This window comes from Microcoleus sp. N3A4 (genome assembly GCF_036701805.1).
GTDB lineage: Bacteria > Cyanobacteriota > Cyanobacteriia > Cyanobacteriales > Microcoleaceae > Microcoleus.
In genome coordinates, this window is record NZ_JAUBRJ010000014.1 from 46146 (window position 1) to 103816 (window position 57671).

Annotated in this window: 40 protein-coding genes, 1 tRNA gene and 1 pseudogene (1 of these 42 only partly in view); 26 read left to right on the top strand and 16 right to left on the bottom strand. The window is 45.9% G+C overall.

Annotated elements, in window-relative coordinates; all coding sequences use genetic code 11:
- The first annotated feature begins 355 nt into the window (after positions 1-355).
- The 3 genes from QUA56_RS10720 (at position 356) to QUA56_RS10730 (ending at position 3163) form a co-directional block, all read left to right on the top strand.
- Complete coding sequence (locus QUA56_RS10720; protein WP_333356942.1) at positions 356-928, top strand: TerD family protein; 573 nt, start codon at positions 356-358, stop codon at positions 926-928.
- Positions 929-1027: 99 nt separating this feature from the next.
- The gene (locus tag QUA56_RS10725) at positions 1028-2482 is read left to right on the top strand and encodes a TerD family protein (RefSeq protein ID WP_333356945.1); all 1455 of its coding nucleotides are present in this window, start codon (positions 1028-1030) and stop codon (positions 2480-2482) included.
- An 81-nt stretch (positions 2483-2563) separates the two neighbouring features.
- A complete protein-coding gene (locus QUA56_RS10730) occupies positions 2564-3163 on the top strand; it encodes a TerD family protein (RefSeq protein ID WP_333356947.1) in 600 nt (199 codons plus the stop codon).
- A gap of 234 nt (positions 3164-3397) precedes the next feature.
- Here QUA56_RS10730 and lysS read toward each other — a convergent pair whose 3' ends face one another.
- Positions 3398-4951 (bottom strand): lysine--tRNA ligase, encoded by a 1554-nt coding sequence (gene lysS / locus QUA56_RS10735; RefSeq protein ID WP_333356950.1) that lies wholly within the window; start codon positions 4949-4951, stop codon positions 3398-3400.
- Positions 4952-5193: 242 nt separating this feature from the next.
- Between lysS and QUA56_RS10740 the strand changes: the two genes are divergently transcribed.
- Positions 5194-5589, top strand: a complete 396-nt coding sequence (locus QUA56_RS10740; RefSeq protein WP_333356953.1) for a hypothetical protein — start codon at positions 5194-5196, stop codon at positions 5587-5589.
- Here the strand turns inward: QUA56_RS10740 and QUA56_RS10745 are convergent.
- A complete protein-coding gene (locus QUA56_RS10745; RefSeq protein WP_332956299.1) occupies positions 5578-5715 on the bottom strand; it encodes a hypothetical protein in 138 nt (45 codons plus the stop codon). The genes QUA56_RS10740 and QUA56_RS10745 overlap by 12 nt on opposite strands.
- Positions 5716-5746: 31 nt before the next feature.
- Between QUA56_RS10745 and tkt the strand changes: the two genes are divergently transcribed.
- From tkt to QUA56_RS10775, 6 genes are all read left to right on the top strand, one after another.
- Positions 5747-7765 (top strand): transketolase, encoded by a 2019-nt coding sequence (gene tkt / locus QUA56_RS10750; protein ID WP_333356954.1) that lies wholly within the window; start codon positions 5747-5749, stop codon positions 7763-7765.
- Positions 7766-8206: 441 nt separating this feature from the next.
- Positions 8207-11002, top strand: coding sequence for a PAS domain S-box protein (locus QUA56_RS10755; RefSeq protein ID WP_333356957.1), 2796 nt, complete (start codon positions 8207-8209; stop codon positions 11000-11002).
- Positions 11003-11049: 47 nt separating this feature from the next.
- Positions 11050-11496, top strand: coding sequence for a response regulator (locus QUA56_RS10760; RefSeq protein WP_333356960.1), 447 nt, complete (start codon positions 11050-11052; stop codon positions 11494-11496).
- Between the two features lie 152 nt (positions 11497-11648).
- Positions 11649-11819, top strand: coding sequence for a hypothetical protein (locus tag QUA56_RS10765; RefSeq protein WP_333356963.1), 171 nt, complete (start codon positions 11649-11651; stop codon positions 11817-11819).
- A 231-nt stretch (positions 11820-12050) separates the two neighbouring features.
- Positions 12051-13553, top strand: coding sequence for an ATP-binding protein (locus QUA56_RS10770; RefSeq protein ID WP_333356966.1), 1503 nt, complete (start codon positions 12051-12053; stop codon positions 13551-13553).
- 125 nt (positions 13554-13678) lie between these two features.
- Positions 13679-14767, top strand: coding sequence for a response regulator (locus tag QUA56_RS10775; protein ID WP_333356969.1), 1089 nt, complete (start codon positions 13679-13681; stop codon positions 14765-14767).
- A gap of 239 nt (positions 14768-15006) precedes the next feature.
- On the opposite strand, the gene QUA56_RS10780 is transcribed toward QUA56_RS10775, so the two are convergent.
- The 4 genes from QUA56_RS10780 to QUA56_RS10795 form a co-directional block, all read right to left on the bottom strand.
- Entirely contained in the window at positions 15007-17613 is a 2607-nt protein-coding gene (locus QUA56_RS10780) for a PAS domain S-box protein (RefSeq protein WP_333356971.1), read from the bottom strand.
- On the bottom strand, positions 17610-18005 hold the full coding sequence (locus QUA56_RS10785) for a response regulator (RefSeq protein WP_333356974.1): 396 nt from the start codon (positions 18003-18005) through the stop codon (positions 17610-17612). Before QUA56_RS10785 ends, QUA56_RS10780 begins: the two co-directional genes overlap by 4 nt.
- 127 nt (positions 18006-18132) lie before the next feature.
- A complete protein-coding gene (locus QUA56_RS10790; protein WP_333356976.1) occupies positions 18133-19569 on the bottom strand; it encodes a response regulator in 1437 nt (478 codons plus the stop codon).
- Entirely contained in the window at positions 19562-22432 is a 2871-nt protein-coding gene (locus QUA56_RS10795) for an ATP-binding protein (RefSeq protein ID WP_333356979.1), read from the bottom strand. Before QUA56_RS10795 ends, QUA56_RS10790 begins: the two co-directional genes overlap by 8 nt.
- 366 nt (positions 22433-22798) lie before the next feature.
- On the opposite strand from QUA56_RS10795, the gene QUA56_RS10800 reads away from it, so the two are divergent.
- A tRNA-Arg gene (locus tag QUA56_RS10800) sits at positions 22799-22871 on the top strand.
- A 514-nt stretch (positions 22872-23385) separates the two neighbouring features.
- Complete coding sequence (locus tag QUA56_RS10805; protein WP_333356982.1) at positions 23386-23592, top strand: hypothetical protein; 207 nt, start codon at positions 23386-23388, stop codon at positions 23590-23592.
- Between the two features lie 130 nt (positions 23593-23722).
- On the opposite strand, the gene QUA56_RS10810 is transcribed toward QUA56_RS10805, so the two are convergent.
- Both QUA56_RS10810 and QUA56_RS10815 read right to left on the bottom strand, forming a co-directional pair.
- Positions 23723-24457: a prohibitin family protein gene (locus tag QUA56_RS10810; protein ID WP_445242895.1), complete on the bottom strand. Its 735-nt coding sequence runs from the start codon at positions 24455-24457 to the stop codon at positions 23723-23725.
- Between the two features lie 164 nt (positions 24458-24621).
- Positions 24622-25824, bottom strand: a complete 1203-nt coding sequence (locus tag QUA56_RS10815; protein WP_333356988.1) for an EAL domain-containing response regulator — start codon at positions 25822-25824, stop codon at positions 24622-24624.
- 420 nt (positions 25825-26244) lie between these two features.
- Here QUA56_RS10815 and QUA56_RS10820 point away from each other — a divergent pair, with 420 nt between their 5' ends.
- Entirely contained in the window at positions 26245-26760 is a 516-nt protein-coding gene (locus QUA56_RS10820; protein WP_333356991.1) for a heme-binding protein, read from the top strand.
- Here QUA56_RS10820 and QUA56_RS10825 read toward each other — a convergent pair.
- The 3 genes from QUA56_RS10825 to QUA56_RS10835 form a co-directional block, all read right to left on the bottom strand.
- Positions 26747-27163, bottom strand: coding sequence for a secondary thiamine-phosphate synthase enzyme YjbQ (locus QUA56_RS10825; RefSeq protein ID WP_333356995.1), 417 nt, complete (start codon positions 27161-27163; stop codon positions 26747-26749). The genes QUA56_RS10820 and QUA56_RS10825 overlap by 14 nt on opposite strands.
- Positions 27164-27525: 362 nt before the next feature.
- On the bottom strand, positions 27526-28626 hold the full coding sequence (locus tag QUA56_RS10830; RefSeq protein ID WP_333356998.1) for a glycosyl transferase: 1101 nt from the start codon (positions 28624-28626) through the stop codon (positions 27526-27528).
- A 178-nt stretch (positions 28627-28804) separates the two neighbouring features.
- Complete coding sequence (locus QUA56_RS10835; protein ID WP_333357001.1) at positions 28805-29818, bottom strand: hypothetical protein; 1014 nt, start codon at positions 29816-29818, stop codon at positions 28805-28807.
- Positions 29819-29940: 122 nt separating this feature from the next.
- On the opposite strand from QUA56_RS10835, the gene QUA56_RS10840 reads away from it, so the two are divergent.
- Positions 29941-30507 carry a hypothetical protein gene (locus tag QUA56_RS10840; protein ID WP_333357004.1) on the top strand — a complete coding sequence of 189 codons (567 nt, stop codon included), beginning with the start codon at positions 29941-29943 and terminating at the stop codon, positions 30505-30507.
- A gap of 246 nt (positions 30508-30753) precedes the next feature.
- On the opposite strand, the gene QUA56_RS10845 is transcribed toward QUA56_RS10840, so the two are convergent.
- Positions 30754-30936: a hypothetical protein gene (locus QUA56_RS10845; protein WP_333357007.1), complete on the bottom strand. Its 183-nt coding sequence runs from the start codon at positions 30934-30936 to the stop codon at positions 30754-30756.
- 465 nt (positions 30937-31401) lie between these two features.
- Here QUA56_RS10845 and QUA56_RS10850 point away from each other — a divergent pair, with 465 nt between their 5' ends.
- The 7 genes and pseudogenes from QUA56_RS10850 to QUA56_RS10880 all read left to right on the top strand — a co-directional run bounded on the left by QUA56_RS10850 (position 31402) and on the right by QUA56_RS10880 (position 43403).
- Positions 31402-33870: an ATP-dependent Clp protease ATP-binding subunit gene (locus tag QUA56_RS10850; RefSeq protein ID WP_333357010.1), complete on the top strand. Its 2469-nt coding sequence runs from the start codon at positions 31402-31404 to the stop codon at positions 33868-33870.
- Positions 33871-34612: 742 nt separating this feature from the next.
- Positions 34613-34993: a photosystem I reaction center subunit IV gene (locus QUA56_RS10855; protein ID WP_333357012.1), complete on the top strand. Its 381-nt coding sequence runs from the start codon at positions 34613-34615 to the stop codon at positions 34991-34993.
- Between the two features lie 2 nt (positions 34994-34995).
- Positions 34996-35958 (top strand): DNA-formamidopyrimidine glycosylase, encoded by a 963-nt coding sequence (locus tag QUA56_RS10860; RefSeq protein WP_333357015.1) that lies wholly within the window; start codon positions 34996-34998, stop codon positions 35956-35958.
- A 276-nt stretch (positions 35959-36234) separates the two neighbouring features.
- Positions 36235-36450: an NAD(P)H-quinone oxidoreductase subunit O gene (locus tag QUA56_RS10865; protein WP_006635201.1), complete on the top strand. Its 216-nt coding sequence runs from the start codon at positions 36235-36237 to the stop codon at positions 36448-36450.
- A gap of 372 nt (positions 36451-36822) precedes the next feature.
- Positions 36823-37305 (top strand): annotated as a pseudogene (locus QUA56_RS10870) (malate dehydrogenase); the annotation flags it as partial.
- 12 nt (positions 37306-37317) lie between these two features.
- Complete coding sequence (locus QUA56_RS10875; protein WP_333357018.1) at positions 37318-37476, top strand: hypothetical protein; 159 nt, start codon at positions 37318-37320, stop codon at positions 37474-37476.
- 1364 nt (positions 37477-38840) lie between these two features.
- Positions 38841-43403 carry a PAS domain S-box protein gene (locus tag QUA56_RS10880; RefSeq protein WP_333357021.1) on the top strand — a complete coding sequence of 1521 codons (4563 nt, stop codon included), beginning with the start codon at positions 38841-38843 and terminating at the stop codon, positions 43401-43403.
- Positions 43404-43488: 85 nt separating this feature from the next.
- Here the strand turns inward: QUA56_RS10880 and QUA56_RS10885 are convergent, their stop codons facing one another.
- Positions 43489-47418: an EAL domain-containing protein gene (locus tag QUA56_RS10885; protein ID WP_333357023.1), complete on the bottom strand. Its 3930-nt coding sequence runs from the start codon at positions 47416-47418 to the stop codon at positions 43489-43491.
- Between the two features lie 337 nt (positions 47419-47755).
- Between QUA56_RS10885 and acnB the strand changes: the two genes are divergently transcribed.
- From acnB to QUA56_RS10910, 5 genes are all read left to right on the top strand, one after another.
- Positions 47756-50371, top strand: a complete 2616-nt coding sequence (gene acnB, locus QUA56_RS10890) for a bifunctional aconitate hydratase 2/2-methylisocitrate dehydratase (RefSeq protein ID WP_333357026.1) — start codon at positions 47756-47758, stop codon at positions 50369-50371.
- Positions 50372-50727: 356 nt separating this feature from the next.
- Positions 50728-51711: an AbiTii domain-containing protein gene (locus tag QUA56_RS10895; protein WP_333357028.1), complete on the top strand. Its 984-nt coding sequence runs from the start codon at positions 50728-50730 to the stop codon at positions 51709-51711.
- Between the two features lie 392 nt (positions 51712-52103).
- On the top strand, positions 52104-52487 hold the full coding sequence (locus QUA56_RS10900) for a hypothetical protein (RefSeq protein WP_333357031.1): 384 nt from the start codon (positions 52104-52106) through the stop codon (positions 52485-52487).
- The gene (locus QUA56_RS10905) at positions 52484-52936 is read left to right on the top strand and encodes a nucleic acid-binding protein (protein WP_333357033.1); all 453 of its coding nucleotides are present in this window, start codon (positions 52484-52486) and stop codon (positions 52934-52936) included. Before QUA56_RS10900 ends, QUA56_RS10905 begins: the two co-directional genes overlap by 4 nt.
- Before the next feature lie 81 nt (positions 52937-53017).
- On the top strand, positions 53018-53398 hold the full coding sequence (locus QUA56_RS10910) for a cupin domain-containing protein (RefSeq protein WP_445242896.1): 381 nt from the start codon (positions 53018-53020) through the stop codon (positions 53396-53398).
- Between the two features lie 282 nt (positions 53399-53680).
- Here QUA56_RS10910 and QUA56_RS10915 read toward each other — a convergent pair whose 3' ends face one another.
- The 3 genes from QUA56_RS10915 to QUA56_RS10925 all read right to left on the bottom strand — a co-directional run.
- On the bottom strand, positions 53681-54337 hold the full coding sequence (locus QUA56_RS10915; protein ID WP_333357036.1) for a pentapeptide repeat-containing protein: 657 nt from the start codon (positions 54335-54337) through the stop codon (positions 53681-53683).
- 162 nt (positions 54338-54499) lie between these two features.
- A complete protein-coding gene (locus QUA56_RS10920; RefSeq protein WP_333357039.1) occupies positions 54500-56149 on the bottom strand; it encodes an ABC transporter substrate-binding protein in 1650 nt (549 codons plus the stop codon).
- Between the two features lie 165 nt (positions 56150-56314).
- Positions 56315-57671, bottom strand: the final stretch of a protein-coding gene (locus tag QUA56_RS10925) for a PAS domain S-box protein (RefSeq protein WP_333357041.1). Its footprint extends 3485 nt past the window's final position; 1357 of the gene's 4842 nt are visible here — the last part of the coding sequence; its start codon lies off the right edge, out of view; its stop codon occupies positions 56315-56317.

A 57671-nucleotide genomic window follows, 5' to 3' on the forward strand; every position in this document is an offset into this window, starting at 1 on the left:
TGAGTACCAGCAGCAATTTGTCAAGCTACTCTAACCAAAAGCATCCAGCGTACAAGCCCCCGGATTCATCCGCAGGGCCAATTCTTCAATTATCCAATCGAAAATCGAAAATCGAAAATCGAAAATCGATAGATGAGTACCAGCAGCAATTTGTCAAGCTACTCTAACCAAAAGCATCCAGCGTACAAGCCCCCGGATTCATCCGCAGGGTCAATTCTTCAATTCTACAATCGAAAATCCAAAATCGAAAATCGAAAATCGATAGATGAGTACCAGCAGCAATTTGTCAACCTCCTGTGACATTTGGTATAATTGCGATCGGTAACTAAGAGTGATGTTGTGAATAGGAGGACGAATGTCTATCAACTTGGAAAAAGGCGGGAGAATCAATCTATCTAAAGAAGCACCGGGGCTGAAAAGTGCCGGGATTGGTTTGGGATGGGATACCAATGCTACAGACACCGGCGGGGCGTTTGACTTAGATGCTTCCGTGTTTATGTTAGGTGCAAATGCAAAAATCCCCAGCGAAAAATACTTTGTTTTCTACAACAATAAAGAGTCGCCAGACACTTCTGTAATACATCTGGGAGATAGCAGAACCGGAGAAGGAGTTGGCGATGATGAAACCGTTACAGTTGATTTAACTAAGGTCGATTCGGCGGTTCAAGAAATTGTCTTTGTTGTGACAATCCACGAAGCAGAATCGAGAAGGCAAAACTTCGGTCAAGTGCGGAATGCTTTTATCAGGATTTACGACACTACTACCAACACAGAGGTAACTAAGTACGATTTGGACGAGGATTTTTCTAGGGAAACTGCGGTGGAGTTTGGCAGACTTTACAAGAAAGACGGCGAGTGGAGGTTCCAAGCTGTAGGAGAAGGCTACAATTCAGGCTTGCAAAGCTTTGTAGACAAGTATGCCGGATAAAAGGTCGATCGATCCCAGCTAAATAAATCGAGGGGAAATTCGGAAACAGGAATGTTTCCCTCGATTTTAAGCAATCAGACTCATGAGGTGACAAACCAGATGGGAATTCAATTAAAGAAGGGCGAAAGATTTAATCTTTCTAAAACATCTCCAAGTTTAACAAAAGTTGCGATCGCCCTGGGCTGGGAAATAGCAACTAAACTAAATTTATCCGACTCAAACCCGCAAATCTGCGATATCGATGCCTCGGTTTTTGCATTAGATTCGGACGGCAAAATCCCCGATGAAAGATACTTTGTATTTTACAATAACTCGCAGTCGCCGGACGGAGCGATCGCCCATTCGGGAGACAATCAAACTGGTCAAACTCAAGGAGATGACGAGACAATTTATGTAGACTTAGGAAAAGTAACGGCTGCGGTTGAGGAAATGGTTTTTGTGGTCACGATTCACGACGCACAAGCTAAACATCAAAATTTCAGCCAAATCAGAAATGCTTTTATCCGATTGTACGATCGCGAAACCGACAGCGAACTAGCGCGCTATGATTTAACAGAAGGTTTTTCTGAAGAAACAGCAGTCGAGTTTGGACGGTTGTATAAAAAAGATGCAGCTTGGAGGTTTCAGGCCGTAGGACAAGGATATAAAGCAGGGTTGCAGAGTTTTGTTGACAAGTATCATTCAGAGATTAAACAGGAAGAAAAGCCAGCAAAACGTACAGTAGAACTGCCTAAATTACCAGTTATTGAAGTTAGTTACAAAAGTCAGCAAGCTATAGCGTTAGACAAAAAGCTTGAGGAAAAAGCGCCGCACATTTTTAATCTTGCTAAGAAAGCAGATATCTCGCTCAAGAAAGCAAATCTCACAAATCACGATGCTCAAGTAGCGCTTTGCCTCGATATTTCTGGTTCCATGTCTTCCCTATACAGTTCAGGAAAAATTCAGCGTTTGGCAGAGAAGATTTTGGCTTTGGGATGTCGGTTTGATGACAACGCAGCGATCGACATATTTCTGTTTGGAGTCAACCCCCACAATCCCGGTGAAATGTCGATCGACAATTTCTCAAACTTCATCCACCATATACTCCAACAGTATCCTTTAGAAGGAGGTACTTACTACGGTAAAGTGATGAAGGAAATTAGAAAATTCTATTTTCCTGATGGTGGCGGTAGCAGGCGCTACGCAGCTATTAAAGCCGATCGACCTGTCTACGTGATGTTTGTAACTGATGGAGAAACTGCGGACGAATCGGCAAGCAAGCAGCAGCTACAATGGTCGTCCCACGAGCCGATCTTTTGGCAGTTTATGGCGATCGGCAAGTCGCAGAATGATGTCAAAAGTAAGGGAGTTCGCGGGTGGTTAGCAAGAGCCGTAGCGAGCGATTTTAGCTTTTTAGAGCAGCTTGACCAAATGGGCGATCGCTACCTAGACAACGCAGATTTCTTCAGTTTAGAAGACCCGGAACATATTGCCGATGAGGAATTATACGATTTGTTGACAGCAGAATATCCGCATTGGGTAAAATCAGCGCGTATCAAAAATCTATTACCCTAGAAACAGCTTTTCCAGGCAAACAAAATGCTAGCTTAGGGCAATCATTCAACTTCACAATAAACCTTACACAATCACAAAACTATGGCTATCAACTTGACAAAAGGACAATCGATCGTTCTCAGCAAAAGCGAATACGACTTATCCCGACTGACAATGGCTTTGGGCTGGGATGTAGCGAAAGCTAAAAAAAGTATTTTCGGCCGAAGCAGCGGTGCAAATTTTGACTTAGATTCCTACGCTATGCTGCTGGGGGAAAATGGCAAATTAAAAAATTACAAAGAGGATGTAATTTATTACTCTCATTTGGAATCCAAAGACAAAACAGTTGTTCACTCAGGCGACAATCTCACGGGGGCTGGAGATGGAGACGACGAACAGATATTGGTGAAACTGAGTTCTTTGCCAGCACAATATCACAAAATTATTTTGGGCGTGAATATTTACGGTGCAAAAGAGAGAAATCAGCATTTTGGCATGGTAGAAAATGCTTACGTGAGAGCGGTGGATGCGACTGGGAAAGAAATCGCTCGCTATCGTTTGTCAAATGACCCTTCTTATGAAGGAAAATTAAATATGTTGATGGGAGAAGTTTATCGAGAAGGCGGCGAGTGGAAGTTTAAGGCTTTGGGAAATCCTTTGGCTGAAGATATGAACGGTGTTGTCGGTTCATTTATGCGGTGATATAAAATTCTTGAAATTGATGCTTGTAGGGGCTGGTTCACCAACAATACCTGCCAATAATTCACGATTTAAATAAACCCGCCCCCCACTCTACCAGCAATCAAAATGCACATTGTCCGCATTACATAAACATCAAGGTTGATGTAGGTTATCTGTTGTGGGGGGCGGGTTTATTGAGGTTGTTTGTGGAAATTAAATGTTATTGGTGAACCCGCCCCTAAAAGATTTTACGAATCAATCTTTGACAGGTTTCATTGTCGGGAACATCACCGCATCGCGGATGCTTTGAGTATTAGTTAAAAGCATCACCAATCTGTCTACGCCGATACCCATTCCCGCACAATTAGGCATTCCCAAAGATAGCGCTTGAATAAAATCTTCATCCATTGGATGCGCTTCGTCATCGCCTGCATTTTTCTGTGCTAGCTGTTCCTCAAAACGCTTTCTTTGCTCTTTCGGATCGTTCAATTCTGAGAAGCCGTTCGAGTATTCTGTACCGTTGATAAATAGCTCGAAACGTTCTACAAATCCCGGCTTGCTGCGATGTCCTTTTGCTAAAGGACTGACTTCGACGGGATAGTCGATGATGAATGTAGGTTGAATTAGTTTGGGAACAACTAATTTGTCAAAAACCGCATACAGCACGTAGCCTAAACTTTGTTGTTCTAACTTAGACAGGTGCAATTCTAGTTTGGTTGCAGAGGCGATCGCACTTTCCAAGTCCAAACTGTCAAAATCCAGCCCAAACTCGTCTCTGACAGCTTCTACTATCGTTTTCACTTGCCAGTGTTTGCCGCTGAAACCGGGATACTTTTCGCTGTAGTCGAACTTGCGTTCTAAACTAATCGTTTCCCCCTGATTTTCTATTTCTTTGACATCCCCAAATACCGCCTCCGCCGCGAAACACATGACATCTTCGACAACTCCTAAAATGTCGAAAACATCAGCATAAGCTTGGTAAACTTCTAAAGAAGTAAACTCGGGATTGTGGGTGCTGTCAATGCCCTCATTTCTAAATGCTTTCCCTAGTTCAAATACTCGCTCGAAACCGCCGGAAATTGCTCTTTTCAAGAACAGTTCGGGAGCCACTCGCAAATACAAGTCCACCTCCAAAGCATTGTGGTGAGTGATGAATGGCTTAGCAGCAGCACCGCCGTAAATAGCTTGCAGTGTCGGCGTTTCTATTTCGTAAAAATCGGCTTGCCAGAGATAGGAACGGATGCTTTGAACGATGCGGCTGCGAAGCATAAAACGGTTGAGCGCATCTTGGTTGCTTGCCAAATCCATTTCGCGGTGGCGGCGGCAAACTTCGGGGTCGTTAATGCCGTAATAAGCATCGGGAAATTGCATGGTAGCTTTTGATAAAAGCTTTAATTCCCTCACTAAAATAGAAAGTTCTCCCCTGGGGGTGCGGCAGCCGATACCTTCGACGCCGACAAAATCGCCGACATCGAGCAATTTTTTAATTTGTTCAAAGCTCAAACCGACTTCGCCGGTGACGATTGCTTTCTCGATTTTGAGTTGAATTTTGTCTGTGGCGTCTTTTAAATCGATGAAACCAATTTTGCCGCTGTCCCGCTTGGAAGTGATGCGGCCGGCTAATCGCAGGGAAATTTCTTCGGGGTCGCTTTCTCCGTTTTGGAGTTCTTTTCCCGGCTGACTAAATATTTCGCGAACTTGCTTGGCTGTGTGCGATCGCGCGTAGGATTCACTGGGATACGGTTCTATGCCTTGCGATCGCAGTTCGTCTACTTTTTGACTGCGGACTTCGGCTTCACTGAGAGTCATTAGTTATTGCCTGATTGGAATTACAAATATCTTACATCTTGCACTATTCTCGCGATTGTGCGATCGGGCGTTGCTCAAAGCAGCGCCCCACAATAAAATTCACTCTTCGCTTCACAGGCATCTTGCCTGTTCGCGATCGAGCTGCAAGATGTCAGAAACACCAAACTATATCATAACAGGGTGGTTTTGAGAGCCAATTTGCCAAATAGACATCTCCTAAAAAGCAGGTTTTGGCAGGCAGGATGCCTAACCCCTACTCCCCACAAGAATTATGGAAGATGTCTAACAATCAAGATACACTCGCGATCGTCCAGCCTGCCTTGACTTTCAACTGTCAACTGTCAGGTGCGTCGCTCATCGATGGTCGATTTTTGTTTGGGATGGTTGGTAGCGACGCACCTTACAACTGTCAACTGTCAGGTGCGTCGCTCATCGATGGTCGATTTTTGTTTGGGATGGTTGGTAGCGACGCACCCTACAACTGTCAACTGTCAACTGTCAACTGTCAACTGTCAACTGCCAACTGCCAACTGTCAACTGCCAACTGTCAACTGTCAACTGTCAACTCCCCGCCAGAAATATCTCCGATCGCAAATTGTTATCGACTGCACAAAGCGGCCGAAACATTAAAAAATTAAGTTGTCTGTCGATCGCAACTGGTGAGATGATATGTAGTGCAGCCTCACGGCAGTTCCACAGAAACTGAACAGCAGAGACGCGAGCGATCGAACTCGGCTCATCGCACCTCTGTCAGAATCGACCACACACTCTCTCTTACATATAAAAACCAGAATTATGGCTGTTGCAACCCAATCACAGACTGAAGAACTCTGCATCAACTCTATCCGCTTTCTCGCCATCGATGCGGTAGAAAAAGCAAAATCAGGACACCCGGGACTGCCGATGGGCGCTGCCCCTATGGCCTTCGTGCTGTGGGATCGGTTCATGCGGTTCAATCCGAAAAACCCCAAGTGGTTTAATCGCGATCGCTTCGTCCTCTCCGCCGGCCACGGCTGTATGCTGCAGTACGCCCTCATGTACTTGACCGGCTACGATAGCGTCACCCTCGACGACATCAAACAATTTCGCCAGTGGGAATCCAAAACCCCCGGACACCCCGAAAACTTCGTCACCGAAGGCGTAGAAGTTACCACCGGCCCCCTCGGACAAGGAATTGCTAATGCCGTCGGTTTGGCAATGGCAGAAGCTCACCTCGCTGCTAGGTTTAACAAGCCCGACCACACCATTGTTGACCACCACACCTATGTCATCATGGGTGACGGCTGCCACATGGAAGGCGTTTCTGGCGAAGCTTGCTCTTTGGCCGGACACCTCGGACTCGGCAAATTAATTGCCCTGTACGATGACAATCACATTTCTATTGAAGGTGACACTAGCTTGGCCTTTACTGAAGATGTGGGCAAGCGTTTTGAAGCTTACAACTGGCACGTTATTACAGTAGACAATACCGCTCTAGACCACGATACTAACCTAGAAGCAGTTCACAAAGCTATTGAAGAAGCCAAAAAAGTCACGGACAAACCGTCCATGATTAAAGTCCGCACCATCATTGGTTACGGTTCTCCCAACAAACGCAATTCTTACAGCGCTCACGGTGCTGCTTTGGGTAGCGATGAAGTGAAAGCAACTCGCGATTTCTTGAAGTGGGAACACGCACCGTTTGAGATTCCTGATGATGCTTTGTCACACTTCCGCAAAGCAGTAGATAAAGGCGCTAAATCTGAGCAAGAATGGCAGGCAGCTTTTGATGCTTATAAAGCAGCATATCCTGCAGAAGCTGCCGAATACGAGCGCACGGTTGCAGGCAAACTTCCCGAAGGTTGGGATAAAGTTTTGCCGACATACAAGGCAGAAGATAAGGCAGATTCGACTCGGAATCATTCTGGAAAATGTTTGAATGCTTTGGCAGGTGTGTTACCTGAACTGATCGGCGGTTCCGCTGACTTGGCTTCTTCTAACATGACTTTGCTCAAGGGTGAAAAAGATTTCCAAAAAGGTCAATACGAAGGTCGTAACCTGCGGTTTGGCGTGCGGGAACACGGCATGGGCGCGATCGCCAACGGTATGCTTTTGCACGGCGGTTTAATTCCTTACTGCGCTACTTTCTTGGTATTTGCTGACTATATGCGGGGCGCAATTCGCCTCTCTGCACTCTCGGAAGCTGGAGTTATTTATGTAATGACTCACGACTCCGTAGCCTTGGGCGAAGATGGCCCGACTCACCAACCAGTTGAAACTTTAGCTTCTCTGCGCGCAATTCCCGATTTGTTGGTAATGCGCCCTGCGGATGGTAATGAAACATCCGGCGCTTACAAAGTGGCAGTTGAAAGCCGCACCCGCCCAACTTTAATGGCTTTGTCTCGTCAAAACCTGCCCAATTTGGCTGGAAGTTCGATCGAAGGAACTGCCAAAGGCGCTTACATTTTGTCCGACGACGGCGGCACTCCCGACATCATTTTAATCGGCACCGGCGGCGAAACATACCTCTGCGTTGATGCCGCTGAAAAATTGCGCGCCGCAGGCAATAAAGTGCGGGTTGTTTCGATGCCTTGCTGGGAATTGTTCGACTTACAAGATGCCGCTTACCGCGAATCTGTACTGCCAAAAGCTGTTACTAAGCGGTTGGCAATTGAAGCAGCCTCTAGCTTCGGCTGGGGACGTTATTTGGGTGCTGAAGGTGATAGCGTCAGTATCGACAGATTCGGCGCTTCTGCACCGGGCCCCGTTGCTTTAGAAAAGTTTGGCTACACCGTTGATAATGTGGTAGCTAAGGCTCAGGCGCTGTTGGGCTAATAGCAGCAGCATAATTTTTGGTGGGGCGGGCTTCTGGCTCGCCCCATTTTTTATATAAAAAGGAAGAAGGCTATAGCGGCGAAGCTGAGCGGGTAAAAAGAAGGAAGAAGGAAGAAGGAAGGAAAATCTCAAATCTCAAATCGGAATATTGGGTTTCACTTCGTTCTACCCAACCTAGAGATCGTTACAGCTCGCGAATCATTGATAATTGCTATATTAAGAATTAGGAAATAAAAACCAGTTTATAAGACAATATTCGGTTTGGTAACGAGGCATCTACCCAGAAACCGGGTTTTTAGTCCCCCGTGCGTCCAAGACTGTATGTTTCAAAGATTGGAGATAGCTTATAAGTCATTGGGTTAAATTACCAATTACCAATTCCAGCTTACCAATTACCAATTACCAATTCTCGATTACCCATTCCCCATTCCCATTCCATTTATGATTTGGAATTTTTTAAATCACCTGTTATTCACCGGAAATTATATTCCTCACGGCCACTGTTATCTTTGGCAGCGAGAGTTAGTCGCGCTCCACGTAGTGTCAGACTCTATAATTGCCCTGGCTTACTATTCAATACCGCTATCGCTAATTTATATTATCACTCAGGGACAAGACTTGCCCTTTCGCAAAATCTTTTGGCTGTTCGCAGCCTTTATTATCTCCTGTGGCACTACTCATATAATGGAAATTTGGACGCTTTGGCATCCTGTTTATTGGGTTTCTGGCTGTCTGAAAATTATTACCGCCGCGATTTCTGCTTACACAGCTTTTTCATTAATTCCTTTAGTTCCCCAAGCATTAACTCTCGTCACTCCAACTCAATTAGAGATGCTCGCTCGAATACTGCAAAAAGAAATCATTGAACGCCGAAAAACAGAAGCTCGCTATCAAACTTTAACTGAAGCTTCGCCGGTAGGAATATTTTATGCAGACGCTTTAGGAGACTGCTTGTATGTCAACGAGCGCTGGTCTCAAATTTCGGGAATAGCCTGCGATAAAGCTTTGGGCAAAGGGTGGTTGCAAGCCGTTCATCCAGAGGACCGCCAGCGGGTTTTTGCTGAATGGTATAGCGCCGCGCAGGAGAAATTGCCGTTTAAATGCGAGTACCGCTTTCAAGGCATTAATCACGCTAAAATCAGTTGGGTATTCGGTCAAGCTGTCGGTATAATCGGAGAAAATGGGGAGGTTAAAAGTTATGTTGGTACTATTACTGATATTACAGAACGCAAGCAGGTAGAAGAGGAAAATCGACTGCTGCATGAAACTCTGGAACATCGAGTTGCTGAGCGCATTGCTCAAATCGAAAGTTCTCAGCACTCATTGCCACAAGAAATAGCCTACCGACAAAGAATTGCGATAACTTTATTGGAATTGACGCAACTGCAAAATGCAATTCTTAACAGCGCTCACTACACAATTATTTCTACAGAACCCGACGGTACAATTAAAATATTTAATCGGGCAGCACAGCGACTTTTAGGCTATTCCTCCGAAGAAGTGGTGGGGAAAGTCACGCTAGCAATAATTCACGATCCTGTGGAGATCGGTAAAAGAGCTGAAATTCTTTCTCAAGAATTGGGAGTAAAAATAGAGCCGGGAATAGAAGTTTTTTTTGCTTTGCCGCGCCGGGGAATAGGTGAGGAAAATGAATGGACTTACATTCGCAAAGACGGTTCGCGGTTTGCGGTGCAATTGTCCGTGACTGTCTTATTCGATACTGAAGGAAATATCACTGGTTTTTTGGCTATCGGTCAGGATGTTAGCGATCGCAAACAAGCGGAAAAAGAGCTGCGCGACCTCACCGCAGCCATGCAAAATGCGATGGAAGGCATTTCGCGGCTAGATATTGAGGGACGCTACGTGAATGTTAACCGAGCTTACGCTCATAGATGCGGTTACGAACCAGAAGAAATGCTCGGCATGGAATGGCAGATCAGCGTACATCCGGGCGATGTTGAGATGACGATCTTAGCTTATCAGGAAATGCTAACTTCTGGCAAAGTAGAAGTTGAAACTAGAGGCGTGCGGAAAAATGGCTCGTTTTTTTACAAGCAAGTAACAATGGTAAAAGCTTGCGACGAACAAGGGATATTTAACGGTCACCACTGTTTTATGAAAGATATCACCGAGCGCAAACTAACGGAAAGAGCGTTGCAGGAAAGTGAATTCAAGTACAGACAAATAGTTGAATTAGCAGAAGAAGGTATTTGGGTAATTGACAGCAATTCCCTCACGACTTACGTGAACCACGCAATGGCGCGAATGCTCGGCTATAGTGAATTAGAAATGTTCGGGCGGTCGCTTTTTGATTTCATGGACGAACAGGAAAAAGAACAAGCTATTGATAATGTCGAGCGGCGCAAGCAAGGTATTAGTGAACAACACGAATTTAAATTCAAAAGCAAGGACGGCAAAGATATTTGGACTGATATGTCTACCAGTCCAGTCATGGACTCCCAGGGAAATCTGCTGTCTTGTTGCGCTTTGGTTTACAACATTACAGACCGCAAAGAAGCAGAGCAGCAAATGCTGCAACTTACAGAAGATTTGAAGCGTTCCAATGAGGAATTAGAACAATTTGCTTATGTGGCTTCCCACGATTTGCAAGAACCGCTCCGAGCCGTTACCAGTTACACTCAATTGCTGGCCCAGCGCTATCAAGGAAATTTGGACGATCGCGCAGATAAATATATTAATTATATTGTCGATGGCGCCACCAGAATGCAACAGTTAATTAACGATTTGTTGGCGTATTCGCGCTTGGGAACGAGGGGTCACGAGTTTGAGAAGGCGGACTGCAACGTTGCTGTGCAGCAAAGTTTGTGTAATTTGCAAATTGCGATCGCCGAAAGAAAAGCTGCAATCACCTGCGACGCGATGCCAACCCTGATGGCGGATGAATTTCAACTGGTGCAATTATTCCAAAATTTGATCGCCAACGGTATCAAATTTTGCCGCCAAGATACCCCGTTGATTCATATCGCTGCTGGCAGGCAAGAGAGCGAATGGCTGTTTAGCGTCCGCGATAACGGCATTGGCATCGATCCGCAGTATGCCGATCGCATTTTTATCATTTTTCAGCGCCTGCACTCCCGCCGCGAATATTCCGGTACTGGCATAGGTTTGGCGATGTGCAAGCGAATTGTTGAACGCCACGGCGGGCGCATCTGGGTGGAATCTCAGGAGGGAAAAGGAGCGACTTTTTACTTCACTATTCCTATAATTAATACCTGAAGCCTCAAAATTCAATTTTTTTTTAGAATCCCAAGGATACGCCGATTATGAGCGATCGAAGCACTGTTAGACCCATAGAAATTCTGCTGATTGAAGATTCTCCCAGCGATGCGGATTTGGCAATAGAAGTTCTCGGTCAGGGTAAAATATTGAATAACTTGCATTTTGTCGAGGATGGAGTCGAAGCAATCAAGTTTTTGCGCCGAAAAGAACCCTATCTCAGGGTACCCCGTCCCGATTTGATTTTGCTCGATTTACATCTGCCGAAAAAAAGCGGTGTTGAAGTGCTAGAAGAAATTAAAACTGACCCGAAGTTAAAATTAATTCCTGTAGTGATTCTCAGCACTTCAGCAGCTCCCGAGGATATTTTTAAGTCCTACTCGCTCCACGCCAACTGTTACATAACCAAGCCTGTAGACTTAGTACAATTTACTAAAGTAGTCAGGTTAATTGAGGAATTCTGGCTCGCCGTCGTCAAACTGCCTCTAAATTAAACGAACAGAAGCTTTGCTGATGAGCGCTCTAAAAATTTTTCAACCTATTGACATTCTGCTGGTGGAGGATTTGCCCAGCGATGCCGATCGGGATTTATAAAAGCTGGCGGAAAGTAATTTTTTAAACAAGTGGCACAAGAGTGGAAGATCGGGTGTCAGCAATGAATATTTTGCAGCAAGAAGGTTTGTATGTTGCCGTCCTCCGTCCCGATTTAATTCTGCTTGACTTGAATTTGCCTAAAAAAAGCTGTTTTGAAAAGTTGGCCGAAATTAACTCAGCACCCAAGTTAAAAATGATTCCGGTCGTAATTATGACAACCTGAGCAACTGATGAAGAGATGCTCGAGCTTATGCCCTGTCAGCCCGGTGCTACATCACTAAGCCTATCGATTTTAGTCAAGTTGCTAAGCTGGTGAGATGGATTGAGGATTGGTGGCTGGCGGTGGTGACAGTTCCCAAATAATAATTTTAAAGTTAAAAATGGCAAGGGAAAGCAAAAAAGTTTAACCTGAGATTGGTAGAGTGAAAATTTTACAGTCAAAAACGTTTAAGCTATGTGGATTAAGATTCTGTTAGTAGAAGACAATCCGGCTGATGCTGATTTGCTTGCAGAACTGTTAGAAGTATCTGTGGGCGTCCAGTGGGAACTGGTGTCTGTTGAATTCCTGCATGAGGCGATCGCACAACTGTGCAAACAATCCTTTGATGTAGTTTTGCTCGACCTTTCTTTGCCGGACAGCCTCGGTTTGGAAACCCTAACTCGCCTGCGAGAAGTTGCTCCCGATGCGGCAATGGTGGTAATGACGGGCTGGGATGATGAGGCGATCGCACTTGAATCAGTTCGCTTGGGAGCTCAAGACTATATTGTTAAAGGTCAAATTACTACTCAATTATTAGTGCGGACGATCCGCTACGCGATCGAACGTTCTCAAACATTTCAAATGCTGCGGGAAAGCGAGCGGCGTTTTCGGGCGATTTTTGACTCTTCGTTTCAGCTAACCAAGCTGCTGACTCCCGAAGGAATTGTGCTGGAAGTAAACGAGACAGCCCTCGATTTTGCCGGATTGCGATCGGAGGATATTGTGGGCCGCCCGATTTGGGAAATGGCGATTTGGGCCCAGTCGCTACAGGTTTGCGAACAATTGCAGTGCGCGATCTCCAAAGCAAGTCGCGGCGAGTTTTTCCGCAGCGAAATCGACTTGTTAGCCAAAAGCGGCAAAATTGTGACAGTTGATTTCTCACTGAAACCTGTTAAAAATGAGACCGGACAAGTTTTGCTGCTGATTGCGGAAGCCCGTGACATTAGCGATCGCAAACGAGCAGAAGCGGAAATTCTCAAAGCCCTCGCACGAGAAAAGGAACTTTCAGAACTGCGAGCTAAATTTGTCACAATGGTTTCCCACGAGTTCCGCACTCCCTTGACAACCATCCAATTTTCGGCTGGATTGCTGCAAGATTACAGTTCTCAGTGGTCAGAAGATAAAAAATCTACTCATTTTGTGCGGATTCAATTAGCAATTAAACGCATGACAGAGTTATTAGAAGATATCCTCGTAATTGGCAAAATCGAAGCAAATACCTTGCAGTTTCAACCGATTTACTTAAAACTCGAAAAATTTTGCCGTCAACTGATAGAAGAGCAGCAGCTCAACGACAGCAACCAACACCCGATCGCCTTTCAACATGAAGGTGGCAACTTCGACGCTCAAATGGATGAAAAACTGCTGCGGCAAATCTTGGGAAACGTCCTCTCAAATGCCATCAAATATTCCCCCGCCGGCAGTTCAGTTTCATTGCACCTCAACTGTCAAAATGGAGAAGCTGTTTTCCAAGTTCAAGACCGGGGCATCGGAATTCCCCAAGCCGATCTAGAGCGGATCTTAGAAACTTTTTACCGATCTACAAATGTCGGCACTATTTCGGGAACCGGTCTCGGTTTAGCAATTGTGAAAAGGGCTGTGGAACTTCACGGCGGCAAACTCGCGATCGACAGTCAAGAAGGAAGGGGCACAACTTTCACTATTACCTTGCCTTTAATTTGTACTTCCCGTCAATAATAACTGAATTATCAACTATACATATCCGCAACTTAACGCTCAATTAAGCGCCTAAAAAACAAATTTATCAAGTGTATCAACCCAAGATTTTTCCAACAAAGTACCAACAAAAAGGAGCAATCACCGTGACCAAGATTTTGGTAATTGAAGACGAAGAATCGATTAGAGAAAATATTTTAGAGTTGCTGGAAGCCGAGAATTTTGAAGGAATTGGAGCGATTAACGGCAAAGTCGGCATCAAACTGGCGATCGAACAAATCCCGGATTTAATTTTGTGCGACATGATGATGCCGGAAGTGGACGGTCACGGCGTCCTCAAAGCTTTGCGATCGGAACCCCTAACGGCCACAATTCCGTTTATTTTCCTCACAGCCAAAGCCGATAAAATTGATGTTCGCACGGGCATGGAACTGGGAGCAGACGATTACATTACTAAGCCTTGTACGCCGCAAGAACTGCTAAAAGCCATTGCTATTCGACTTGAAAAACAAAAAACAATAAGCAGGCAATCTCAAAAAACGCTAGACGAATTGCGGACTAATATTAGTATGTCGCTCCCCCACGAATTGCGGACTCCTTTGAATGCCATTATGGGTTTTTCCGAGCTAATATTGTCAGAATATCAGGTCTTCGAGGAATCAGACATCTTAGAGATGATCGGTCAAATTCAAGATTCTGGTCATCGCTTGTATCGGTTGATTCAAAACTTTTTACTGTATGCAGAACTGGAGATAGCAGCCACAAATCCCGAACTGGTAAAGGAGATGCGCCACAGCGAATTTAGCTGCGTAAAATCTTTGCTGACTGAAAAAGCGCAGCAGCAAGCGAAACACGCGAATAGAACAGACGATTTACAATTAAATTTGCAAGATTCCTCGGTGGCTATGGATTCGATAAGACTCACCAAAATTGTTGAGGAACTGTTGGACAATGCCTTCAAATTTTCTTTAGAAGGAACGCCAGTTTTCTTAAGCACTTTGGTGGAAAATCAGACTTTTATTCTGTCTGTCAAAGACCAAGGCCGCGGCATGACTGCCGATCAGATTGCAAAGCTAGCAGCTTACAGGCAGTTCGATCGCAAACTTTACCAACAAGCAGGTTTGGGATTGGGCTTGGCTATCGTTCAACGCCTTGCAGAATTGCACGGAGGAGAATTAAAAATAGAAAGCTGGCCGCAGCAAGAAACAATAGTTTGCGTTTCCCTGCCTGTCTAAACAATAATTATACCAGTTTCCAAAAAGAAGGCAACTGCAGGCAAACTTCAAACTCTTATAGAATCAGTCATTCGATTTTAGATTTTAGATTTTAGATTTTAGATTGACTTGCGCGAGATAAATGCTCTTTCTTGAGGATTTTCGATTTTCGATTTTGGATTGATTCCACGGTTCGATCGCGTGGCGGGTACCACCTTTGAAATTCGTGGTCATTCCCTATTCTAAAATCTCAAATGGTATTATTCAGGAGCGATCGCCCGTTTCAGACACCGCTGCATATAAATTTGAGCTACTTTATCACTAGGGTTGATTTGCAGGCACTCCGAAAACAATTTTGTAGCTTCGACAAACCTGTCACTATTGTAGAGTACCAAAGCTTGCTCAAAGATTGTCTTTGTCTCTAACTTTTTCTGTCGTAACTCTGGCGGATCGGCCGCAAAAACTTCATAAACAGTTACCATTCGCGATTTGCCTTTAACTGTGACGCGATCGATCAACCTAAAATCATAAATATCGTTCAACTGTATAAAAGTATTGTGAGTAATTAACATCGAAACTCCATACTCTTTTGTCAAACTTTCCACGCGGGAGGCTAAGTTTACCGCATCGCTAATCACCGTGCTGTCCATCCGACTTTGGCCGCCAACCGTGCCTAACATCAAAGAACCCGTATTGATTCCAATGCCAATTTGCAGCGGCGGGCGATCGGGTCGATTGCGACTAATATTATACTCGTTAAGCAGTTCTAGCATAGCAATCCCCGCTTTCACAGCATCGTCCGCACTGCCATTAAACAGCGCCATAATCGCATCGCCAATGTATTTATCAATAAAACCAAAATTGTCACTAATTGCCGGTTCCATTCGCGACAAATAAGCATTAAGAAATTGAAAATTTTCTTCGGGATTCATCGTTTCAGAAAGAGAAGTGAAATCGCGGATATCTGAAAATAGCACCGACATTTCTTTCTGTACCTGATCGCCTAATTTGACTTCCAGAATACTTTCATATCCCAGAAAGTGGAGAAATTCGTGCGGCACAAACCGTCCGTAAGCATCTGTCAATTTTTCTTCCGCTGCTAAAGCTTTTTGTAACTCGTCTGTGAATTGGCGGCGCTCGGTTTCTACCTCTAGACGTTCCGTGATGTCTTGAAAAGCAGCGATCGCGTAAACTATGTTTTTCCGTTCGTCGTAGATTGGAGTCGCCCAAACCTCGATCGGCACAATCCGATCCGACCCATGAATTTCTATATCGTCCATACGCACAAATTCTCCCCGCAACGCCCGAACAATCGGTTGGCGATCCCTAGGATACAATTGATTAGTTTCAGCGTCGTAAAAATGATAAGCTTCAGGAAATTTGTCAGTACCCACATCAGAAATTAAATCTTGGGCTAGTATCCTTTCGCCCCAAGAATTCATGTAAAAAAGTTTACCCTGACCATCTACAACAACTATTCCCACCGGCATCGCTTCCAGGAATTGAGTCAATCGGCTTTCGCTTTCTGACAGTGCCTCATTTAACTTTTCTTCGGCTGCCAAATCTTTTTCTAAATCATTAGTAAACCTGATTCGTTCCACATCTACCTGTCTTCGCAAAGTAATATCCTCAGCAAAACCCTGATAGTAAAGCACTGTACCGTTAGCATCAAAAACAGTGCGCGCGTCCTCAGAAATCCAGATAATGCTCCCATCTCGGCGGTAAACTTCCGACTCAAACTCAGACACAGTACCGTACTGTTCCATCAGCGCAAAAAACTCTTGACGGCGGTTCGGTTCCACGTAGAATTGCCACTCAATATCATTAACACTTGCGATCAATTCTTCAGGGGAATCATAGCCGTAGATTTGAGCGAGAGCAGGATTAGCACTGATCAACTTTCCGTCAGGTGCAGTCTGAAAAATACCTTCAAGAGCATTTTCAAATATCCGGCGATACTTCTCTTCAGCTTGGACGAGCGCTGCTTCAGCTTGCTTGCGTTCCGTAATATCAGTAAAAGCAATAATCCCGTAGGAAATATCCCCGATAGAATCATAAATAGGAGTTGCCCAACTCTCCACCGGAATAATCTTGTTGCCAGTCCGAATTTCTACACTCTCAGTCCGCACGTTTTCGCCCCTCAGCGCTCGCATAATTGGCAATTCTTCCACGGGGCATCTCTGATTAGTTCCGGCTTTATAGAATTGATAAATTGCTGCTTTCTGCTCCGAATTAATATGCGGCACAGTGCCTTTGCCAAATATCTCCCGCGCCTTCTGATTTGCGTAAAAATATTGACCGTTCGCATCAAGTACGCACACGCCCAAGGGCATAGCTTCCAGATATTGCGTCAACCGACTTTCGTTTTCGTGGAGTTTGGCAATCAGCATCGCCTGCTTGCGGTTTAATCTTGCCAACTCCTGATTCATCTCCTGAAGTTCTATTTGTTTTTCAACTAATTGTTTGTCTTGAAAATATCTGTATATTGCCTCAGTAACAGTTAATTTTAAGTCATCCGATTGCCAAGGTTTAGGTATGTATCGGTACAATTTAGCATAGTTAATAGCATTGGCTACCGCCTCCAAATCTGCCTGCCCCGTCAGCATGATCTTGAGAGTGTTCGGCGAGATGGCATGAACGCTCCTTAATAGCTCGTCTCCTTTCATATTAGGCATGATGTGATCGGAAATAACCAAAGGAACTTCATACTGTTCTGCTAAAAGTTCTGACAGCAACTCTAAAGCTTCTTCGCCGCTTTGGGCCGTTTCAATTAAATATTTATCTTCAAAGGCTTTTAGCAGGTCTATTTCCAGACTGTCGAGTATAGTCGGCTCATCATCGACACAAATAATGACTGGTTTTTTCATAAATTTTCTAGACCAGACTTGATCGCTTCAATTAATTCTTGATTGTGCCAAGGTTTTTGTATAAAAGCATGAAGATTGGCTTGAGTTTTTGTTCGTTCGATTGCTTCTTTGTCTGCTTGTCCTGTCAGCATCACTGTCACAATTTCCGGATATTTTTTATGAATTGTAATTAGCAACTCATCTCCTTTCATTCCGGGCATCAACCAATCAGAGACAATCACTAGAATGTTAACCTCAGCTTCACATAGCTCTTCAATAATCTCCAGGGCTTCGGCAGCACTTTCAGCAAATTCGCAAAGATATTTACCGTTAAATGCCTGTTGCAATTCAATTTCCAGACTTTCCAAAACCGCTACTTCATCGTCAACACACAAAATTGCTGGTTTAGACATCGCTAATTTTCTCCTTTAGTCTGGCAGGGTGAACGCCGATGGGTAAGCACACCGTTTTCCAAATTCTACATTCCGCGCGGTTAGACTGCAAATTTTTAGCCCCTGACTTCAGTCTGGGGCGCTTTACCTACTCCGTTAAATTAATCGGCAAAGACACTCTAAATGCAGTTTTACCGGGGATCGACTCCACATCAATTTTACCCTGATGTTTTTCAATTATTTTTTTGACAATATCCAATCCCAACCCGCTACCTTCTCCCGCAGGTTTGGTAGTAAAAAACGGCTCAAAAATTTTAGGCAAAATCTCCGGTGGAATTCCCTTACCGCTGTCAGTGATTTTTACGATGACGCTAGTATCTTGCTTTACCGCGTCAATTGTTAAAGTTCCTTGATTGTCCATAGCTTGTAAGGAATTGTGAATTAAATTTGTCCAAACTTGATTTAGTTCGTCAGGATAACACAGTACCGCAGGCAATCGATCTTGATAGTTTCTGAAGATTTCGACACCCTGCTTGATCTGGTTCTGATAAAGAGTTAATATCGTCTCAATCCCCTCAGTAATATTCACCTGTAATTTTTCCCCATTAACATCGTAACGCGCATAATTTTTTAGGGCAAAGACGACTTTTGCAGCGCGTTCGGTAGCGGTAGCAATGGTTCTAGCGCTTCTGTGAATGCTAGCAAAGTCGTAGGCTTTTTTTATAATATTTTCGCTGTCAGCGTCTTTGAGCAACGGCAAGAGTTTTTGCAGATTTCCCAGCAATCCGATATTGACTAAAATGCTAGCAAGGCTGTCAGCATTGTCAATCCCTTCTGACTCTAGTTGCTGCTTCACGCCTTTTTTAAATTCCCGTTTTTCTCGCGTAGATAAAGAGTAAGTTTGTTGGCTGGAACTGTACATCAAACTCACGAAATCGTTCTGGCGTTCGGTTGACAGTTCTTTAAAAAAAACTGGCAAACTTTCGAGATTGTTATCCAAAAAGTTGGTAATATTTCCAATAGACGATCGAATCGCCCCCAGCGGCGTATTAATTTCGTGAGCAATGCCCGCAATCAGTTGCCCTAATGCGGCCATTTTTTCCGATTGCACTAATTGATTCTGAGTAGCTTGCAGTTGGTCTAAAGTGATTGTCAGTTCATCGTTTTTCTGTTGGAGTTTTTTTTGCAACTGGCGCATTGCTAAATGAGTTTCTACCCTCACTAGAACCTCTTCCACCTGAAAGGGTTTGGTAATATAATCAACCCCGCCCACAGCAAAGGCTTTGACTTTATCTAGTACGTCATTAATCGCGCTAATAAAAATCACCGGAATGTCGCGAGTGAGTTCATCAGCTTTGATTTTTTCGCAAACTTCGTACCCATTCATTTCGGGCATCATAATATCCAGCAAAATCAAATCTGGAGGCATACCTTTTGCAGCCGAAAGTGCTAACTCCCCGCTAGGTACGGGGCGGACTTTATAGCCCTTGCCATTCAAAATTCCGGCTAGCAGCCTCAAATTAGCTGGGGTGTCGTCAACTACTAAAATATTACCGCGATCGATGCTGAGAAGGTCGTTATTCATCTGATATTGTTTGATAAATTAACTTTAAAACTTTGTTGTACTCAAAATTTTCTATACAATTCGCGATCGCACCTGCCGTTACTGCATCCTTTAATCGAATTTGCTCGATCGAGCTATCAATTAAATCCATATCTGCATTCAGTATCGCCAGCTTTAAATCAGCTATTAGCGACTCAGGCAATTTCACGAAGTCAGCCGCAGTCATTTCGCCCCGATCGCCCGCTTTGATTGCCGATAAATTAGCTTGACCCGGATCTTCATAAATATAGCGCACTCCGATATGTTTGTGCATAGCATCAAAAATATCGGCTTCCCGGAAAGGTTTCCGCATAAAAGCATCGCATCCCGCCGACAAGATAACTGCCCTTTCTTCCTCCAAAACGCTCGCAGTCAGCGCAATAATCGCAGTAGCTTGACCTTTAATAGTGCTTTTAATGTATAGCGTCGCTTCGTAGCCGTCCATTACGGGCATTCTCATGTCCATCCAAATTAAATGCGGTTCCCAACTGTCCCAAATCTCAATAGCTTCTTGACCGTTAGTAGCTTCTTTCAGTTCAAAACCCAGAGGATGGAGGATTTTAATTAACAGTTGGCGGTTGAGCGGTTTATCGTCTACTATCAAAATTCGATAGGTGTGTTGTTTGGGTTCCAAGGCAATAACATTGCGGGTCGGTTTGGGGCTTTCAATATCAGTCGCATCGACCGCAATAACTTGAATGTAAAACTTAAAATTAGTTCCCTTGCCAACAGCAGAACAGACGCTCATTTCGCCGCCCATTAATTCCACAAATTTGCGGCTGATTGGCAATCCCAAGCCTGTACCTTCTTGCGAATCTTTGCCTGTCTGGGTTTGCACGAAAGCTTCAAAAAGATTGTCTAATTCATTGGTAGCAATACCGGGTCCAGTATCTTCGACTTCAAAATGGAGGAAGAAGGAAGAGGCAGAAGCTGCCTCGTCATTAGGGGTGGCAAAAATCGCGTTTTTAGATTTACTTAATTGGGATATTTCCCGATTATTACTTGCGGCCACTTCTGTATTTGTTAATTCTTCCGACAAATAAACTCTGTCCCCTTCTACCTGCTGACTTCTGCCTGCTGAGTGCTTACTAACTCTGATCCAGACACCGCCCTCACAGGTAAATTTAAGAGCGTTATTGAGCAGATTAATTAAGATTTGCCGCAACTTTAACTCGTCGATTTCTACGTATTGTGGCACGTCTGGACTGCGGTCAAAAACTAACTGCAAGTGATTGTCATCTGCTTTGAGTTGAAACATATCTTCCAAGTCATTGAGCAGGCGATAGAGGTCGATTTTATGGGGATTGAGGGTGGTGCGCCCCGATTCAATTTTAGATAAATCGAGCACGTTATTAATCAGGGTGAGGAGGTGTTCTCCGCTGCTGCTAATTATGCTAATATTTTCTTGATGTTCTGGGGATAGAGTTTGGCTGCGAGTCATCAGTTGAGAAAAGCCGAGAATTGCATTGAGAGGCGATCGCAATTCGTGGCTCATGTTGGCAAGAAAGGTGCTTTTAGCTTGATTCGCTACTTCCGCTTTGTCTTTAGCTACAGCCAATTCTGCCGTCCGCTCTTGCACTCGGTGTTCTAAAGTTTCAAAAGATTGCTGCAGTTGTTGAGCCATGCTGTTAAATGACTTGGCTAATTCCCCCAATTCGTCGGAGCGTTCGCTTTCTACGGTTTTGTCCCATTCACCTTTAGCAATATTTTTGGCTGCTGTATTTAAGATCGAAATAGGATTTGTCACCCACCGAGAAGTCAGAATGCCGATCGCCACAGCTACTCCTAAAGCTGCGAAACAAAGCAAAACCGCTGTGCGGGTATTGGCATCGATTTCTTTGGTGAAATCTGCTTCGGGAACAACTACGACAATCAGCCAGTCTAAACCTTTGCCATCTTGGAAGGGCAGGACTTTTAAAAATTGTCGCTTTTTATCTATTTCAAAGCTCAATAACTCAGATTTTTGAATTTGGTCTAATTTTTGAAACTGTGCAGTCAAATATTTAGCTGTCGCTTGAGTAAAAGGATTGCTGCTTTCTTCCACTTTAAACAATTGTTTTTTATTAGCTTTGGTGCGAAACGGTTTTTCTGTGGTGGAAGTTGCTAACAAAGTACCCTGGCGATCTATAATAAATGTTTGACCGGATTTACCAACTTTGAGACTGTTGAGAAATCTCCCAAAATGGTCGAGACGCAAGGCAGCAGATAATACTCCTTCTAGCTGATTTTTTTCGCTGTATGCGGGTTGGAGAGCGCTGATAATTAATGTCGGTTCTAGTAAGGAAACATAAACCGAACTCCAAGTGGGTTTGCCTGCTTTTACTGCACTTTTGTACGCAGGATGCTGTCGGTTATTAAAGTTTTTGACAATGGTGGCAACTGTAGTGCGATCGCCTCGCTCGTTTGTATTGTAAGAATAAAAATTTAACCCAGTAGATTTCTCTATCACATTCATCGTTCGGGAGCCGTTAGACATTTGTTCACCGGATCTATAATCTCCCTTCTCGTTGCTAACAGACGTATAATTGATATAGGGATATAATTGTACTTGCCGCCAAAGATATTTCTCCCAAGCTGATAAGTTGTCCATCTTTAACAACCCCAGCTTGACAGCATCCAGCTTGGTTTGATTGATTTGATGGGGAGTTGTCAGGTAAACTTGCAGATTTTGCTCGACACGCAAACTCACCTCGCTCATTAACTGACTGGCCAGGTTATTAACTGCTTTTTGTCCGTTTCTAAAAGACAGATATCCTACGAGTCCCACGGCTCCGACGATTTGCAGTACAAATGGAACTATGAGAACAGTTCGCAGCGGTAATTTGTCTAACATTTTAGAAACCATAAGATTCAGAGGTTTGGTGAACTTAGCCTAGAAGCGTCCTTGCAGAGCCACTCTTAACAGCAGCGCCATTTACTGCCGACTAGCTAGAGGGAATTCATCCGAGCCATATTAGCGGTGGTAGATGCTCAAGCCCCATCGAATGTGAACCTAATCTTTGCTATATTAAAGCCTATTATTTTATCCCATTGTCGTAGGATTTTGACCATTTAGGTATAATTTGCAGTCCCTGGGTTCGAGAACTGCCTGATACGAGCGATCGCGCGGGCGAGTTGAACCCCCATCGGTCAAGCGGTTTAGAGACTGGCGATCGAATTTGCGATCGGACTAGCCATTTTCCGAAAGACGTGCTATACTCTAAAGAGTTGAGGGCACGTAGCTCAGTGGATAGAGCATCAGGTTCCGGTCCTGAGGGTCGGGGGTTCAAATCCCTCCGTGCTCATATTGTATATCTTTTGCGGAGCAAGGGTTTCAGGTTAATTGTATTACCGATCGTCCTATTTTCCGCTCAAATTTCGCTCCCATCAGTTCCAAGTATCTCTAAAACCGCCTCCATATCTGCTAAGTTTGCCCCGGACTTTTTGCGTCTGGCCTTCAACTGGTTGAGCAAGTCGGCTGGTTATGGAAATTCTGCGACGGTCGGAGCTGAGTTTTTATTTTCCTCCCGCGAGCGCCGTGCTTCCTTGAGTTCTTGCTCCAACATCTGCACCTTCAGTCCTAAGTCGCCGTTGCGCTCGTGTAACTGATGTAGAATCGCATATGCGCGATCTGTTAGCGACAATTCTGTTTGACGAGGATGATTGGGAGTCAGCTCATCTTCAGCAAAAATCTGTAGTTAAGGCTCAAGCAAGCGATCGTACCAAAGCCAAGGCTAGAACCAAGCGGACTGATGATAATTTACCCGTTCATATAGCGGTTCTCAAGCGTGGTGAGGTATGCGCTATGCCCTATGCCCTATGCCCTATGCACCTCGGGTACCTCATGTTACTGAGAAAGGCTATAGTTTCCCAACGTTACTAGCAGATATGAGTACGATCGCTCACAATCAAATTCAATCAACTATTGCCGGTGCTAGTTTGGTTTTTGATAATATTACGGAGCCAACAATCCTGCAACAAAAGGCTCTGGATCGGCTATGCGTTTCTCTGATTTGTACCCAGTAAATCCGCAGCAAAAATCTTTAAAAACCTTGCTACGCACTGAATACGCCTTTTGTCAATTGGGGAAGTTCCGGCTAAACGCCGTGTATTTTTGTAAAAAAAACTGGTTTCTTGCCGCCCGTGCGTCCAATAATTATCTATCCAACAATCTCCTCAAGTCCAATAAGTTTTTACCGCCATCACCAACAATCAGCGGCAAATTCCCGTTCCATTTTTCTATAGCTTGCCTTTCCAAAAGTTCCGAAGTCAAATTGTTTCGCAGCAATATTTGCACTTCAGCTTCCCCTTTAGCTAAATTCACTTTAGCCTCCGCCTCTTTTGCTGCCTTCAGCGCTAAAAACTCGCCTTTTTTTGCTTCCTGTTCGGCAATTTGTTTCGCCTCCACCGCATCGCTAAACCGCTCAGAAAAGTGAACGTGCACTAAAGAAATATCGTCAACGGCAATGTGATATGTAACCAGCCTCAAGGTCAAAAAATCATCAACTCCGGCTTTAACTTCTCCCCGTTTAGTAATAATTTCTTCAGCCGTGTATTTTGCCATGACTGCTTTTAATACTTCTTCAACTGCCGGATCGATAATGCGATCGACCACTGCTTTTTCGTCACCTATTTGTTGAAAAATAACATTTGCTTCTTCTGGGATAATGTGCCAGTTGAGCGCTACATCTGTAAAAACATCTTGCAAATCTTTTGAGGAAGCTTCAGCGGAACTTTCCTGTTTCTGCACTCGCACGCTCAACTTTTGTACATTATGAACTATGGGGATAATTACGTGAAGTCCTTCTCCGAGTATCTGTTCTTGCACTTTACCAAACTGCATCATCACGCCCCGTTCTCCAGCGTTGACAATGACAAAAAATTTGGACATAATAGCTAAAAGCACTATCACTATAGTTAGTTGGATAGCTATGTAAACATCCTTATTTTTTTTATTGCTTGATTTGCGTGAGTCAACTTTCCTGCTGGATTTTTTAACCATATTCCACCCCCATCGCACTTGATTATAGGACAAATATTGACTTCAGCAATATTCTATTTGCCTTCCATCAGCAACTGTTCAAAATCTGCGGCCGGCAAAGCAGGACTGAACAAATATCCTTGCATTGTATCGCATTCGTAGCGCCAGAGAAAATCTTTTTCTGCTTCCGTCTCAACTCCTTCGGCAATTACCTCAAGACAGAGACTGTGCGCCATCTCAATAATAGCTTTCACAATCGCTGCATTTGTGCAACCCTCGGCGATCTTGCTGATGAAACAGCGGTCGATTTTTAAAGTATCGAATGGGTATTGCGTCAGATAGCTTAAAGAAGAATACCCAGTTCCAAAATCGTCAATAGATATACAAACTCCCAAATTTTTCAATTGTTGCAAAGTAGCGATCGCGCTTTCGGCATCCTCCACCATCAAACTTTCTGTCAGCTCTAATTCCAAACTGCTCGGTTCCAAACCAGTTTCTGCTAAAATTTGGGCAACTCTGCTGCACAGATCCGGTTGGTGAAATTGGCGCGGCGACAGATTCACCGCTACCCGCAGCGAAAAACCAGCATTTTTCCAAACTTGTACTTGCCTGCAAGCTGTCTGCAAAACCCACTCGCCTAACTGTACAATGAAGCCAGTTTCTTCGGCAGCCGGAATAAATTGTGCGGGCGAAATCAGCCCCTTTTCTGGATGCAGCCAGCGCACTAAAGCTTCTGCGCTAATAATTTTACCTGTCTGGACATTGACCTGCGGCTGATAGTAAACTTGGAATTCTTCTCGTTCCAGGGCGTTGCAGAAACTTGTTTTTATCTGGTCTAATTTTTCGGCGGTATCTTGGATAAATTCGCTGCTTTGCGATCGCAAATTATTGTACTGTTCGGCGACAGCTTCTTGTTTCTTCAAGCGGCTCGATATCGCCCCCACAAGTTCAGATTTAGTGAAAGGTTTAGTCAGGTAATCATCTGCTCCCAATTCCATACCTTGCCGCATTTCAGAGCGATCGGCTTTACCGGTGAGAAAAACAAAAGGCATTGTAGCAGTAACAGGATTCGATCGCAAGGCCACCAACACCCCGTATCCATCAAGTTCCGGCATCATCACGTCGCAAATAATTACGTCGGGAAGATTTGACACCGCCAAAGATAAACCTTGCGATCCATTTTCTGCACCCGTCACCTCAAAACCTTCAGATTTGAGGAGTTTGAGAATATTCTCCCGAATTACTTGCTCGTCCTCAATCACTAGAATCTTTTTCATATGTCATTCCCTGAAAGCGATATAATTGACCCTCTAGCTGAAAGCGATCGGCGTGGCAATCACTGAGAAAGCGCAGCTCGATCGGCCCAACAGCCAAATATTTTCCGACAAAATAGCAGACGCCTCTGAAAAACGCAAATTTTTCAAGGACAACTAGATTAATGTTTCTCTGCTTACTCAGTGCCGTCCGTATTATTACGAGCTTAATTAATAATCTCTAAACTAATTCTAGGCGATCGATAGTTAGCAGCGCCCTGAATAACTGCTAAACTAATTGTGCCACCTGAACGATTGTCTGCAAACAATCTCAGCCTATTTATACCAGTTGCCAAAAACAATGCAACTGCAAGCAAGTTTCAAACCCTTGCGGAGTCAGTCTTCCCCATTCGTCAATGTAAAATCTCAACTTTCACATCTCAAATGGTATTACCTACTGGATTCCCTGAACCCGCACAGATTGGGGTCATAGAAGTTAAGCAATATCCTCAGTACCGCGCTGTCACCTACACCCACGCGGGCGATTTGCGACAAGCAACTGGAATCGCCTTCAATCCCTTATTTCAACACATCAGCAACAACCAAATTGCGATGACAACGCCAGTAGAAGCGCGCTACACGGAAACTTCCGGGGAAATCGATGCAGTTCCTGTCGCAGAAGTTTCGTTCCTCTATCCCGCACCAAATATCGCCCCCAGCAGCGTTAACTCCGCTGTAGAAGTCACTGATACTTCGCCGATGACGGTTGTCAGCATCGGGGTGCGCGGGGCCTACACTTGGGAAAGCTACGAAAATAACCTCCAGAAACTCAAAGATTGGCTTCAAGAACATCCTGAATACGAAATAGTCGGGCCGCCGCGCCGCTTTTTTTACAATTCCCCGATGACAGCGGAAGCAACTAAAATCAGCGAGGTGCAAATTCCGATTAACTGCCGCTGACGTGAACAACTAATTCGCGAATGTGACCCCGCTGGCGGTGTTCCCACAGGTAAATTCCCTGCCAAGTTCCTAACAGCAACCTGCCGCGATCGATCGGGATTTGTTCGGAAGTATGAGTCAGCGCAGTGCGAATGTGCGCCGGCATATCGTCTGGGCCTTCGGCATCGTGAATGTAGCGATCGCCCTCCGGTACCAGTTTAGCCAAAAAGTTAGCCAAATCCTTAAGTACATCCGGGTCAGCATTTTCTTGAATCAGCAAGCTAGCAGAAGTGTGGCGCAAAAATAAGCTACAAAGTCCTGTTTTAATACCTGAATTCGCCACCGCATCTTCTATCTTAGGAGTGATTTTGCACAGAGACTTCCCTGTAGTTTGAATCTTGAGTATCTGTTGATAGTGAGACATTCGATTTTAGATTTTAGATTTTGGATTTTAGATTTTGGATGAGACTGATGCAAAAATATTCTCCTATTGTTACATCTTACTTCTTCCTTTTTTATTCTGTAGGTTGGGGTTGAGGCACGAAACCCAACACTCATTAGACCTCTTGCAAAAATCCTTTTCATCAATTGATGGGACGGGATCTGAGACCCATCCCGCAAGAGTTATTTTTTCTTGTGTGATGGGCCCCTGATCCCGTCCTAATTATTTTTGCAAGAGGTCTATTAATTGGATGTTGGGTTTCGTTGCTCAACCCAACCTACCACTTAAGCGATTTCAATCGCAGTCCTCCAGCTTTGTTGGTGTAGTCATGATTTCTAATCGCCCTATTCAAAATAGTCTACAACAGCTTGGGCGATCGCCTCCGTACCATTTTTATCCAACTTATCCGACAAACGCGGCGGATGCAGCGGTTGTCGCAAAAACTCCCAATCCCCCTCAAAAAACTCCGCCGCCGTCACAATTTGATGTTCCGCATAATTTTGAAGCCATTCCAGCAACACCGCAGCTTCTGCAAAACCTTCTCTCATGATAGAAACAACAGGTATTTCCAAGCGCAAAGCTTCGGCAAAAGTGCTGTATCCCGGTTTAGAAACTAAGCGCCCGCAGACAGGCATAATATCAACCGGACGCGGTAAAATCGGGAAAGATTGTGCAAACTCCTGATTTTTGATATTAATCAAATTCGGCAAATCGGGAGATTCCGCATCAAAAGTAATAAATTGCCAGTCTCTAAATTGCTGTAAATTTTGATAAGGAATTTCCTCTAAACCCAGTCCGCCGAAAGTCAACAATACAGTTTTTTCCAGCGGTGTTTCGATTCCGAATACTTCCCGAATTTTTTCGTTACTGTAGCGAGGATTGCCGCCAGTCAAGCCAACATCTTGAATATTTGGGAAAGCTGGCATCGGTTCGTGTAAAGGAAGACGAAAAAGCCGATCGCACATTCCGAAACACTCACCAATCCAATCTGCCATTTCTGCAAATTCCCCGCCCCAATCTCGATAGATAAAATCCCACCCGAAATTGCTCATCATCCAGCAAGGAACCCCAGCAGATGCCGCCATTCGCGTTGCCAAAGGAGGAATGTCTGCCAGCACCAAACCCACCCGATTTTGCTTGATAAAATTAACTTCGCCCGCAATTAGCGAATTTTGCTTTTTCCGAATTTCCCGCAATTTTTCCAGCGTCGCGTCTTTATCCATATGCAAACTGTCAGCTTGCACGACTCCCACATCAAAAGCGCGGGGACGGTGGATAAAGTCGCCAGTAATATAAGATTCTAGCAGCCAGCGAGGTGCAGTTGTTGTGATAATTAGTAAAATATCTGGATTTAATTCTTGAATTTTTGCAGCTACGGAGGAGACTCTGACAGCGTGGCCGAATCCGTGATTCGTGATGGCAATATATAATGTTGGTCGAGACATTGATAATAGGGAATTGGGAATTGGGAATTGGGAATTGGGAATGGGGCATCGGGCATCGGGCATCGGGCATCGGGAATTGGAGGTAGAGACCCGAAGGCAACAAGGCCAAGCTTCAAGGGACGCAGAACGAACAATGACAAAATTAATAACTAATGACTATCGAATATGCAAGAACTCATCAATCAGACTTGCTCTGTGACCAAACAGGCAATTGATTAATCTTGTCCAGGGTTATATCTACATACTTTTGACCGTCCGCCGCCCGATTTTCCCCAAAATATCCATCATCGCCGTCGTGCTTGTGAGGGCCGCTGAAAGCTTCTGCATAGCGGCCTTGCAAACGAGCTTGATTGAAAGGAGAAGTCGCGAACCAGTACCAGCGAGTCGGAAAAACTATGCCGCCAATATCCTCAATTGAATCGCGAGTGCCGCGAAAATGGAAAACGCGATCGGCTTCTGCAAAACCATTCTCTCCCGAAAACACGCCCCCAACCGAAATAACAGTAATTTCTGCATTCAGCCATTCTTTAAGATCGCGAGTAGCACCCAAAGCAACTTGTGCGCCGCCGCTAGTGCCAATTAAAATAACTTTCAAAGGTTGTTGAGGATTAACTGAAATCGGAGATTGAGCATTCATGCGATCGATAATTGCATTAGCAATTCCCTGATTGTATGCAAAGCCGTAGCGATAATCTAGAGAAATTGCAAACCTCCAGAGATTGCGAATTTTAATGAATATATTTCCCGCAATCGGCCCGCTTTTGGCGTTTTCTGCAAACCGCCAAAAAGGAGCTAGCCACCGCTGTCCTCCTAAACTTTTGTTAGAAGCTGAGTAAGGAAAAACATCGCCCACTGCTACGCACTGCGGGTGACTTTTAACTAAACGCTTGAGAAAAAACTCTTCGCCAGGCGTTAATTCGTCCCCCGAAAAATCGCCAACTCCCGGTAAAAAGATGATATAACAATTGAGCTGCGAAGACTTGCTGGCTTGTGGATTGCTGTTATTTGAGGGCAATATTTCCGGCGGACTTTTCTTGATACCCAAAGTTTCGGCACTTTGACCCAGCCACCATATAACAGTTCCCACCGGCGAAAGAATGCCCCAAATTATCAGGATTACACCTGCGACAATCAGCAAATTTAAACTGCCCCCGCGCAGCCATGCAAGTATCCGCAAAATCAATCTTAGCATTTAATAAAATCTGGTAGAATGCCAATTAATTACCTAATTACCTAGAAATAGTTCGGTGATTCTGCTGTATTAGAGCTTATTTTGTAAAAGTTGTCAACTATCTTGAGGAGCAAGAGTTAAACGTGAAGGGAGAAGATTCAATTGCAGGTTTGGGCGCAACGCTTTGGAACGCACTTTCTTTGAACGGCAATTTTTACGAAAAAACTCCCTATACTCCCAGAACTAAGCGGATAGCTTTAACGATTGTAATTTTAGCAGCGCTTTCCCGCGTGTTGGGCAGTGCCGTCATCTTGTTAATCAATCGAACTGAGCCATTAGTGTTATTTTTAGCACTTTTGATAGATGGTTTGGCAGTAGCGGGGGGTTATTATTTTTGGACTTTCACGATCTTTAAAATCGGGGAGTGGCTAAAACCGGGTCACGTAACTTATGGGGAGTTGCTAGTTCCGATCGGATTTGCTTACGGCCCCCAAGTGTTGAATTTCTTAACATTAATTCCCTTGCTGGGAGAAGGAATAGAGCGGATCTTAGCTGTGTGGAGTTTGCTAGCTGTAATTGTGGCAGTTCGCCAAGGTTTGGATATTAAAACTCGCTGGGCGGTGTTAATTTGTTTTGTGGGTTGGCCGTTGATTCAAATTGCGATCGGCTTTGTGAAAGTAATTGAACAATTGCTTTCAGGATGGTTCTAATTCATCAATAAGCTGTCGCGCATTTAAATTGCACGTACTCGGCGGACGGGACGCCCAACCCTACTCCCCACTCATTGTTTGATTGTTTTTTGACAGACAATTTAAATGCCGCAACAGCTTATCATTTTACTATGTATAGCAATCCTAAATGATTTGAAAAATAGTACGCGAGCAAGATGCTCGCACTACAAGGATTCCGATCTAGCTCGATTTTGCGACAGATTTAGGACTGCTATATTTGTGTAATTAATTCTGTCTAACTACTGACTCGTGCTCGATCCGGGTAATTGCATCGAGGGTGGGATATTCAGCTTTCAGGATTTTGAGTACGGTTGTCTCTGGGTGGGTGGGGCTTTTTCCTCGATAAATAATCGTTTCCATACCTTCGTGGAGAGTGGAGTGGATTTGGTATTGCGAGAGAAATTGCATGGAGTTCTCCTCAGAGTTGAAAATATATCTGATTCGAGTCGCTGTTCGCTGTTGACTGTTGGCTGTTGGCTGACGGCACGACCACCCTCAACCGTCAAAAGTCTTGACATGGCAACCGTAAAAAGTCTTGACATGGCAACTGTTATATGCTTGATTAAACCACGTACTTAGGTAAAAAAAATCAAGCTTTATTTACTCGTACAAGAATCTATTTATAGATAAAATGATAGTATTCATGGAATCAAGCCATTTTGCTACTATTATTCTCAATTAATATCCGATCGACAGCGGACGGCAACCACACCCCTACTATTCGGGTCTCCCCACTGTCCCTCCCCCCTTAGCAAGATACATTGTTAGAGAAGGAAATACACAAAAATTTACATCTATAATTTGTGTAGTGTTCCAAATCGCTCCTCACCAGCAGCGATACAGCCCTCGCCAAGACAGTAGGATAGAAAAAATATGTTTGAACGCTTTACAGAACAAGCCATTAAAGCAATCATGCTAGCCCAAGAGGAAGCGCGGCGCCTCGGCCACAATTTTGTAGGCACCGAGCAAATCCTGTTGGGACTCGTCGGCGAAGGCACTGGCATCGCTGCAAAAGTATTACTGGATATGGGCCTCAACTTGAAAGAGGCGCGCAATGAAATTGAAAATATCATCGGTAGAGGTTCCGGGTTCCTCCCGCCGGAAATTCCTTTTACGCCCCGCGTCAAGCGCATTTTTGAGACGGCGCTGAACGAAGCGCGGCAGTTAGGCCACAATTACATCGGCACCGAGCACATCCTGCTGGGGTTGATTCAAGACGATGAAGGGGTGGCGGCGAAGGTGCTGCAAAACTTGGGTATCGATCGCCAGAGAGTCCGCACGCAGGTAATTCGTGCCGTGGGAGAAGTCGCGGCGGTACCCGGAGGTAGGGGAGATAGCGGCGATCGCAAAATCCCGACTTTAGAAGAATTCGGCACAAACCTGACCAAGTTAGCCGCAGCAGGCAAACTCGATCCCGTTGTGGGCCGCGAAAATGAAATCGAGCGCGTGATCCAAGTGCTCGGCCGCCGCACGAAGAACAATCCCGTGTTAGTAGGCGAACCGGGAGTCGGCAAAACAGCCCTCGCCGAAGGCCTCGCCCAGCGAATTGTTAACAGAAACGTCCCGGAAATTTTAGAAGACAAACAAGTAATCAGCCTCGATATGGGTTCGCTGATTGCTGGTACAAAATTCCGAGGCGAATTTGAGGAAAGGCTGACGAAAATTATGGCGGAAATTCGCGCAGCAGGCAACATCATTCTGGTAATTGATGAAATTCATACCTTAGTTGGTGCAGGCGCGATTCAAGGCAGCATGGACGCTTCCAATATGCTCAAACCCGCCCTTGCCAGAGGCGAATTGCAGTGTGTAGGCGCCACTACCTTAGACGAATACCGCAAGCACATCGAGCGCGACGCTGCGTTAGAACGCCGCTTTCAACCGATAAAAATCGGCGAACCGAGCGTGGCTGAAACAATAGAAATATTGTACGGTTTGCGATCGGCTTACGAACAGCACCACAGACTGACAATTTCCGACGCAGCTTTAGAAGCAGCGGCTACACTGTCTGACAGGTATATTAACGATCGGTTTTTGCCAGACAAGGCGATCGACTTAATTGACGAAGCAGGCTCCCGCGTCCGCGTGATGAACTCGCAAACCCCGCCCGAAGTTAAAGAACTCAAAAAACAACTGCCGGCAGTAACCAAAGAAAAAGATACTGCCGTGCGCGAGCAAGACTTCGACAAAGCTGGAAAATTGCGCGATCGCGAATTAGAAATTGAAGCCGAAATCGCCGAAGCTACGATCAACAAAAGCCAAGTCAAAACCTCTCCCACCGTCACCGAAGAAGACATCGCCCACATCGTGGCTAATTGGACGGGAGTACCGGTCAGCAAGCTGACAGAATCCGAATCGGAATTGCTGCTGCACATGGAAGACACGCTGCACCAGCGCTTGATCGGTCAAGAAGAAGCTGTCAGCGCAGTTTCTCGGGCCATCCGCCGCGCGCGGGTAGGCTTGAAAAATCCCAACCGCCCGATCGCCAGTTTCATCTTTTCCGGCCCCACAGGCGTCGGCAAAACGGAACTTACAAAAGCCTTGGCAGCTTATTTCTTCGGTTCCGAAGAAGCGATGATTCGGTTAGATATGTCTGAATTCATGGAACGCCACACTGTTTCTAAACTCATCGGTTCGCCTCCGGGTTACGTCGGCTACGATGAAGGCGGTCAACTAACAGAAGCAGTCCGTCGCCGTCCTTACACGGTCATCTTATTCGACGAAATCGAAAAAGCTCACCCGGATGTCTTCAACATGATGCTCCAAATCTTGGAAGACGGCCGCTTGACCGATGCCAAAGGTCGGACAGTAGACTTTAAGAATACGCTGCTGGTGATGACATCAAACATCGGTTCGAGGGTGATTGAAAAAGGCGGCGGCGGCCTCGGTTTCGAGTTTACTGAAAGCGCAGCAGACTCTCAATACAACCGCGTGCGGAGTTTGGTAAACGAAGAACTGAAACAGTTTTTCCGTCCTGAATTTATCAACCGTCTGGATGAAATTATTGTCTTCCGGCAGTTGAATAAGGAAGAAATCAAGCAGATTGCTGACATCTTGTTGCAGGAAATATTCGGTCGCTTGACGGAACAGGGTATCACTTTGTCGGTGACAGAAGCGTTCAAGGAACTGTTAGTTAAAGAAGGCTACAATCCCAGCTACGGTGCTCGACCTTTGCGGCGCGCAATCATGCGGTTGTTGGAAGATGTACTGGCTGAGGAAATGCTGTCTGGGAAGCTGAAAGACGGTCAAAGTGCGATCGTTGATGTGGATGAAAACGGTCAGGTTAAGGTGTTGCCAGATGGTTCATCTGAGCCGAAATTGCCCGAATTCGCTTTGAGTCACTAATCCGATAGACACGCGGATAAATACCGTTGATTAAAAACCCGGTTTCTGTAAGAAACCGGGTTTTTAATTAAAAAATACCAGTTCAAAAAAATGCAACTGATATTTAGATAGAGGCTTCAAATATTGCCAGACTAGATAGTTGATAACTTGACTGAATGACGGCTGATGCAACCTTCCCCTCCAGGGGGGCGATTCCAAAAGCGCGATCGCTACGCTTCACGCGGGGGGATTCCCCCTAGGATCGTGGATTAAATAACTTCCGTAGGTTGGGCCCGTGGCACGAACCCTCCGTTTCACTCCGCCCAACAATCAAGCGTGGGGTTGGGTTTCGTTCCTCAACCCAACCTACAAAAAATGCAAGTTATTTAATTCTCATTCCCTACAAAACGCTCTGGTTGGGGGCGCTTCCAAGAGCGCGAGTACGCTTCACGCGGGGGGATTGCCACGCAGCTCTGGGTAAATCCTATTAATGCAGTATGTAGGCGCTCCGGCCCGCTCTCCTATTTGTAAAGTTTTTTATAGATCCAATCGAACTGCTTTTGTTTGATGGATAATGTGGGTTTATTTATTTTTTGCCAGCAGCGATCGCTCTACCAAAGTATTTACTTTTCTTTACAATAATCCGACCAAAAAACGGCGCGGGAGGCAAAAATTCCCTTACAGACTTTAAATGCGCCGCGCGATCGACTAGAGTAAAAAAAATGGCTTGATCCGTTTATTCATCGCAAAGGAAAAAAAGCTCATGGTTCAACGCGGTTCTACAGTCCGGATTCTCCGCAAAGAATCCTTCTGGTATCAAGAAGTGGGCACCGTTGCTACGGTAGACCAAAGCGGCATTAAATACCCAGTTATCGTTCGCTTTAACACCGTAAATTATGCAGGCGTCAACACCAACAACTTCGCCCAAAGCGAATTAACAGAAGTGTCAGCACCCAAAGCCAAAGCGAAAGCAGCGACTCCAGTAGCTTCCGGCGGCAAACAAACCACGATCGAAGAGAAAACCCGGAAAACCGGCAGCGGAGGAGCCCCCCAGCAGCCGAAAACTACGACGGACAGCAAACCGGGCGCCGAAGAGCCCGGCACCGTCGAAGGTTCGCCCAATCAAGGAACAGAACAGCGCTAATTGTGCCAGAACTGCCAGAAGTTGAAACTATTTGCCGGGGTTTGAATCAAGCAACCCTCGATCGAGAAATCTTGGGCGGGGACGTATTGTTAAACAGTTCGATCGCCCGCCCGATTTCTGCGACCGATTTTTTGACACAACTCAAAGGAAAGTCGATCGCCCGCTGGTACAGGCGGGGCAAATATCTACTGGCAGAACTATCTCAATTCCCAGAAGGAGAAAGGGAGAGGGGGAGAGGGGGAGAGGGGGAGAGTGGGAGAGTGGGAGAATTTCTTGCCCAAACTCCAAGCTCTTCCCGAACGCCTTCTTTCTACCCCTCCCTTTTGCCTTCAAAAGCCGGCTGGTTGGGCGTTCACCTGCGGATGACAGGACAACTGCTGTGGGTGAACCGATCCGAACCCCTGCAAAAACACGCGCGAGTGCGACTGTTTTTTGAAGGAAACCAAGAATTGCGGTTTGTAGACCAGCGCACCTTCGGGCAAATGTGGTACGTGCCTGCTGAAACCGAGGTTTCCAGCACTGTCACGGGTCTAAAACTCTTAGGCCCGGAACCGTTTTCAGACGAGTTTACAACAGAATATTTGGCCCGCAAGCTGCACCGGCGCGCGCGACCCATTAAAACAGCTTTGCTAGACCAGTTACTGGTAGCAGGTTTGGGCAATATCTACGCAGATGAAGCTTTGTTTGTGTCGGGAGTGCTGCCGACTACTCTCTGTGCGGATTTGACGGCAGAGCAAATTGGGCGCATCCATACAGCTATTATTCAAGTTTTACAGAAGGCGATCGCATCCGGTGGCACCACTTTTAGCAATTTTCTCAACGTCCAAGGTGTGAACGGCAACTACGGCGGCGTCGCTTGGGTGTACAATCGCGCCGGTCAACCCTGCCGCACTTGCTCCGCAACCATCCAACGTATAAAATTAGCAGGGCGATCGACTCATTTTTGCCCCGCGTGTCAGCAATAAGCAATAAGCAGAAGGAAGAAGGAAGAAGGAAGAAGGAAGAAGGAAGAAGAAAGAAGAAAGAAGGAAGAAGGAAGAACTGATATCTTGCACCATTGTCAATAAGGCTGTCAGGGGCGGGCGGGACACCGAGCCCAGAAGAATATTGAACTATTGTGGAACAGACCCGAAAGACCTGTTAATCGAGAATGGTGCCAGATGTTAGAAGAAAGAAGAAGTCCTTTCCAGGCAAATCTAGATTAAAATTTGTATAGTTTTTTAAACTAAACACAGCAAGTTATGGCAATCAAGAAAGGCAGTATAGTTCGCGCTGTACGCGAAAAATTGGAAAACAGTCTAGAAGCCAAAGCCAGCGACCAGCGCTTTTCCTCCTATATATTTGAAACAAAGGGCGAAGTGATGGATGTTCGCGGCGACTACGCCTTCGTTAAATTTGGCAAAGTACCCACCCCCAATATTTGGCTGCGGGTAGACCAACTCGAAGATTTTAATTAATATCGTTTCCGGTTGCATTGGAATTATACAGCATATTCGGTGGTTCGTGAAGTACACTATAAAGCTCTATTGTGCGGTACGTGTTATGTAGGGTGCGTCGCTGCTCATGTTTAATGGAACTTGCTCGCTTTGCGGGTGGCGACGCACCTTACTTACGACCCTTGTTGTGTGTACCGCATATACATGGAATATGCTGTATATTTCTCTCGACGCTCGCACTCTTATAATTCCGATGCTACCGGATTTAATATAACTCACCAAAACTAAACATCACTGCTCTTAATTCGGGTAAGGTGCGCGGCGCGCACCTTACCCGAATTAAGCTGATTGCTAAAATCTAAAATCTAAAATCTAAAATCTAAAATCTAAACTCAAACTTTTATTGCTATGGAATTGGGCGTTTCAATTGTTGAAGTCAATACAACTGTCACGGTTCTCACGGCGATTTGATGGTTCCTTTGCGCGCTATTCCACTGTCAACGGTGTTCCCATCGGTCAACTTATGGATGCTGGGGCGATCGACTCGTACAGCGGATTCGCCACGGCGGCGCAGAAATTGTCGCATTGATGAAGACTGCTAGTGCTTATTTTGCCCCCGCATCTTCTGCCTGTTCGATCGTAGAATCAATTTTACTCAATCAGTCGCGACTCTTGCCTTGCTGAGTTTATTTACACGGCGAATACGGCGTGCAAGATATATTTTTGGGAGTTCCCTGCCGCTTGGGATGTCAGGGTGTCGAAGAGGTAGTGGCACTCGAACTCAGCGATACCAAAAGCGCAGCCTCGATCGAGTCGGGCAAATTGGTTGCCCAAAATATTGAGGAAGCTAGGGCGATACTGAAAACGGCTTCTTAAGCTTGTAGCAGTTTGCCGATCGCTCGCCGCTTCACTATAATAATTTATACTGAGTATTGCAGTGCGATCGCTCAGTTGGAAGTAGCATTTTCGGAACACAACCGCGCTTTTATAAATATCATCGATCGTCCTTGTTATGCTGTCTTTCAAAAAGAGAAAAGTTGGCAGTAAATAACAAATAAAAATACTAAATTTTACTTCAAAATTTAGTAAAAACGCAAATATTTGCAAAAATAGTTGAACTTTGTATCCGCAACAACGGCATCGTAATTCCTCTAGAAATTCAAGCAAAAATCTGCCATCCTTTCTTTACTGCTAAACCGACGGTACAAGCAATCGGTTTGGGATTGTCTCTGACTCGCGATATTATTGCCTGACAGCACGGTAAGCTGTTCGACATTTAAAGGACGATTGTAGGGTGCGTCAGTACATAAGCGTTTCCCGCATCAAGCGTAAGTGTTCGCTTCTGACGCACCTTACCCGGTTCATTAGTCGTTTAAATGCGTAACAGCTTAGCACTTTAAAGATAGAAACCGAAACGCGAGTTTATACGGGATTTATCATTACTTCGCCCAAACTTTAACTCTCGCGATCGCCAGTTCTATTCATTTAGCTAGAAATACCTTGACTTTAGTCAAAAATATGATACCCTGTAATATTAGTATTATCTAAAAATTTTTACAATTCTCAAAAAATGCAAAAATCGGGCAAAAAGTGTTCGTTAAGCGAAGCTATCTCGTTCGCGAAGCGTTCCCGTTCCCCGGAGGGGTTCCCGAAGGGTAGGGTAGGGAATCGCTTTTGAGTTCAGTCTATTTAACCAGAGCCTGCAACTACCTCAAAAGTTTAACCTAAAACTAACCTCTACTTCGGTAGATTTTTCTAAGATCGAAAAATCAGATCGATAGCATAAAACAATCAGAAGGTAACAAAAATTATCTCAAAGATCGGATTGCCCCAAAGGCAGTATAAAATCGAATTTAGGACTGATAAATCGAGAATTAGCGAAAACTTAATAAAAGGCGATCGGCTCAATTTAAACAAATTTTGACAGATGCGTTCTCAACCGAATATTCGAGCGCAAAGCCAAGGAAACCATCGATCGAGTTTGCGGTAATAATAAAAAAGTGACAACTGCAACCAAAGGCGAGTGAAAAAATGTCAAAATTAGTCAGCACGCTCCCCTCGCTCCGCCACCAAACCCGGTTTATTGTTTCCATTTTCGGAGCTTCCCTGACTTAATTACGTTAAAAAAGCGGGTTTATGTTTAAGTTTTGTTAGCAAAAGTTTCAATTGTTGACAATTTATCCAGTAACACATCAACGCCCGCTTTCTCTGTAAATATACGGGACTTAAGATGCTCGCTAGACCTCCCAATCTAGAAAAAATACGGAAATGCACCGCGAGTAATTGCTAAGTGCTAGCAGAAGGAGGAGAATTTTTCCTTTGCCCTTTTGATTTACCAGGCTCAACTTGCAGAGCGCTATTGAGATAGCATCAACCTCGATACCAAACCGCAAAATAACTAAAGAAATAGCATGATGTTGAATCAATACCTGTATCAAGAAGTAACCAACCTGCGCCAGAAGCTAGCTCACCTAGAAAGACAAACGCAATCTCAAACCTGGTTCAAAAAGGTGCAAGCGCTGATGGCAGTGATTGGCAAAATTCGCGAATCTCTAGACTTAGAAACAATATTTAAAATCACAGCCACTGAAGTCCGGCAACTCCTAAATGCCGATCGAGTCGCCGTCTACCGCTTTCTTCCCGAATCCGAATGGAACGAGGGCGAAGTAGTATCCGAAGAGGTACTTCCCCTATACAGCCCATCTTTGGGAGCAAGAGTCCGCGACTACTGCTTCGGCGAACAATTTGCAGCCAACTACGCCAAAGGTTGCGTTCAAGCTGTCACGGACATCTACAAAGCCCGGTTAAGCCCGTGCCACCTCAAAATCCTCAAGCGATTTCAAATCCGAGCCAACTTAGTTGTACCCCTACTGCAAGGGAAACATTTGTGGGGGTTGCTGTGCATTCACTCCTGCGGTCAACCCCGCGAGTGGCAAGAAGACGAAATCGAATTTGCCAGACAAGTAGGCGACCATTTAGCAGTTGCAATCTACCAAGCCGAACTGCACTTGCAAACCCAGAGGCAAATAGCAGAAATCGAATCCGCGCAGCAGAAACTCCGCGACAGCGAGCAAAAATATCAACAAATTCTCGATTCGATCGCCGATCTAGTATTAGTCAAAGGCCCTCAATCAAAAATCGTCTGGGCTAATAAAGCATTTCGCGATTATTACGGCATGACTCAAGAGGAACTTCAAGGCATCGTAGACGCACCTTTCTCCGATCCCGACCATACTCTCCAGTACATTAAAGATGACGCCTTCGTATTTGACACCGGACAGACTCTAGAAATTTCCGAAGAACCGATCGCGCGGCACGATCGAGAAGTGCGACTGTTTAGTACAGTCAAAACACCCATCCGCAACGAAGACGATCGCATCACAATGACAATCGCCGTCTCCCGCGACATGACGGAACGCAAACAAGCAGAAGAAGCCGTCAAAGCCAGCGAAACCAAATACCGCAGCCTGGTAGAAACCTCCCAAGACATGATTTGGTCGGTCGATGCGATCGGGCGCTACACCTTCGTCAACCCAGCAGTTAAGTACATCTACGGTTACGAACCAGAAGAAATGCTCGGTCGGCCGTTCTCCGACTTTGTGACACCAGAACAAAGCCAGAAAGATTTAGCAGTTTTCGCCCGCCTGTTTGCCGGAGAATCTATTTTCCAGTACGAAACCACCCAAATCGCCAAAGACGGTAGCATGAAACATTTAATGTTCAACGCGATCGCCCTGTACGACGAAACCGGAAACTTCCTCGGCACCACCGGTACAGCCACCGACATTACCGATCGCAAGCGCGCAGAAGCCGCATTGCAACACGCAAACGCCGAACTAGAGCGCAGAGTTGAAGAACGCACGGCAGAACTGCGCCAGACTTTGGCCGCCCTCAGTGTCAGCGAAACCAGGTTTCGGACGATCGCTGCCACCCTCCCGGGAGCAGTGTTTCAATTTTGCAGCAGCGAGGGAGAGTGGAAATTTGAGTACATGAGCGATCGCATCTTCGATATTACCGGCGTCACAGCAGCAGAAATGATGGGAGACTTAAATACATTCATTTCTCGCGTCCACCCCGAAGACTTGGAAAGCCACCTCGCTTCCGTCAACGAAGCCTTAGAAAATCTCTCTCTCTGGCACTACGAAGGGCGAATAGTCAAGCCAGACGGCGAAATTCGCTGGTGGCAGGGCGACTCCATGCCCACCCGCAGCGAGAACGGCGAAATCGTATTTTGCGGCGTATTGTTCGACATTACCGATCGCAAAGTTGCCGAAACCGCCATCCGCAACAGCCAGCGGCAGCTAAAAGAAGCCCAGGCACTCGCCCACGTCGGCAATTGGGAACTCGACGCAGCCACCGGAACCATCACTTGGTCAGAGGAACTCTTCCGCATCTTCGGACTCGAACCGGCCGCCTTTTCCCCCAACCTAGCCGAACAGGTCGCTCTGATCCATCCCGAAGATTTGGAATTGTGGCGGACTCAAATACAGCAGGGACTCGAAACGGGCATCCCCTTTGATTTTGACCTCCGCCTTTGCCGTCCCGACGGCACGCTGCGGCATCTCAACGCCTTGGGTCGCGCTGAAACCGATGCTAGTGGCAAAGTGCTAAAATTGTTCGGCACGGCGCTCGACATTACCGATCGCAAAGCCGCCGAAGCCTCGCTGCGACAAGCAGCAGCCGAGTTAGAAGACAGAGTGAGCGATCGCACGGCTGAACTTTCCCAAGCAGTCACCCAGTTAGAACAAGAAATTGGCGATCGCAAACTTGCAGAAGCAGCACTGCAAGTTTCCGAACAAAACCTGCGAACCATCTTTAACAATGTCTACGATGCTATCTTCATTCACGATTTAGAAGGCAACATTCTCGATGTCAATAATCGAATGTTAGAAATGTACGGAGTGAGCCAGGAACAAGCAAAAAAATTATCAATTAAAAACGACTATTCAACGGGGGACAATTCCACTGAACAAATTGGAGAACTTTGGGAAAGAGTATTAGCCGGCGAAACACCCCGCGTGGAATGGAAAGCGAGGCGTCCCAACGACGGTTCAACCTTTGATGTAGAAGTTGCCCTGTCCAGAATTCATCTCAACGGCAATCTCAGCGTCATTGCCAACGTCCGAGATATTAGCGATCGCAAACTTGCAGAAGCAGAACTGCAACAGGCTCAAAAGTTTATGGAATCAGTGCTCAAAACCATACCCGTAGGAGTATTTTGCAAAGAAGCAGAAGAGTTGCGATTTGTACTGTGGAACCCGGCCGCCGAAGAGTTGCTCGGTTTCAGTACAGCAGAAGTTATGGGCAAAAAGGACTGCGACTTTTTCCCCAGAGAACAAGCCGACTTTTTCACCGCCAAAGACCGGGAAGCGCTCGCCAGCCGGCAAATTTTAGACATTCCCGAAGAACTGATTCAAACAAGAGAAGGCGATACTCGCATATTTCATACGAAGAAAACCGCAATTCTCGACGCTGATGGCAAACCGCAATATCTATTAGCTGTCACCGAAGACATTACCGATCGCAAGCTAGCAGAAATTGCCTTGAGGCGATCGTCAGCCCAACTCAAGCAGCAGGCAGATCGAGAAAAATTACTCAATATTCTCACCGCTCAAATCCGCAATTCCCTCGACTTCGACAGCATTGTTACAGTCGCAGTTCAGGAAATTCGCGCTTTCATGCAGATCGATCGTTGCCACTTTAGCTGGTATCGCTGCGACGGAGACGAACCTTACTGGGAGACAATAAAAGAATCTCGCCTCCCCGAACTTTCGGATTTAACAGGTCGCTATCAAGCTTCCGACTTCGGTTCTCTTGGAGAAGCAATCTTGCAGATGGAAATGCTGCGGGTCGATGATGTCGAAACAGTCCCAGATCCTGTTTGGAAACAAACCTTTCGATCGATCGGCTACCAATCTGTATTAATCATCCCTATGCAGGCACTTTCCGGGGTAATGAGTGCAGTTACCTGCTGCTCCTGCAATTCGGTGCGGCCTTGGAGCGACAGTGAAGTAGAATTGTTGCAAGCGATTACAGTTCAATTGGCGATCGCCCTCAACCAAGCCGATCTTTACGCCCAAACTCGCAATAAAGCTCTCGAATTAGAGCAAACCTTGCAGCAATTAAAGAGCGCTCAATCGCAGTTAATTCAAGGCGAAAAAATGTCATCTCTCGGTCAACTTGTGGCAGGCGTCGCCCACGAAATCAACAACCCAGTTAACTTTATTTACGGCAATCTCAGCCACGCCAAGGACTATACTCAAGACTTGCTGCACCTGATCGAACTTTACCAAAACTACTATCCCGATCCAGTTCCGGAAATTCAAGAGGAAGTAGAAGCTATTGAACTCGATTTTCTGATGAATGACTTGCCGAAACTGCTTTCCTCGATGAAAGTCGGTGCAGATAGAATTCAGCAAATCGTTGCATCTCTTCGCACGTTCTCCCGCATGGACGAAGCAGAAATGAAAGCAGTCAACATTCAAGAAGGCATAGATAGTACCCTGATGATTTTGCAGCACCGGCTCAAAGCCAAACACAATCATCCAGAAATTGAGGTGATTAAAGAATACGGCAAATTGCCGTTAGTAGAATGTTATGCCGGACAGCTAAATCAAGTATTTATGAATATCTTGAGCAATGCTTTAGATGCTTTGGAAGAGAGAGACGCGGGGCTGTCTGCCGACCAAATGCGGCAAAATCCCAGCCGGATTCGCATCTGCACTGAAATGCCAAAACCCGATCGAGTGCTGGTTCGGATTGCTGACAACGGGCCGGGAATGACAGAGACTGTCTGCAATCGACTTTTTGACCCATTTTTTACTACTAAACCTGTGGGAAAAGGCACTGGGATGGGCTTGTCAATTAGCTATCAAATTGTTACAGACAGACACAACGGGTCGCTGAAATGCACTTCTTCGCCGGGACAGGGTGCAGAATTTGCGATCGAGATTCCGCTCAAAGCTAATTGCTAATGGGGAATTGGGAATTGGTAATTGATAATTGGGAATTGGGAAAGCCAGCATCCCTCGGAGCCAAGCCGGAGGCTCGCACTGCTATTTAACGGGACTTGATATTACCGAGATTTATCAGAATTTCCGTGATGGCGGAACTGTCCAAAGGTTTAGAAAACAAATATCCCTGAGCTAATTCGCAGTCGATTTCTCGAAGCTGTGCTAACTGTTCGGCTGTCTCAACACCTTCGGCGATCGCATTCAATCCCAAATTGTGAGCCAAAGTCACGATCGCCCGCACAATCTGCAAAGGCTGACCACCGCCGTCAACGTTTTCGACAGCCCCCAAGCGGCTGACAAAAGAGCGATCGATCTTGAGGGTATCCAGCGGAAAGCGGTGCAAGCAACTCAAAGACGAATAGCCAGTACCGAAATCGTCGATCGACAATCGAATATTTCTACCTTTTAATTGGGCTAGCACAATATTGGCTTTCTTCACATTTTCCACGATCGCGCTTTCAGTAATCTCCAATTTTAAACAGCTCGGATCGCAGCCAGTTTCTGCCAAAATTTCATCTATCTGTTCGATCAAACTCGGTTGACCAAGCTGTTTTGCCGAAAGATTGACGCTCATTGTTAATTCCGAAGGAGCAATCATTGGAAATTGGAAATTGGAAATTGGTGGCTGGGCATCGGGCATTGGGCATTGGGCATTGGGAATTGGGCATTGGGCATCGGGCATTGGGAATTGGGCATTGGGCATTGGGCATTGGGCATTAATTTTCCCTCTTCCTTCTTCCTTCTTCCCTCTTCCTTCTTCCTTCTTCCTTCTTCCTTCTTCCTTCATTAACATTTCTTGCCAAAGGCGCAATTGTCGGCAAGCTTCCCGCAGCACCCAGGCTCCCAGAGGCACGATCAAACCTGTTTCTTCAGCTACAGGAATAAAAGTAGACGGCGGCACTAGACCCCGAACCGGGTGATGCCAGCGTACCAAAGCCTCAAAACCCTCGATCGCACCGCTGGCGATCGAAACAATTGGTTGGTAGTGCACAATAAAGTGCGAACATTGATCCTTGCTTTCCCCTAATTCCTCCTTGCCCAAAATAGCCAACCGCAGGTCATTTTCTAACTGCAACAGCGACATAGTTTGGTCGTGCATCGCCAAATTAAACACCTCGTGGCGCGCCTTGCCCAAAGCTTTAGCGCGGTACATAGCAATGTCAGCATCGCGTAGGAATTCTTCCGGGTGAGTGTACAGATTCAATCTGCCGCTTTCGGCTGCTGTGACTTCGCCTCGACTGAAAACAATGCCAATGCTAGCGGTAGTAAATACTTCGTGCCCTTCGATATGAAACGGCAAAGTCAGTTCTTTTTGTATCTTGTTAGCTGCTAGGGTGGCGTCGCTGAGGCTGTGAATGTGGTCTAGCAGGATGGTGAATTCGTCTCCTCCCAGCCGGGCGACGGTATCAGAAGGCCGCACGCAGGTTTGCAGTCGGTTTGCGAGGGCGACTAGCAGTTTGTCTCCTAGAACGTGTCCTAAAGAATCATTAACTACTTTGAAGCGGTCTAAATCTAGGAAAAGTAAACCAAATTTATAATCAGGCGACTGTTTGGATCGGCGGATGGCTTGTCCTAGCCTGTCGATGAACAAAACGCGGTTGGGCAAACCCGTCAGCGCGTCGTGAAAAGCGCCGTGCAGCAGTTGCTGTTCTACTCGCTTGCGCTCGGTGACATCTCGGATAATAATTTGGGCAGCGGTCGAGCCTTGATAAGTAGCGGGGATTCCGGCAACTTCAACGTCTATTATTTGTCCGTCGAGGCGCATCAGTTTTTGTTCGGCAAGGTCGATCGGCTGATTTTCTTCCTCGACTTGCCGAATGCGCTCTTTGGCTTTTTCCGTATAGCTTGGATGGACGAAATTCAATACCGGAAAGCCGATTAGCGCTGCCGGAGAGCTGGCGCCCAAGAGTTTAGCGCCGGCTGCATTGATGTAAGCAATTTTCCCTTGACTGTGAACGGCGATCGCTTCGGGAGACAGTTCTACTAAACGGCGATAGCGTTCTTCACTTTCTTGGAGAGATACTATCAACTTGCCTCGCTCTTTTTCAGCCTGCTGCCGTTCGACTTCCATTTGGTGAACCGCCAGAATTTTACCGATGCTTTGAGCCATCAATTCTATGATTTCTATTTCCTGGTACTCAAAATCTTTTTTCTTGATTTCTCGCGAACTAAAACTCAAAGTACCGTAAGTTTTATTGTTAACAAATATCGGCGTTCCGATGTAAGATTCCGACTGGCATTTTTTGTAAGCTGGATGTTCGCGCATCTCAATTTCTGCTCCTATATGAGCATACGCAACTGTTTTGTTAAGTTCAATCACTGCAGCGCAGTAAGTATCGCTGAGGTTCAATTCTAAGCCTTGCACGAAGTCTCCTAAATCTGTTTTCGCTGCCCGCACAATAAAAGTTTCATTCTTAACTTCAGCCAGGATGCCAATAGAAAGTCCAAACATTAAACAACCGGCTGTTAGATAATCGTCAACCAGTTCTTCAAAATTTTGATAATGATAAGTTGTAATCCGGTGCAAGTGTTTGAGATTAGCGCTAAAAGTTGCTAAAGCTTGAGACTTTAAAAATAATTCTTCTTCCGCTCGCTGGCGGTCGGTAATGTCGGTTTGAACTCCAATAAAGTGAGTTAAGTGTCGGCGCGAGTTGTAAACCGGAGCAATAGAAACTTCGTTCCAAAAAGGCGAGCCATCTTTCCGAAAGTTCTGCAATACAACTTGAGTATTCCTGCCTTCTTCAATCGCGATTCGCAGCTCTTCTACAGCCTCCCGACTCGTGTCTGGGCGCTGCAAAAACCGGCAATTTTTACCGATTAACTCATCTCTGCAATAACCCGTTATCCGCTCAAAACTGGGATTGACATAAATAATCGGATTGTCTGCAAGCGTCGCATCGGTAATTACAATGCCGTTGCTGCTGCTTTCGATCGCCCGTTCCATCATTTGCAAGCGCTCTTGCGATCGAATCCGCTCGATCGCCGCGGCTAACACGTTGGCGATCGCTTCTACAAAATAAACGTCATCTTGACTGAAAACCCGCGCTTGGTTGGTGTGAACCCCCAAAACGCCCCAGGCCTGCGAAGAGGTAGTGTTCTCCGGTTCTGCTTGTCCCAAGAAACTCTCCAGTCCCTGATTGCCGGGAACGATGACAGTGACGCCGCTGATAGCCCGGTGGTTGTGCAGCAGCGGCAACTCGCTAAATCGCGTTTCCACCCGCAAATCTTCGACGATCGTCGCTTGGCCCACTAGCAATGTGTAACCTGCTTGCGATCGGGCAGAAGCGGTAACAGTAGCGCTGCCGACGAGGCCTGGCTGCCAGCCAACCCCCGCTCGCAGCAGAAAAGCGTGGCCAGAGGGCAACAGTTCTAACAACTGACAATAATCAACGTCCAGCGTTTGAGCAATTAAAACCGCAGCTTTGTCCATCACTGCAGACAAATCTGTTTCTGCCAGGGCCTGCTGCCCCAAGTAAGCGACGGCCGCTTGCTGGCGGGCCCGCAAGTGGATTGACGCGAGCAATTCCTGCTCCTGGGCGGCGGCTCGCTTGCGATCGGTAATGTCAGAGAACACCGACAAAACTGCTCTTTCCGAGCGCAATGTCAAATACCGCATCGATACAGTTGCCCAAAACAGCGTGCCGTCAGCTTTTTTGAGACGGACTTCTGTCTCGCGGACGTGTGCATTGCGGGCGAGCCGCGACAGCAGTTCCTGGCGGTCTGAGGAGTTGTGGTAGAATATATCGACTTTTTGGCGGTCGATCGACTTGAATCCTGTCAGCCCGAAAGCCTGACGGCATAAATCGTTGCTATAAAGAATTGTGCCGTCAGCCAAACTGCTGACGATCGCGGGCATCGGCATCGAGTTGGCGATCGTCAGCATTAATTCTTTGGTTATTTGCAACTCTTGGTACAAGGCTGGCTGGGAGGCACGGCCCTGACAGTCTTCACAGTTTTCAGGAATAAAACTTTCCATTTTTTAATCGATCTCGATCTATTAGCAAGACAACTTTCTTTAAACTTGTGGTAAATGGCGAGTTCAGATGCAAAGGACGATCGACAGTAGCCCACAACACATTAATCTTAACCAGAACAACGGAGCAGAACGCCCCAAAACTGCTCGGCTGGAGTTTGGGTTCAACTATAGGTGCACGAATCGCATCTGTCTTCGGTATGAACCTCTACAGTTTCTCAAGTTGCGTTAAGTTTTTATAAGAGCGGGTACTTTGCCAAATGTGCAGCGCCAGCTCCTAATCTAAAAAGTAATGTCACCTGCCAACAACTACCGAACACTATCCGAGGAGAGAGGAGAAATGCTTGAATCTTACCGCCGTAGCGCTGCCGAACGCGCAGCATTGGGAATTCCACCGCTCCCCCTAGAAGCTGGGCAAACGTCAGAACTGTGCGAACTGCTGAAAAATCCCCCAGCAGGGGAAGAAGAAGCCCTAATAGAATTATTGCGCGATCGAGTCCCGCCCGGAGTAGACAGCGCTGCCTACGTCAAAGCTGGTTTTTTAACTGGCATTGCTAAAGGCGAAATCCACAGCCCCCTAATTGCTCCCAAATGGGCAGTTTATCTGCTGGGGACAATGATGGGCGGTTACAACGTCCAATCTTTAATCGATTTGCTCAATCCCACTGCTGAAACCGCCATTCCCTCCACCGCAGCCCGAGCATTGAGCAAAACGCTGTTAGTATTTGACGCTTTCCACGACATTCTGACTTTATCCGATACCAATCCCTACGCCAAGCAGATAGTCGATTCTTGGGCGGATGCCGAGTGGTTCACCAACCGCCCCCAACTGCCGGAAGTCATTACTGTTACAGTCTTCAAAGTTCCTGGAGAAACCAATACCGATGACTTGTCGCCAGCACCTCATGCTACCACGCGACCGGACATTCCCCTGCACGCTTTGGTGATGCTGGAAAGTAAGATGCCAGGAGCTCTGCAAACGATCGCAGATTTGAAGCAAAAAGGCCATCCCGTAGCCTACGTCGGCGATGTTGTCGGCACCGGTTCCTCGCGGAAATCGGCGATTAATTCCGTGCTGTGGCACATCGGTAACGATATTCCGTTTGTGCCCAACAAGCGCAGCGGCGGATATATTCTGGGAAGTGCGATCGCCCCGATTTTCTTCAATACCGCTGAAGATTCCGGCGCTTTGCCGATCGAATGCGATGTCTCCCAAATGGAAACAGGAATGGTAATTACCATCCATCCCTACAAAGGCGAAATCACCAACGAAGCCGGAGAAATCATCTCCACCTTCACCCTCAAACCCGACACAATTCTAGACGAAGTTCGCGCCGGCGGCCGAATTCCGCTATTAATTGGACGAACTTTAACCGACAAAACCCGCGCAGCTTTAGGACTAGAACCCAGCACTATTTTCACCCGTCCTACAATTCCAGTAGATACGGGCAAAGGCTTCACTTTAGCACAGAAAATGGTAGGCAAAGCTTGCGGTTTGTCCGGCGTTCGTCCCGGTACATCTTGCGAACCAGTCATGACAACAGTCGGCTCGCAAGATACCACCGGGCCGATGACTCGGGACGAATTGAAAGAACTTGCTTGTTTGGGATTTAGCGCCGATTTGGTAATTCAAAGTTTTTGCCACACCGCCGCTTATCCAAAACCAGTTGATGTCAAAACTCACCACGAATTGCCCGATTTCATGGCACAGCGCGCCGGCATAGCTTTGCGTCCCGGAGACGGCATTATTCACTCTTGGCTGAACCGAATGTTATTGCCAGATACAGTGGGAACCGGCGGCGATTCTCACACTCGTTTTCCGTTGGGAATTTCCTTTCCGGCGGGTTCGGGATTGGTGGCATTTGCTGCTGCTTTGGGCGTCATGCCTTTGGATATGCCGGAATCCGTTTTAGTGCGGTTTAAAGGCGAATTGCAGCCCGGAGTAACGCTCAGGGATGTTGTGAATGCAATTCCCTATGTGGCGATTCAAAAAGGTTTGTTGACTGTCGCGAAACAGAATAAGAAAAATGTCTTTTCGGGGCGGATTATGGAGATTGAAGGTTTGCCCGATTTGAAGGTCGAGCAGGCTTTTGAATTGACCGATGCGTCGGCCGAGCGTTCTTGCGCTGGATGCACGATTAAACTGAGCGTGGAGACTGTTTCCGAGTACATTCGTTCCAATGTCGCGCTGCTGAAAAATATGGTAGCGCGGGGCTATCAAGATGCGCGGACGATGATGCGCCGGGTGGCGAAGATGGAGGAATGGCTGGCTAATCCGGTGTTGATGGAGGCGGATGCTGATGCGGAATACGTTGAAATCATCGAAATCGATTTGAACGAGATTAAAGAGCCAATTGTGGCTGCTCCCAATGACCCGGATAATGTTAAGTTGTTGAGTGAGGTTGCGGGCGATCGCGTTGACGAAGTATTTGTCGGTTCTTGCATGACAAATATCGGTCACTACCGCGCCACTGCGAAGGTGTTGGAAGGTGCAGGGGAAGTTAAAACTCGCCTGTGGATTTGTCCGCCAACTCGGATGGACGAACAGCAACTGAAAGAAGAAGGTTACTACAGCATTTTTGGAGCCGCTGGAGCTCGCACAGAAATGCCAGGTTGCAGTCTTTGTATGGGCAATCAAGCGCGGGTTAAAGATGCGACAACGGTGTTTTCAACTTCGACTCGCAACTTTAACAACCGCATGGGCAAAGATGCACAAGTTTATCTCGGCTCGGCGGAATTGGCGGCAGTTTGTTCGCTCTTGGGTCGCATTCCTACCGTCCAAGAATACAATGACATTGTGTCGCAGAGAATCGATCCTTTTGCTGGTGATTTGTATCGGTATTTGAATTTCGATCAAATTGCTGGTTTTGAGGATGAAGGGCGAGTGATTGCTTTAGAAGATATGCCTCGAATTGAGGATATTTTGGGGATTCCCGATGGTGTTTTGAGCAAGTAAAAAGTGCGGCGGGCGATCGCCCGCCTTTTGTTTATAATATGAGTAAATGAAAGACAGGAAAAAAGTAATTATATCCGAATAATTTTCAAGCACCGATAGCCAAGAGAACCTAAAATCTGCTATCCTAGAAAATCCTAAGTTTTTCAGTGGTTGTTGACAGCACACTAAATATGCGAGAATTTAGAATCAGTGGGTGTTTTTACAGCGTACCGCAATGGGGGCCAATATCTAGTTATACCGCTAGGCGATGGGTTACGACAGCAGTTTAAGATTGTCGGTATGGCAATTGAAAACAGTAATTAGAAGGACAGGTTAGAACAACAGCGCAGCTCTTGAAGTAAGGTAACTGAAGCTTTATGGGTTTCTTAGTCTTGGAACTACAGAGCGATGCTCTCAATCCAGCAATCTCTGTGTTAGTTTTGCTCCGAAAAGCTTTGGTCGTTGCAATAAAACTTAATATTCAAGAGTTTCAACACTGGGTAGAAAAAGAACTTAATGGCTATCTTAAGAAGTCTGATATCCCTCAATATCGATTCATGTGGGGAGACTTGGAAGCGCTTATTCCCTATCATGGATGGAGACAAGTCGAAGTTCCTTTGCAATTGCATGAGTTGATATGCAAAACACCTGTGCGTCAACCAATCAGTCAAATAGAAGCACTGGTTGAGACTGCCAAAGCTCCAAAGTCATCTTTAATTACTATGGCACCCGAATTGGAAGAATTATTGAAAGAGTATTATCCCATCCCCTATGAAATACGAATACATATTGATGTATCCCAAGTAAAGGGCGTATTAGAGGCTGTACGGGATGTCGTTCTTAACTGGTCATTGAAATTAGAGAAAGATGGGATTTTAGGAGAGGGAATGAGTTTTTCCCAGGAAGAAAAACAGATTGCTGCTAAGAATGATTACAATAGTTTGATTCAAGTCACTATAGGACAGTCGCAGATGCAAAAATCATCATCAGAGAGTCAGGCTAGTTCAGAAACCTTTGAAAATGACTTGCGTGGCGCAAATGTTGGCAATTTTGCCAACCAAGTTTCAGATAATGCGCGACAGCAAGCAAATCAACACATCCATTTATCTGAGCCTAAGAAAACGCTTGCAGAAGTTGCTAATGAAATTCAACAACTCATTCAACAGTTTGAGAAAACGAATCCGAATGCTACTGAAGCTGAAAAGGTTGCTTACGTTAATGATGAAACTACTCCCAGTTTCAAGCGTCGGGCAGTTGGTGCACTTCAGGCTGGAAGTGAAGCTGCTATCGAAGAATTTTTAGATAACCCCTATATAAATGTTGGGAAAGCCGTACTTAAAGGTTGGTTCAAACCAGAATAGAGTGAAGTGGGGGGCATAACAACGGTGATGCACCCGACCGCTGAGAGGTGATCGGTTATGGTGGAGAGGTGGCTACAAACCAAGGAACTTTTCTGATAAATTACAGCATATTCCTGATCGATCAAGTAAGGTAGCAGCAATTGGCTTTCCCAGGTTTGTAGGTGTACAGGATTTATATGGAATATGTTGTAGAACTAAAAAGAAATTTTAGCTGTCGCCACCTTCTGGCCATGAAACAGTCCGCCTGGAAACTAAAAAGTAAAGTCCTCCGTGATGCTCCCCCGTCTTTTGTTTAAAATATAAGTAGAGGCGAGTTCGATCGCCAATCTCTAATTCTCATCCAGGATATCGACCTGCCAATTCCTATAAATCCGATTGAGGAGAAAAAAAGTATGTCTGAACGAGCTTTAATCACTGAAAACCCTGAGACACCAACTTCAGCGCCAGAAATTCGCATTGGTAATGAAATGGTAGAGTTTCTCAGTGTAATTCAGCAAACTCCGAGAGAATATTGGCCTAATTTGCTTAAAATAATGAGGTTATTTCTGGAAAGTGTGACAGTTAAGCCAGTCTTGTCCGAGCCTCCCCAGACATCGGAGAAAATTGACATTACTAAACTGTCGCTGGAGGAACGGATACAAAGAAATCAAGGTGCAATTGAATTATTGCGATCGTGGCGAGAAGAGGATGACGAACAAGAGCAAAAAGAAATTGCGGAATGTCTAGAACAAGTGATAAATGAAGATCGGATGTCTAATCGACCCTTGTTTCAATGAGCAGAATAATTATTTTGGATTCTGGCCCATTAGGAATGGTAACAAACCCTCAAGCCAAACCTCCTTATTTGGAATGCCAACTTTGGCTAGACTCTTTACTACAAAATGGCGAAATGGTAATCCTGCCTGAAATTGCTGACTATGAGGTGCGGCGAGAATTGATTCGAGCGGGAAAAGAGAGAGGTATCAGAAAACTTGACCTATTCAAGAATGTCCTTACATACCGTCCTTTGACTTCGGAGGTAATGCTTCTAGCGGCTCAGTTGTGGGCTGACGCGAGAAGGAGAGGAAGACCAACCGCAGAACCCAATGCACTTGACGGGGATGTGATTTTGGCGGCTCAAGCAATATTGGAGGCACGTGAAGGCAATGAGGTGGTAATTGCTACAACAAATGTGGGGCATTTGTCTCAGTTTGTGGATGCTCGCGAATGGCGGCTAATTCAGTAATGTTTAAATCGATCGCACTTACCTTCTGATATACTTTGAACTACAGATATTTTTACAGACACCGTTGGCGAGATAAACAGGATGGTGGAAACAGTGGACACAATCGAAAAAATGGACGATCGCACACAAACCCGGTTTTGGGGTAAAGTTACAGTCATAGACGCGGGCGATCGTTACAAGATCAATCGCATTGAAGTCAAACCGGGGCATCACATCAGCACCCAAATGCACTATCACCGCAGCGAACATTGGGTTGTCGTCTCTGGAACCGCTAAAGTTATCTGCGACGACAAAGAGACGATTCTCATGCAGAAACAGTCAACCTACGTTCCCATGAATACTGCTCACCGCGTAGAAAATCCAGGCGTTATTCCCCTGGTGATGATTGAAATCCAAAATGGCGAATACCTAGGCGATGATGACATTATCCGCTTCGCCCAAGATGCTCGCGAGGAAGATTGATCCGACATCATAATATGAAGCAATCGCAGATGCCAGCGAAAAGCTTCGCACGCCTAACAATGACCGAAAGCATCAAGGATACAAGCCCCCGGATTCATCCGTGGGGTCAATGCTTCAATCTAAAATCTAAAATCTAAAATCTAAAATCGATTGACCCACACAGCGACCGGAAACGAGATAAATCCTACAATTAAAACTGTAGGGGCAATTCGGAAATTGCCCCTACATTATTATATTAAGCTTGTTAAGCACCAGAATTTGATATAGCAATTGGCGATCGTCCTACGGCAAAGAAGCGTTTTTCAAATCTACATTTGCCATATTGGCATTCTTTAAATTAGCACCAGTCAAGTCCGAACCGTTCAAATTTGCACCGTTCAAATTAGCATCGGTCAAATTTGCATCCCGCAAGTTGACTCCCTGTACGTCTATTCCCGACAAACTGCCACCTCTGAGGCTGACATTCGCTAAATTTGCTACAGACTGGCGAGCATTTCTCAGGTTTGCACCCACCAAATCGGCACTTTCTAAATTAGCCCCCATTAAATTAGCGCTGGTGAGGTTGGTATTTTTCAAACTGGCAATTACTAAACCCGCCAAACTCAGATTAGCGCGGCTCAAATCAGCGCCTTCCAAATTAGCCCCGTGCATTTTAGCCGCAATTAAACTCGCACCTTGCAATTTAGCTTGTTTCAGATTTGCTTGGTTCAGTTTGGCTTCGTTGAGGTTAGCACCGTTCAAATTTGCACCCCGCAGATTTGCACCGCTCAAGTCTGCACCGCTCAGATTCGTACCAGCAAGCTGCGCTCCTGTCAAGTCACATTTGCTACATTGTTTAGTTTCTAATAGTTGCTTGACTTGTGATACGTTTTCTGCTTTTACTCCCGAGGCACAACCGATCGCAATCAGCAGCCCTGTTGTTAAAATTCCAAGTTTCATATACTTACCCTCAGCAATCTCTCTCTCTTTAATAATATCCCACATATTTTGAGAGGCTTGGGTGATCGGTCTCTTTGATAAACTGTGACAATCATCACCCTGTTGTGCACATAATATGCAATAATAATTGACGTTTCAACTCCGGCCAATTATTGTAAAGAATTATTGCTTTTTCAGGAACCAAAAAGGAAAAGATTGCGTCGGTTCTAAACGGACGCCGGTAATATTTTTCTGAGCAAAAGTGTAGTCCTTATCCTGCCAAAGAGGGATGAAAGGTACATCTTGACCCAGTATATCTTGAATTTCGGCAAACAGGGCTTTGCGGGTTTGAGGGTTTGCTTCTTTGCGCTGCCTGTCGATCAGTTTATTTACCCGATCGCTATAATAAAACGAACCCTGACCTTGACTGGCACCCTTTTCACAGCCCCCGGCGGCCGAACCCGTGGCACAATCCAAAAACGGCTGAATATAATTGTCGGCGTCGAAAAAGTCGGCATACCAATCAACTAAAACCGCAGGATAAATCCCCTTCTCTATATTTTGAAACAAAGTCGGAGATTCAACGCTGTTAATTTCTACCTGCATTATCCCGTCCATTTTGAGTTTAGCTTGCGCCTCGATCGTACTCGCCACTAAAGCTCGTTTTGTGGAAGCTGAAGGATACCAAATTTGCAGGACAAAAGGATTTGCGGCCGAGTATCCCGCTTTCGTTAAAAGTTCCTTAGCCTTTGCTGTGTTGGCATCGCCGTACAGTTCTTTAAAAATCGGTTTTTGAACGTCGAAGGTTGTGGGAATCAGACTGTAAAGCGGTTGTGCTTGTCCCCGCAGTACGCGATCGTTAATCAGCGGGCGATCCATCGCTGCTGCGATCGCCTGTCTCACTTCTAACTTATCAAGCGGTTTAGACTTGGTATTCAGCGTCATGTAACTAACCGTACTGCTTTCCCCCGCGATTTCCTGCCATTTCCCTTGTTTTGCTCCATCGCCCAAGCTGCGAACTTGGTCAGCATCCAGAGACAAATAAGCCACATCGACTCCACCAGTCCGAAAACTATTGAACAAATTTGACGAACTAGAAAGCAGTAAAAGGTCAATTCCTTGATTAACTGGTTTTTCTCCCCAATATTTGTCAAACACGTCAAACTTGAGAGAATCGCTGCCGTACTTCGCCAACTTGTAGCGTCCAGTTCCTACAAACGTATCGGGTTTAAATTTACCCTCCCCAATCTCGTAAGCTTTTGGAGAAACTGCACAAATACCGGCAAATGTCAACAGGGAAGGAAAAGCAGCAAAAGGCTTTTTGAGTTGAAAAGTTACTTCGTATTCGCCCGTCGCTTTCACAGATTCTACTGCATCGCTCAACAAGAAAGCCGGACGGCCGCCATTTTTGATAAACCGCTGCAAGGAAAACTCCATTGCTGCGGCGTTAAAAGGTGTGTCGTCGTGAAAAATAACGCCTTGACGCAAGGGGATTGTATATGTCAACCCATCTTGGCTAACTTTTGGAAGTGCTGTCGCTAAGTGGGGAATTAACTCAGTAGTTCCCGACTTGTAAGTGTAGAGAGTATCGCCCAAATTTTGCAGCAGTTGCCCTGAGATAATTTCGTAAGCATCCGCAGGGTCGATCGTCCGCAATTTCAAAGTTGTGCCAATAGTAACGCGGTTATTAGCATTTTCGCCGCTCGCATTCACCGATCGACGCGAGCCCTGTCCGCAACTTGCAGTTAACAAGCAGCACAGACAGAACAGAGCTATAGCTTTAATCACTGAAGGTTTTATAGATATTCTAGACTGCTGCTTGTTGATTCTCATCGGCTTTTTTTGACACTCCAAATTACTGATTATATTATCAGGACTTACGCACTATTAGACTAGAAACCGGATTTATTCGTAGATTCTCCTGCCATACAAATATCGCTGCCTAACCAAAGCAAGCCGAAAACTTGGTGACGTTCGATCGGCTTGAACTCGATCGCATCAATCCTTAGAGCTTGCTGGGCGATCGCTGTTCTTGCTAAGAATTGCGGCGATCGTCTTAATTAATTCATCCGGTTCGATCGGCTTTGCCAGATGTCGTTGAAATCCAGCTTGCAAAGCTTGCTGTCGATCGAACTCGCCCGCATAGGCAGTCAGGGCGATCGCCGGAATCAGCCCACCCCGTTCTGGCGGTAAGGCTCTCACTTGCCGCAACAGCATATAGCCATCCATCTCCGGCATTCCAATGTCGCTCAACAGGACATCTGGCTGGAACCCAGCCAACGCCGTGAGAGCTTCTTGAGCGACAGCAACAGTCACTACCTCTGCACCTGCGTCTTCTAGCAAAAAGGAAATCAAGTCTCGCATATCCGGCTCATCATCTACAACCAGTACCCGCATCCCCGATAACGGTTCATCCGCAGTCGATCGTTCCGAAACTCCTGCAAAAGAGTTTTCTTGTCCCTTTACCTTCCCCGATAGGGGCAGTCTGACGGTAAAGGTAGCTCCTAGCCCTTCACCGGGGCTATCTGCCGCAACGGTGCCGCCGTGCAGTTCGACTAGATGCCGCACGATCGCCAGCCCCAATCCCAAGCCGCCAAACTTGCGGGTTGTGGCGCCATCTTCTTGCCGGAAGTAGTCAAACACGTAGGGTAAAAACTCCCGTGCGATGCCAATCCCTGTATCCGCCACCGTAATTTGAGCCCGATCGCCAACACGAGTCAAATTCACCTCAACGCGCCCCCCGGCCGAGGTGAATTTGACCGCATTGGAAACAAGATTCCAGACAATCTGCTGCAAGCGGCCCGAATCCCCCAAAATTAGTCCGATCCGAGCATCTAACACAGTCTGAATGTCAATGGATTTGGCAACGGCAGCCAAACTGACGGTTTCGATCGCCGATTCCACAGTTAAAGCTAAATCGACTGGACGAATATTAAGAGTGAGCTTGCCTTGGAGAATTTTCGAGACATCGAGCAAATCTTCAATCAGTTCAGTTTGCAGCTTGGCGTTTCGTTCGATCGCCGCTAACGCCTGTGCGGTTTTGGCAGCATCCAGCTTGCCAGTTTGCAGCAGCTTTGACCACCCCAGGATGGGATTGAGGGGCGATCGCAATTCATGGGACAGTACCGCTAAAAACTCATCCTTGATGCGATTTGCCTGTCTTAGCTGTTCCGCTTGCTGCTGGAGTGAAGCGGTCAGGTTTGCCCGTTCCATAGCGATCGCGATCTGGTCACAGGTCGATCGCAGCAGCTCGATTTCTGCAGGCGTAAAGTGCGTCCGAGTCTGACTGGCAAATGAAAGCGTTCCTAACAACCGCCCTCGAGCGATTAACGGTTGACCCGCGTAAGCCGTGATG

Bases quoted from the DNA above. Each gene is read 5' to 3' on its own strand.
- QUA56_RS10785 (WP_333356974.1), bottom strand. From the start codon at position 18,005: ATGTCTAAACCAGCAATTTTGTGTGTTGACGATGAAGTAGCGGTTTTG.
- QUA56_RS10885 (WP_333357023.1), bottom strand. From the start codon at position 47,418: ATGGAAAGTTTTATTCCTGAAAACTGTGAAGACTGTCAGGGCCGTGCC.
- QUA56_RS10780 (WP_333356971.1), bottom strand. From the start codon at position 17,613: ATGAAAAAACCAGTCATTATTTGTGTCGATGATGAGCCGACTATACTC.
- QUA56_RS10830 (WP_333356998.1), bottom strand. From the start codon at position 28,626: ATGTCTCGACCAACATTATATATTGCCATCACGAATCACGGATTCGGC.
- QUA56_RS10720 (WP_333356942.1), top strand. From the start codon at position 356: ATGTCTATCAACTTGGAAAAAGGCGGGAGAATCAATCTATCTAAAGAA.
- QUA56_RS10855 (WP_333357012.1), top strand. From the start codon at position 34,613: ATGGTTCAACGCGGTTCTACAGTCCGGATTCTCCGCAAAGAATCCTTC.
- QUA56_RS10850 (WP_333357010.1), top strand. From the start codon at position 31,402: ATGTTTGAACGCTTTACAGAACAAGCCATTAAAGCAATCATGCTAGCC.
- QUA56_RS10895 (WP_333357028.1), top strand. From the start codon at position 50,728: ATGGGTTTCTTAGTCTTGGAACTACAGAGCGATGCTCTCAATCCAGCA.
- QUA56_RS10880 (WP_333357021.1), top strand. From the start codon at position 38,841: ATGATGTTGAATCAATACCTGTATCAAGAAGTAACCAACCTGCGCCAG.
- tkt (WP_333356954.1), top strand. From the start codon at position 5,747: ATGGCTGTTGCAACCCAATCACAGACTGAAGAACTCTGCATCAACTCT.
- QUA56_RS10915 (WP_333357036.1), bottom strand. From the start codon at position 54,337: ATGAAACTTGGAATTTTAACAACAGGGCTGCTGATTGCGATCGGTTGT.
- QUA56_RS10760 (WP_333356960.1), top strand. From the start codon at position 11,050: ATGAGCGATCGAAGCACTGTTAGACCCATAGAAATTCTGCTGATTGAA.
- acnB (WP_333357026.1), top strand. From the start codon at position 47,756: ATGCTTGAATCTTACCGCCGTAGCGCTGCCGAACGCGCAGCATTGGGA.
- QUA56_RS10905 (WP_333357033.1), top strand. From the start codon at position 52,484: ATGAGCAGAATAATTATTTTGGATTCTGGCCCATTAGGAATGGTAACA.
- QUA56_RS10740 (WP_333356953.1), top strand. From the start codon at position 5,194: ATGCCTAACCCCTACTCCCCACAAGAATTATGGAAGATGTCTAACAAT.
- QUA56_RS10725 (WP_333356945.1), top strand. From the start codon at position 1,028: ATGGGAATTCAATTAAAGAAGGGCGAAAGATTTAATCTTTCTAAAACA.
- QUA56_RS10805 (WP_333356982.1), top strand. From the start codon at position 23,386: ATGCCCTATGCACCTCGGGTACCTCATGTTACTGAGAAAGGCTATAGT.
- QUA56_RS10755 (WP_333356957.1), top strand. From the start codon at position 8,207: ATGATTTGGAATTTTTTAAATCACCTGTTATTCACCGGAAATTATATT.
- QUA56_RS10920 (WP_333357039.1), bottom strand. From the start codon at position 56,149: ATGAGAATCAACAAGCAGCAGTCTAGAATATCTATAAAACCTTCAGTG.
- QUA56_RS10835 (WP_333357001.1), bottom strand. From the start codon at position 29,818: ATGCTAAGATTGATTTTGCGGATACTTGCATGGCTGCGCGGGGGCAGT.
- QUA56_RS10825 (WP_333356995.1), bottom strand. From the start codon at position 27,163: ATGTCTCACTATCAACAGATACTCAAGATTCAAACTACAGGGAAGTCT.
- QUA56_RS10815 (WP_333356988.1), bottom strand. From the start codon at position 25,824: ATGAAAAAGATTCTAGTGATTGAGGACGAGCAAGTAATTCGGGAGAAT.
- QUA56_RS10910 (WP_445242896.1), top strand. From the start codon at position 53,018: ATGGTGGAAACAGTGGACACAATCGAAAAAATGGACGATCGCACACAA.
- QUA56_RS10900 (WP_333357031.1), top strand. From the start codon at position 52,104: ATGTCTGAACGAGCTTTAATCACTGAAAACCCTGAGACACCAACTTCA.
- QUA56_RS10795 (WP_333356979.1), bottom strand. From the start codon at position 22,432: ATGGTTTCTAAAATGTTAGACAAATTACCGCTGCGAACTGTTCTCATA.
- QUA56_RS10845 (WP_333357007.1), bottom strand. From the start codon at position 30,936: ATGCAATTTCTCTCGCAATACCAAATCCACTCCACTCTCCACGAAGGT.
- QUA56_RS10790 (WP_333356976.1), bottom strand. From the start codon at position 19,569: ATGAATAACGACCTTCTCAGCATCGATCGCGGTAATATTTTAGTAGTT.
- lysS (WP_333356950.1), bottom strand. From the start codon at position 4,951: ATGACTCTCAGTGAAGCCGAAGTCCGCAGTCAAAAAGTAGACGAACTG.
- QUA56_RS10810 (WP_445242895.1), bottom strand. From the start codon at position 24,457: ATGTCCAAATTTTTTGTCATTGTCAACGCTGGAGAACGGGGCGTGATG.
- QUA56_RS10820 (WP_333356991.1), top strand. From the start codon at position 26,245: ATGGTATTACCTACTGGATTCCCTGAACCCGCACAGATTGGGGTCATA.
- QUA56_RS10770 (WP_333356966.1), top strand. From the start codon at position 12,051: ATGTGGATTAAGATTCTGTTAGTAGAAGACAATCCGGCTGATGCTGAT.
- QUA56_RS10730 (WP_333356947.1), top strand. From the start codon at position 2,564: ATGGCTATCAACTTGACAAAAGGACAATCGATCGTTCTCAGCAAAAGC.
- QUA56_RS10865 (WP_006635201.1), top strand. From the start codon at position 36,235: ATGGCAATCAAGAAAGGCAGTATAGTTCGCGCTGTACGCGAAAAATTG.